The following is a 56790-nucleotide window of genomic DNA, read 5'->3' on the forward strand; positions in this document are numbered from 1 at the left end:
CACGTTCAGGCTCGGCACCCGGCCCGCCAGCATCTGCATGTCCAGATTACCGGAGTTGAGCGCCGCCAGCGCCTCGTCCGAGACGATGGACGCCGACACCGGCACATTCTTAATGTTTTCCTGGCGCCGCTCGGCGCTCACCGTCACGGTCTGCAATTGCGCGGCCGCCGGCGCCACCCCGGCGGGAGCCTCCTGCGCCCATGCCGCGCCCGCCGGCGCCAACACCGCCACCGCCCCACATATATGCCACGTCTGCTTCAAGATCGTCATACCCACCCCTCGTTGTCGTCAAATTGATCGTCGTGTTCACCACCTGAGAAAACTATATATTGGTACGTACCATTTTTCAACTAGTTTGTTTGAAGTTGATATTTTTAAGTACAAACGGTTGATTTCCGTGGTTTTGAAAATATAATGGTACGTACCTTTACTTAACGAAAACCACCATGATGACACTTTCACCCCCACCATTCTTTGTCACCTTCACCGGCGTCGACGACAGCACCCTGCTGCCTGGCATGCTGGCGCTGTCCGCGCGCTATCCTGTTGAATGGGGCGTGTTGCTGGATGCGGCGCAAGAGGGAGCGCCGCTGTTTCCGCTGGAGGCGGCGCGCAGGGCATTTCAGGGAGCGCCATTGCGGCTGTCCGCGCACATTTGCGGCGCGGCGGCGCGGGCCATCGTGGAAGGCCGCGATCCCGGCCTGAATTTAAGCGGCTATGGACGCATCCAGGTGAACCACAGCCGGTCGGGCAGCAGCGAGCGCGAAATCCGCAACAGCCAATTGTTCGCCGCCCGCAGCGGGGTGCGCGCGGCGCTGCAGTGTCAGGGGGAGTTTCCGGATGATGTCAGGGTGGACTGGCTGTACGACGTTTCGTTCGGCACCGGCCAGCAGCCCGGCGCATGGCCGGCGATCGGGGCGAGCCAGGCGTTTTGCGGCTATTCAGGCGGCCTGAATCCGGACAACGTGGCCAGTGTGCTGGCGCGCCTGCCGCTGACGGCAAACACCGCGTACTGGATCGACATGGAATCCGGCGTCCGCACCGGGAACCGCTTCGATCTGGACAAATGCGAAGCGGTGTGCAGGGCGGTCTTCGGCTAAGGTTCGCCGCTTACTGGAACGCCACCTCGGTAAAGCTGCGCAGTTTGCGCGAGTGCAGCTTGTCCACGCCGAGGGCGCGCAGCAGTTCCACCGCGCGGATGCCGATGCGCAGGTGCTGGTCGACGCGGTCGCGGTAGAACTGGTTGGCCATGCCCGGCAGCTTGATCTCACCGTGCATTGGTTTGTCGCTTACGCACAACAGCGTGCCGTAGGGGACGCGGAAACGGAAGCCATTGGCGGCGATGGTCGCGCTTTCCATGTCCAGCGCGATCGCCCTGCTCTGACTGAAGCGGCGCTCGGGCGTCCGCTGCGGCATCAGCTCCCAGTTGCGGTTGTCGGTGCTGGCCACGGTCCCGGTGCGCATCACGCGCTTGAGGTCATGCCCGGTGAGCTGCGTGACCTCGGCCACCGCCGCCTCGATCGCCACCTGCACCTCCGCCAGCGGTGGGATCGGCACCCACAACGGCAGATCCTCGTCCAGCACATGGTCCTCGCGCACGTAGCCGTGGGCCAGCACGTAGTCGCCCAGTTCCTGCGTGTTGCGCAAGCCGGCGCAGTGGCCCAGCATCAGCCAGGCGTGCGGGCGCAGCACGGCAATGTGGTCGGTGATGGTCTTGGCGTTGGCCGGGCCGACGCCGATGTTCACCATCGAGATGCCGGTGCCATCGGCGCGGATCAGGTGATAGCCCGGCATCTGCGGCATGCGCGGTGGCGCGGCGCCCAGCGCGTCGCCCGGCTGCACCGCCTGGCCCACGCGGCGCGTGACCAGGTTGCCCGGCTCCACAAAGGCGATGTAGTCGTCGTCCGGCGCGTCGGATGGACGCGCCATCAGCTCATGCCCCAGCTGGATAAATTCGTCGATGTAGAACTGGTAGTTGGTGAACAGGACGAACTTCTGGAAATGCTCGCACGAGGTGCCGGTGTAGTGGCGCAGGCGTTGCAGCGAGTAGTCCACGCGCGGCGCGGTGAACAGCGACAGCGGCTGCGCCTCGCCCGGCGGTGGCTCATGGGTGCCGTTGGCGATGCCATCGTCCATGGCGGCCAGGTTGGGCAGGTCGAACACGTCGCGCATCAGCAGGCGGCGCTCGGCCGTCATGCTGCCCTCGATATGCTCATGCTCGGCGAACGAAAAGTGGATCGGAATCGGCTGCGAACTGGTGCCAACCTCGATCTTGACGTGGTGGCTGCCGTGGTTCTTCAGCAGCAGCTTGAATTGCTGCAGATAGTAGCGCGCGAACAGGTCCGGCCGCGTCAGCGTGGTTTCGTAGGTGCCGGGACCGGCCACAAAGCCGAACGCCAGGCGCGAGTCGGCGCGCGCCACCGTGTCGGTATGGACGCGAACGAACGGATAGCAGGCGCGCACATGGTCGCCAACGTTTTCGCCGGCCACGAAGCGCCGCATGGCGTCGCGCAGGAAGGCGATGTTGGTGTCGTAGATGGCCAGTACCTGATCGTAGGCCGCCTGGGCGTCGTCAAACTGCATCGGGGCGATGAATGGGCGATGATTCGTAGACATGCGGCTCCTTCGGTTTTCTGCTCGTATTTCCTATTGTAAAGGCTGTAAGCAGAACTTGCATTCCTCCTCTATGGGAACCGTTTCGCGTACCGTACAATGGCAGCCTGAATATGAATAAAGTACCCGCATGACTCACGCCGTAATATCGCCCCATCCCGACGTTCTTTTTGGCCCGGCGCAGGACAGCCTGCTGCGCGAGGAAATCCTCGCGGACCTGCTGGAAGCCAGCGCCGCGCGCCATCCGCGGCGGGTGGCGCTGATTTTCGGCGAGCGGCAGCTGACCTACGGCGAGCTCGATGCGCAGGCCGACCTGGTGGCGGCGCGGCTGATCGCGGCCGGCGTGCGGCCGGGCCAGATTGTGGGCCTGTGGCTGCCGCGCGGGATCGAGCTGCTGGTGTTGCAGGCGGGGATCGCCAAGGCCGGCGCCGCCTGGCTGCCGGTGGACGAGGATACCCCGGTCGAACGCCTGCAGGTTTGCCTGGACGATGCCGCCGGCGCCGGCGTGCTGACCTGCGCCGCCTTCGCGCCGCGCCTCGCCGGCGTCGCCGCCTCCGGCCGCGCCGTGTGGACCGCCGAAGCGCTGCTGGCGACGCCCGCGCCCGGCGAAACGCTGGCCCGGCGCGGCGCCGTGTCGCCGGACGTGCCGGCGTACGTGATCTACACCTCCGGCTCCACCGGCAAGCCCAAAGGGATCCTCATCACCCAGCGCAGCATCTGCCACTTCCTGCGCAGCGAGAACGAGGTGCTGGGCGTGGCCGGCGGCGACAAGGTTTACCAAGGCTTCTCGGTGGCCTTCGACATGTCGTTCGAGGAGATCTGGATTTCCTACCTGGTCGGCGCCACCCTGTGGATCGGTCCCAAAGAGATCAGCGGCGACCCGGAGACCCTGCCGCGCATGCTGGAGCAAAACGGCGTCACCGTGCTGCACGCCGTGCCGACGCTGCTGGCGCTGTTCAACCAGGAGGTGCCGAGCCTGCGCCTGATTAACCTGGGCGGCGAGGCCTGCCCGGAATCGCTGGTGCAGCGCTGGTCGCGCGACGGCCGCGCGATGTTCAACACTTACGGCCCGACCGAGGCCACCGTCTCCGCCAGCCTGGCGCGCCTGCGTCCGGGCCACCCGGTGACCATCGGCCGCCCGCTGCCCAACTACGGCCTGCTGGTCATCGACGCGAATGTCGAACAGGGACTGCGCCTGCTTGCGCATGGCGAAGTCGGCGAATTGTGCATCACCGGCCCCGGTCTGGCCGCCGGTTACCTGGGCCGCCCGGACCTCACCGCCGAGAAGTTCCTGCCCAATCCATGGTCCAGCGGCCCGCACGACGCGCGCCTGTACCGCACCGGCGACCTGGCCCGCATCGGCCCTGACGGCGAAGTCACGTGCCTCGGCCGCGCCGACGATCAGGTCAAGATCCGCGGCTTCCGCGTGGAACTGGGCGAGATCGAAGCCCTGCTGGCCCAGCAAGCGGGCGTCGGCACCGTCGCCGTCCTGCTGCGCAAGGATGATGGCATCGACCAGTTGGTGGCCTACATCGTACCGGAAGGCGGCGCGGCGCCAGACTCCCGCGCGCTGCGCACCGCGCTGGCGGCCAAGCTGCCGCCCTACATGGTCCCCGGCCGCTATGAGATGCTGGACGCCATGCCGCGCCTGACCTCCGGCAAAATCGACCGCAAGGCACTGAAAGCCATGCCACTGAGCGCGCCGCAAGCCGGCGGCGCCGAAGACTCCGACCTGCCCGAGACGCCGGCCGAAGCAGCCGTCTTCGCGGCCCTGGCCGCCCTCTTCCCCGGCCAGCCGATCCTGCGCAACGCCGACTTCTTCACCGATCTTGGCGGCCACTCCTTCTTCGCCGCCCGACTGGCATCGTCGTTGCGCGCCGATCCGCGCTACGCCCACGTCACCGTGCGTGACATCTACCAGCAGCGCCAGATCGGCAAGATCGCATTGGCGCTGGCCGACGCCCCCAACGCCGGCGCGCAAGAACAGGACTGGACGCCACCATCCACGCTGAAACGCTGGATCTGCGGCATCGCCCAAGCCGCCGCCATGCCGCCGCTGGTCACCCTGCGCATGGCGCAATGGCTCGCGCCCTTCTTCACCTATCACTTCTTCACCGGCGATCCCGGCGACTCGGTGGCGCGCGCCATGGCCGCCTCGGTCGGCGTGTTCCTGCTGGCGACCATCGGTGAATTCGCCATCGCCATCGGCGGAAAATGGCTGATCGCCGGCCGCCTGAAGGCTGGCGTCTATCCGTTGTGGGGCCTGACCTACTACCGCTGGTGGCTGGCCGACCGGCTGGTGGAGGCAGCTCCGGCGTACCTGCTGAGCGGCTCCTCGCTCAACGCATGGTGGCTGCGCGCGCTCGGCGCCACCATCGGCAAGGAAGTCACCATCGGTTCCATGACCCTGCGCGCGCCGGACCTGCTTCGCATCGGCGACCAGGTCAGCATCGGCAACGCCGTCAATTTCGAGAACGCCCGCGTCGAACGTGGGCAACTGCACCTCGGCCAGATCACGCTGGAAAACGACGCCTGCGTCAGCTCCTTCGCCATCATGGAAGGCAATACGCGCATCGAGGCGCTGGGCCATCTCGAAGGCCAGTCCGCGCTGAGCGACGGCGGCGTGGTGCCGGCCGGCCGCGTCTGGGCCGGTTCGCCGGCGCGCGACATGGGCGCGTTTGAACCCAAGCTGCCGCCGCGCCCAACGGTCGGCAACGCGCGCCGCGCCGGCGAGGCGCTGTTCTTCATCTTCGGCATCCTGCTGGTGGTGACGCTGTTCTTCATGCCGGTCTTCCCCAGCTTCGTGCTGATCGACTGGTTCGACGAAGCCGGCTGGCTGCCGTGGATACAGGGCGACGACATGCGCATCCGCCTGCTGCGCTACTTCCTGCTGGCCTTCCCCGCCAGCACGGTGCTGATCGTGCTGACCGCGCTGGTCTCGGCCGGGATCCGCTGGAGCGCGCTACCGCGCCTGAATCCGGGCCAGTTCCCGGTCCACGGCAATACCTACTGCGCCAAATGGCTGGTGAGCCAGATTCAGGAATCGAGCCTCAACGTCTTGCACGGCATTTACGCCACCGTGTTCGCGCCCTACTGGTATCGCCTGCTGGGCGCGAAAGTCGGCAAGGACGCGGAAATCTCCACCGCGCTGGGCGTGGTGCCGGACATGCTGACGCTGGGCGACGAAACCTTTATCGCGGATGCGGTCATGCTGGGCGACGAGGAAATCGACGGCGGATGGATGGTGATGAAGCCGACCGTGATCTCGCACCGCAGCTTCGTCGGCAACGGCGCCTACATCCCGGACGGCACCGTGCTGCCTGAGCATGTGCTGATCGGCGTGCATTCGCGCGCGCCGGACAACGCGCACATGAACAGCGGCGACACCTGGCTCGGCTCCCCGCCCATCAACCTGCCGGCGCGCGAGCAGACCAGCGGCTATCCTGAATGGCTGACCTTCCACCCCTCTCCGCTGCGCCGTCTGGGTCGTGGCTTGATCGAGGCGTTCCGCATCGTCGCGCCGCATGCGCTGGTGATCGCGGTCGGCTACACGCTGGTGCTGGCGGTGATGCCGGCCGCCGGCGCGGGCCGCTGGGGTGAGGTGATCTGGGACCTGGCGCTGGCCGGACTGGCCTACGGCGTGGGCAACTACGTGTTCGTGGTGCTGCTCAAGTGGCTGCTGATCGGGCGCTATCGCAAACAATCGGAGCCGATGTGGACACCATTCGTCTGGCTGTCCGAGGGTGTGACCAATCTGTACGAAGGCATCGCCGTGCCCAACTTCATGCGCTACCTGCGTGGCACGCCTTGGCTGCCGATCGCCTTCAACCTGCTTGGTTCGCGCATCGGCAAAGGCGTCTACATGGACACCACCGACATCACGGAGTTCGACTGCGTGCAAATTGGCGACAACAGCGAGCTGAATGCCCTCACCTGCCCACAAACGCACTTGTTCGAGGACCGCGTGATGAAGATCGATCAGGTGGTAATCGGGGAGCGCGTCTACATGGGGCCGCGGGCTGCGGTGCTGTACAGCGCCGCCGTTGGCGACAACGCCCGCCTCGGCGCGTTGACGCTGGTGATGAAGGGCGAGCATATCCCCGCCAACGGCAACTGGGCCGGCTGCCCGGCCGCGCCGACGCGCAAATGAAAGAACTGGCCGTCCACCTCTGGCCCGGCCCCGCGCCGGCGCTGCGGGACGGCCTGTTCGCCATCCTGATCCGCACCGCTCCGGCTGCACAGCGCGATGTGGCACGCCGCCAGATCCGGCTCGCCGCGCGCGAGGCGCTGGCCGCCGTGCTGTGGGTCGCTCCCGGCGACATCGAGATCGCATCCATGCCCGGCACGCAGCCACGCATCGTGCTGGCCGGCCGCGAAACCCATATCGGCTGCTCCTTCAGCCATGAAGTGGAATACTCTCTGGCCGCCATCAACCTGCAAGGCCCCATCGGCGCGGACCTGATGACCGTGCGGGACATCCCGGACTGGCCAACCGTGGCGCGCGACTACCTGGGTCCGGCGGCCGCCTCGCTGCGCGACCCACGCGACTACACGCAAATGTGGACACAGCGCGAAGCCGCGTTAAAATGCCATGCCCAACAAATCAGCGAATGGCGTGCCGACCTTCCCGGCCAGTCCATCGCGCTGGCCCTGCCGGTCGCCAACCTGCTGGGACACCTACATATCGGAGACAGAAGCGCATGAAAGTAATCGCATTGATACTGGCGGCACTCGCAGGCACCGCCAGCGCCGCCGACTGCGGACCGGACAAACTGAACACCTCCCGCACCCTCATCCTCAAACGCGAAGGTGCGGCCTACGGTGCCCCCCAGCACGGTCCTCTGCCGCTGCAAAAAGGCGAAGTGGTCCTCACCTTCGACGACGGCCCGTCGCCGCAAAACACGCCGCTGGTGCTGAAAGCCCTGGCCGACCAATGCGCCAAAGCCACCTTCTTCATGGTCGGACAAAACATCGCTCAGCAGCAGGACCTGGCGCGCAGGGTGGTGAGCGAAGGCCACTCGGCCGGCATCCACAGCGACACCCATGCGAACCTGACCACGCTCAGCGCCGAGCAGCAACTGGAAGACCTCAAGCGCAGCCGCGCCATCTACAAGACCACCTTCGGCGTCGACACGCCGGCTTACCGCTTCCCCTTCCTGGCGGAGACGCCGGTGACGCTGGAGGCGCTCAAGCAAGCCAACATCACGGTAGCGTCGGTCGACCTGGGCATCAACGACTGGATACCCGAGGACACCACCGCCATCCTCGCGCAACGCCTGAAGGACAGCCTCGATAAGACCGGCGGCGGTATCATCCTGATGCACGACGCGAACGGACCGACCGCACAAGCCCTGCCAACACTGCTGCAAGTCCTGAAAGACAAAGGCTACAAAGTCGTCCACCTTGAATGGCAATAAAAGGAGACCGCATGAGCAACGCTAAAGTAGACGCCTTCCTGGAGCGGGCCAAGAACTGGCGCGCCGAATTCGAAGCCCTGCGCGCCATCATTGCCGACAGCGGTCTGGAAGAAGACTTCAAATGGGGCCAGCCCTGCTACACGCTGGACGGCCACAACGTCGTGCTGATGCACGGCTTCAAGGAATACTGCGCGCTGCTGTTCTTCAAGGGCGCGCTGATGAAAGATCCGAAAAACCTGCTGATCCAGCAGACCGAGAACGTGCAGGCCGCGCGCCAGATCCGCTTCAAGGAACTGGCCGACATCACGCGCCAGGAAAAGGTTTTGAAGAGCTACATCAAGGACGCCATCGCGCTGGAAAAATCCGGCGCCAAGGTCGAGATGAAAAAAACCGCCGAATTCTCCTTCCCCGAGGAGCTGGAACATGCCATGGACGAGAAGCCGGCCCTGCGCACCGCCTTCGAAGAACTGACACCCGGCCGCCAGCGCGCCTACCTGCTGCACTTCTCGTCCGCAAAACAAGCCAAGACGCGCATCTCCCGCATCGAACAATGCACCCAGCGCATCCTTGACGGCAAAGGCCTCAACGATTAATCGATTATGCCCAACGAGATGAGCTCAAAGGAATAAAAGCGGTCGGCGCCGCTTTCCGGCAGCGGGTCCGGGCCACGTATCCATCCGAATGACTCATACAAGTGAATCGCAGCGCGCATGTCGGCACAGGTCTCCAGATCCAGCTGAGTGAAATTATTTTTGCGCGCCTCGGCTATTCCTTCTGCCAGCAGATTCCGCCCGACGCCGCGTCCCTGCACACTTGCATCAACATGAAAACCGAATAACTTGGCGGATGTGCCATGGCGGCGCTGGATTGCAAGGCAGCCAACCAGCCTACCCTCCACCTCCGCCACCAGCTCGATATCGTTGCGCGAGCCGGGTTGGCCGATGGCGCCAATGGCGGCGTCCAGGGTATCGAAATCCGCAGTCAGGCCGAACGAGGCCAGGGATTTCCGCACCACGGCTCTGGCATGCACGTTATCGGTGGGAAGTGCTTTACGTATTTGCATGTTAGAGATGGCGCGTTTCGACTGGTGGGGTTTCCCAGTTGTCGTTTTTGCCGTCGAGGTAGGTGATGGGAGCATTCACCAGTTCTTCGGCGCTGACGTCATCAAGACAGGTGACGTTGACGGCGTAGAACGGTCCCCAGCGCGGCGAGCTGCCGATGCCGAAGGCGCGCACACCGCAGTGGCGACAGAACAGGTGCTGGTCACGCTTCGTCAAAAACTGATACAGCGTCAGCTCGCCCTCGCCCGATTGCAGGCGAAACGCTTCGGGTTTGATGATGGCCGGCCAAAAACGCACCTTCGCGCATATCGAGCAGTTGCAGCGGATTGTGCCCTGGCTTAGGTCGATGTCCGCCTCGAAGCTCACCGCGCCGCAGTGGCAGCTGCCATGATAGGTTTTCAGCATAACTGCGTCGCGGTGTGGTTGCGCGGTGTGGCGTCTTCGTGGAACAGGTCGGCCAGGTATTCGCACAAGTCCTGCTCCGCCACGTCGCCGGGGATGATGAAGTCGGCCGGGCGGCGCTTGCCTTCGGCGCCGAAATAGAACGCGCGCCATGCGCCCGGCACGCCCGTCACCGCGATGTGGCGGCCGAAGATGGCGAACCTGTGCTCCGTCATTTGAACGCCTCGATCACCACTTTCGCCACCTCGCCATGGATTTCGGGATGCGACTTGTCGTCCTTGCCCGGCTGCGTGAGGTAGACCGCCAGCACGATCGGCGCTTTCCCCGGCGGCCAGATGACGGCGATGTCGTTGACGGTGCCATAGTCGCCGGCGCCGGTCTTGTCGGCCACCGGCCAGTTGCCCGGCACGCCCGCGCGGATGCGCGTGGCGCCGGTGGTGTTCCCCAGCATCCAGTCCTTCAACTGCTTGCGCTGCGCCGGCGGCAGCGCATCGCCCAGCACCAGTTTTTGCAGCGACTTCGCCATCGCCAGCGGCGTGGTGGTGTCGCGCGGGTCGCCGGGAATGGCGGTGTTCAGCTCCGTCTCCCAGCGTTCCAGCCTGAATTCCGTATCGCCGATCGAGCGCGCATAGGCCGTCACGGCGGCGGGGCCGCCGATCTGCTTCATCAGCAGGTTGGCGGCCGGGTTGTCGCTGTATTGCAGCGTCGCCTCGCACAGCTCCGCCACGGTCATGCCCTCTCCCACGTGCTTGCTGGTGATTGGCGCGTGCGGCACCAGATCGGTTTTTTCGTAGACGATGCGCTTTTTCAGCAGCGCAGGGTCGCGCGCCAGCACCGCCGCCGACAACATCATCTTGAAGGTGCTGCAAAACGGGAAGCGCTCGTCGGCGCGATGCAGCAACTGACGGCCATCGGCGGTGTTCAGCGCCGCCACGCCCAGCCGGCCGCCAGATTCCTTTTCCAGCCGCGCCAGCAGCGCGGTCGGCGTCCAGGGCGTGGCCGTGGGCGACTGGTCCAGCAGCTCGGCGGCACCGGCAAAGGGAGTGGAGACCAGCGCCAGCATCAGCGCGCGACGGGTTCTGAAATCGCTCATCGGCTACGTATAACAGTTAAGTAAAAAGTAACTAATCATACCAGTGCTGGGAAAACCGTGGCTGTCAATTGCGCGCACCCCATTCCACCGTGGTTGTAGACTCATTTTATGGCGACCCAAGTGCTCATTGTCGGTGCCGGGCCTACCGGCTTAGTGCTTGCCATTGCGTTGGCGAGACGGGGCGTCGCTGTCCGCATCATCGATAAAAACAGTGGTCCGGGACTGGCCTCGCGCGCCATGGCCGTGCATGCGCGCACGCTGGAGTTTTACCGCCAGCTCGGTTTTGCCGAGGTGGTGGTCAACCAGGGCATCAAGATAGAAGCCATCCACCTGCGCGAGCACGGCGAGGATATCGTCGAGCTGCAGCTCAAGGAGATCGGCGCGGGGCTCAGTCCCTATCCCTTCGTGCTGGCCTATCCGCAGGACGACCACGAACGCCTGCTGGTCGCACAACTGCGCGCCGAGGGCGTGGAGGTGGAATGGAACACCGAGCTGGAATCCTTCACGCAGGACGAATGGGGCGTGCGCGCCGTGCTGGAACGCGATGGCGACCGCCACACCTGCAGCGCCGCCTACCTGTGCGGCTGCGACGGCGCCCGCAGCCGCGTGCGCGAGGCGCTCAAGCTGGAATTCACCGGCGGCACCTACGACCATCTTTATTACGTGGCGGACGTGCAAACGGCCGGCCCGCCGAATCAGGACCTGGTCGGCCACCTGGGCGCCAACACCTTTGCCCTGATGCTGCCGGTGCGCTCGCGCGGCATGCAGCGCCTGATCGGCATCATGCCGGAGCACGCGCCGGAGCACGTCGACTTTGAAGCCGTGCGCCCGGTGCTGGAGCCGCTGCTGGGCATACGGGTGGAACAGGTGAACTGGTTCTCCACCTACCGCGTGCACCACCGCGTGGCGTCGCATTTTCGCACCGGGCGCTGCTTCCTGTCGGGCGACGCGGCCCACATCCACAGCCCTGCCGGCGGCCAGGGCATGAACACCGGCATCGGCGACGCCGTCAACCTCGCATGGAAGCTGGCGCACGTGCTGCAAGGCCGCGCCGACCTCTCCCTGCTGGACACCTACGAGGCCGAGCGCATCGTCTTCGCCCGCAAGCTGGTCACCACCACCGACCGCGCGTTCCAGCTGATCGTCTCGCAGGGCGCGGGCGGGCAGCTGCTGCGCAGTTGGCTGCTGCCCCACGTGTTCCCGGTGCTGAGCGGCTTCGGCGCGGCGCGGCGCACGCTGTTCAAGACCCTGTCGCAGGTGCTGATCCATTATCCCGACAGCCCGCTCAGCGCCGGCCGCGCCGGCGACGTGATCGGCGGCGACCGGCTGCCGTGGGTGCCCGACAATTTCGCCGCGCCGCAGTCGCTCGACTGGCAACTGCACGTCTACGGCAGCGCCGACCCGCTGCTGGCCGCAGCAGCCCAGGCGCTGCGCTTGCCGGTGCACGTCTACAGCTGGAGCGAGGCGGCCGAACACGCGGGCCTGCTGCGGGACGCCGCCTATCTGGTCCGCCCCGACATGCACGTGGCGCTGGCCCTGCCGCGCCAGGAGGTCGACGTGCTGCAGGCGCTGACGGCCCGCTTCAAATTACGATTCGGCAGGGATAGCTAAATGCCATTGACATCCGGTTGAGGGACAGGCTAAGGTCGGCGTCGCGCTCTTTTTACCCTACCCAACCAAAGGATGCCATGACTTATACCCGCCGCGACTTCCTCCTGGCCACGCTCGCAGCCACCGCTGCTCCCGGCCTGGCCTTCGCCGACACCGCCACCCCGGCCGACGCCACCTTCACCAAACTGCTGGACGACATCGCGGAAGAAGTGCTGCGCCTGTCGCCGACCAGCGCCACCAGCCTTGGCCTGGACAAGGGCGAACGCGCGGCGCTGAAGGCGAAGCTGGACGACATCTCGCCGGCCGGCGACGCCGCCTGGGAAGCCGAAGTCAAATCCATCCACGCGCGCCTGCGCGCGATCGACCGCAAGGCCCTGAGCGCCGCCGCGCAAACCCGCTACGACACCATCGCCTACGCCGCCGAATCGGGCATCGCCGGCCTGCGCTTCCCGTTCGGCGGCGCGGCGTCGGGCTTCAATGGCGGCACCGCGCCCTTCCCCGTCACCCAGCAGGACGGCGCGCTGACCCGCATTCCGGAGTTCCTCGACTCGCAGCACTCGATCGCCAACGCCGCCGACGCGGAAGCCTACATCGAGCGCCTGGCCGCCATGGCCAGGATGCTGGACCAGGAGACCGCGCGCATCGCCGGGCAATCCGCCAAGGGCATCATGCCGCCGGACTTCATCTGCCGCACCGCGCTGGGCCAGTTGCAGAACTTCCGCAAGACCGCCGCCGCCGATCAAAAGCTGGTGACCTCGATCAGCGACCGCACGCAAAAACAGAACATCGCCGGCGACTGGCACGCGCGGGCGCTGAAACTGGTTGAAGGTTCGGTCTACCCGGCGCTGGAACGCCAGATCGCCGCCTTCAGCCAGGCTGCCGCCAAGGCCACCGACGTGGCGGGCGTGCACCGCCTGCCGGACGGCGCGGCGTACTACGAGTGGGCGCTGCGTCTCGGCACCTCGACCAACCGGAGCGCGAAAGAGATCCACGCCATCGGCCTGGAACAGAACAAGCAGCTGCAGGCGCGCATCGACGCCATCCTGAAAAAACAGGGCATCACGCAAGGCACGGTCGGCCAGCGCCTGCTGGCGCTGTCGAAGGATCCGCAGCGCTTCTACGCCGACGACGACAAGGGCCGCGAGGAGCTGATCGCCTACTGCAACGAGCGCGTGCTGGCGGTGCGCAAGCTGATGCCGCAGATCTCGCACCTCGACCTGAAGGTGCCGCTGCAGATCAAGCGCGTGCCGACCGATATCGAAGCCGGCGCGCCGCTGGGCTATATGAACTTCGCCTCGCTGGACGGTTCGCGCCCGGCCATCTACTACATCAACCTGAAGTCGACCACCTTGTGGCCGAAGTCGGAAATCGCCACCCTGACCGCGCACGAGGGCCTGCCGGGCCACGCCTGGCAAGGCGCGTACCTGGCCGAACATCACGGCGAGCTGCCGCTGATCTCCTCGCTGGTTGGCTTCAACGCCTTCGTCGAAGGCTGGGCGCTGTACGCGGAACAGCTGGTCGACGAATTCGGCCTGTACGCCAACGATCCGTTCAGCCAGATCGGCTATCTGCAGGCGCAGCAATTCCGCGCCTGCCGCCTGGTGGTGGACACCGGCATGCACGCCATGCAGTGGACGCGCGAACAGGCGATCCGCTTCCTGGTCGAGAACACCGGCCGCGGCCAGCAAGCCATGACCAGCGAAATCGACCGCTACACCGTGTCGCCGGGCCAGGCCTGCGGCTACAAGATGGGCCACAACGAGATCCTGCGCCAGCGCGAGCGCGCCAAGGCGGCGCTGGGCGGCAAATTCGACCTGGCCGGCTTCAACGACGCGCTGGTCAGCAGCTGCGGCGTGCCGCTGACGGTGCTGCCGAGCGTGATCGACCGCTACATCGCCACGCAACGCGCGAAACAACAGAAAACGTAAAATCTGTTCCTGCCGCGATGGTTTTCTTGTAACATTGTTATGCACATCATGAAAACCATCGCCATCATCGGCGGCGGCGTCACCGGGGTGACGACCGCCTATGCCCTCGCCAAGCGCGGCTTCGCCGTCACCCTGCTGGAACGCCACCGCTACGTGGCGATGGAAACCTCGTATGCCAACGGCGGCCAGCTGTCGGCCTCCCACGCCGAGGTCTGGAACCACCGCGCCACCATCGCCAAGGCGCTGCAGTGGATGCTGCGCGGCGATGCGCCGCTGCTGGTGCACCTGCATCCCACCTGGCACAAGCTGTCATGGTTCGCCGAGTTTATCGGCGCCATGCCGCACTACCACGACAACACCATCGCGCTGGCCCGCATGGCGGTGGCCGCGCGCGAGCATCTGTTCCAGTGGGCGGCGGACGAAGGCCTGGACTTCAATCTCGAGCGGCGCGGCATCCTGCACATCCACCGCGACCGCGCCGAGTTCGAGCACGCGGTGGCGGTCAGCAAGCTGCTGGAACGCGGCGGCGTGCCGCGCCGCGCTGTCACGCCCGACGAGATGCGCGCCATCGAGCCGGCGCTGCAGGGCCAGTTCTACGGCGGCCATTACACCGAAAGCGACAGCAGCGGCGACATCCACAAGTTCACCACCGGCCTGGCGCAGGCCGCGCAGCGCCTCGGCGTCCAGCTGCGCTTCAACCAGCAGGTGGTGCAACTGAGCGCCGGCGACCATGGCGTCAGCGTCACCGTGCTGCAAGGCGACAGCGCCGACATTACCGACTACGACGGCGTGGTGATCTGCGCCGGCGCGGCCAGCCGCGAGCTGGCGGCGCACGTCGGCGACGACGTCAACGTCTATCCGGTCAAGGGCTACTCAGTCACCGTGCACCTGGACGATGCGGCCAGCCGCGCCGCCGCGCCGCGCGTCAGCCTGGTGGACGACACGGTCAAGCTGGTGAGCAGCCGGCTGGGCGAGGACCGCCTGCGCGTGGCCGGCACCGCCGAGTTCCACGGCTTTAACCGCGACATCCGCGCCGACCGCATCGCCCCGCTGACCGATTGGGTACAGCGCAACTTCCCCGGTGTCAGCACGCGCGACATCACGCCATGGGCCGGCCTGCGGCCGATGATGCCGGATCTGATGCCGCGCGTCGGCCCGGGCAAGGCTCCGGGCGTGTTCTACAACACCGGCCACGGCCACCTGGGCTGGACCCTGTGCGCCGCCACCGCCGAGATGGTGGCCGCCAGCGTGGCGGCATCGCGCGACTCTGTGCTGCAACGCACCGCGGTGCCCTTGAAATTGGCGTAAACTACCTTCATCTTAGGCCTGTCTTCACTAGGAGGTATTGAAATGACGGCGAAATCTATTGCACGTATTACCATGCTGGCCGGCGCCCTGGCGTTCGCGGCCCCTGTATTTGCCGCCGAGCCCACCATTCACGAGGTGTATGTGGCCGCCGAAGCAGGCAAATACGCCGAAGCGCAGGCGATGATGGATCAGGTGCTGAAGGCACACCCCAACAGCGCCACCGCGTACTTTGTCGAAGCCGAACTGCAGGCCAAGCAAGGCCAGTTCGCTGCCGCGCAAGCCTCGCTGGCCAAGGCCGAGCAGCTCTCGCCCGGCCTGCCCAAGGTAAAGCCGGAAGCGGTGGCCAAGCTGAAAACCCTGCTGGCGGAAGGCCAGAAGACCAATTACGCGCAGCAGCCGGCGCGCCACGCCAATAACGGCGGCGGCGCCAATTATGGCAGCGGCGGCTACGCCAACGCGCCGCAGAGCAGCGGCATTTCCTTTGGCGGCATCCTGATCATCGGCCTAGGTCTAGCCGGCTTTATCTGGCTGGCCACGCGCTTCATGCAGCGCCGCCAGCAGCAGGCCGCCAACGATCAGTACAACCCGGCCGGCTACAATCCGGGCGCGGCGCCGGGCTATGCGCCGGGCGGCTATCCGCAGCAGGGCTACCCGCAACCGGGCTACGGCCAGCCGGGCTATGGGCAGCCGGCGCAACCGGGCATGGGCTCGCGCATCATGGGCGGCTTGGCGACCGGCGCGGCGGTGGGTGCGGGCTTCGTCGCGGCTGAAGCGCTGGCGCGCCAGTTCACCGGCAACCACGACTCCAACGCGGGCCACGACCAGCCGCGCAACGACATCATCTACGACGATCCTTCGTCGCGCGATGAGCTGCTACGCCGCGACGACATGGGCGGCAACGACTTCGGCGTCAGCGGCGGCGGCTGGGATGACAGCGGCGGTGGCGGCGACAGTGGCGGCGGTGGCGGCGACTGGGACTGATCGCCTTCCGCTATCTCACGGGGCGCGGCGTTCGCCCGCCCCGGCAGCCTCCATCGCCAGGTCCCAATAAGCGGGACTGCCAAAATACTCCCTCAAATGACGTATCAGCAGCTGGGCCTTGGCCTGGTTGGAACGACCCGGCATGTGCACCGCATGGATCGCCGGCTCGTTCGGGTCGCGCCGTACGTTGGCGTCCTTCTCCACCGGCAGCATGGGGAACACCGGCACCAGCTGCCCGGCCACGATGGCATCGCTGGCCAGCCAGTTCGCCAGGTGGACGATGCCGGCGCCGCTGATGGCCGCATGCAGCAGCGAATCGGTATCGTCGCAGCGCAGCCGCCCTTTTACCGGCAAGGGCTGATAGCCGTTCACGCCCTGGAACCGCCACCAGCCGCGCGGCGGCACGCGGCCGTTCACGGTCAGGCATTCGTGATTGAGCAGGTCTTCCGGCGACTTGGGCCAGCCATGCTTTTCAAGATACGCCGGACTGGCGCTGACCACACGGTTCATGCCCGCCAAATGGGTGGCCACCAGATCGCTGGCCGGCAGCACGCCGGCGCGCACCGCCACGTCCACGCGGCGCGCCGACAGGTCCACCACGTCGTCGCTCACGTGCAGGTCCACCTCGATCAGCGGGTGGCGTTGCAGGAAGGAGGCGATGGCCGGCGCCACGTGCAGGCGGCCGAAGGCGGCCGGCGCGGTGACCGTCAACAGGCCGCGCGGTTCAACGTCCAGTTCCTGCACGGCGTTCCGGCCGTCCGCCAGTTCGGCCAGGATGTTGCGGGCGCGCGGCAGGAAACGCTCGCCGGCGTCGGTCACCAATATCTGGCGCGAACTGCGCAACAGCAGCCGCGCGCCCAGTTCCTGCTCCAGCGCGTCGATCTTGCGCGACACCGAAGACACCGCCATTTCAAGCTGCACCGCCGCACGCGACAGGCTGCCGAGTTCCACTACTGTAACAAAGCATTCCAATCCATCAATCATCTTTTCCCCATGCCCCGGACTTTGCGTAATATGCAAAGACTATTTGCCTTTTTACATATTGTGCCATTTTTTGCAAAGCAGCATACTGCGTCCTATCGATGAATTGTTAAGGACATCAACATGAAATTTACGCCACTGATCGCCGCCCTCGCCCTCGCCAGCTCGGTCCCCGCCTTCGCCGCGGCGCCGCTGGCCGGCACCAACGCGCCGGGCTTCCACCGCATCACGCTGGGCGACTTCGAGGTGACGGCCATCAGCGACGGCACGGTCGACCTGCCGGTCGACAAGCTGCTGCACGAGCCGGCCGAAGTCACCGCCAAGGCGCTGGCCCGCAACTTCCAGTCGCTGCCGACCGAGACCTCGGTCAACGCCTTCCTGATCAACACCGGCGCCAAACTGATTCTGGTGGACACCGGCGCCGGCGGCCTGTTCGGCCCGACGCTGGGCAAGCTGGCGGCCAACATCAAGGCCTCCGGCTATCAGCCGGAACAGATCGACGAAATCTATCTGACCCACCTGCACCCGGACCACGTGGGCGGCCTGGCGGCCAACAGCCAGATCGTGTTCCCCAACGCCGTGGTGCGCGCCGACAAGCGCGATACCGATTTCTGGCTGAGCCAAGCCAACCAGGACAAGGCCCCGGCCGACAGCAAGGGCTTCTTCCAGGGCGCGGTGGCCTCGCTGTCGCCGTACGCCAACGCCCAGCACCTGAAGCCATTCAGCGGCGACACCGAACTGGCGCCAGGCGTGCGCGCCACCTCCAGCTACGGCCACACGCCGGGCCACACCATCTACACGGTGGAAAGCAAGGGCAAGAAGCTGGTGCTGCTGGGCGACTTGATCCACGTGGGCGCGGTGCAGTTCGACCATCCTGAAGTGACCATCGGCTTCGACAGCGACGCCAAGGCCGCCGCCGCGGCGCGCGCCAAGGTGTTCCAGGCGGTGGCCAAGGACGGCACGCTGGTCGGCGCCTCGCACTTGTCGTTCCCGGGCCTGGGCCACTTGCGCGGCAATGGCAAGGGCTACCAGTGGGTTCCCGTGGCCTACACCCAGTTGCGCTGACATGAGCGCCGCCATCTCCGTACTGGTCGTCGACGACCACCCGCTGCTGCGCGCCGGTTTGGGCGAGGCCATCTCCAACCAGCCGGACATGCAGGTGGTCGGCGAAGCGTGCAACGGCCGCGAGGCCGTGGACGCCTACCAGCAGCTGCGGCCCGACGTCACCATCATGGATATCGCCATGCCGGAGATGGATGGCGTGACGGCGCTGCAGGAAATCCGGCGCGAGCATAACAACGCCCGCGTCGTGATGCTGACCACCTACAAGGGCGACGCGCAGATCCTGCGCGCCGTGCAAGGCGGCGCGGCCGGCTTCCTGTTGAAGAGCACCTTGCGCAAGGACTTGCTGGACACCGTGCGCGGCGTGCACATGGGCCAGCGCCGCATACCACCGGAGATCGCGATGGAACTGGCCCAGCACATGGGCCAGGGGCCGTTGAGTTCAAGGGAAATGGAAGTGTTGAATCATGCGGCGAGTGGGCACTCCAATCGCCGCATCGCGGAGCGCCTGGCGATTTCCGAGGAAACCGTCAAGGCTCACATGAAGAACGTGCTGGCCAAGCTGGCCGCGAACGATCGCACCCACGCGGTGACGATCGCCCTGAAACGCGGGATTATTACCATCTAATCCTTCGCTGCCGCCGCCAGCCACACCAGCATCGCGCACGGCAGCAGCAGGCCGTGGAAGCCGGCCAGCACGAAGGCCACGCCGCCGCACATGCAACCTGCGGCGAAGGCCAGCACCGGCCAGGTCAGCTTCTTGCAGCGGCCAATAGCGTCCTTGTCGCCGCGCAGCGAATCCACCAACTCGATCACCAGCGTCGTGACGTTGCCCGTCATGACGGTGGTCGCCGCCGTCTTGCCCAGCAATAGCTTGCCGTAGGCGTTTTGCACGGCCATGGCGCCGGCGCACAGCGAGCCGGTAAGCAGCGTCAGTGGCGCCGAGGCTTCCACCACGGGCGCCGCCTGCCACGCGCACAACACCGTCGCCAGCATCATCGCCAGCTGGAACAGGAAGCTGTTGCGCAGCGTCTTGCCGCCGTTGCGGTCCCAGTGCAGGATGGCCAGCCGCGCCAGCGCGACGAACAGGATAAACACCGGGAACACCATCAGCTTGATGGCGATGGTTTGCGAGGGCTCGATCAGCGCACGGCCGATCAGCACGAAGTTGCCCGTCACGTGGGCTGTGAAAAGGCCGAACAGGCCGACGAAGCCCAGCGTGTCGACATAGCCGGCCAGGAAGCCCAGCGCCGCGCCTTGTTTGATATCACCGCGTTCCATTACTACCTTTCTGTAAATCGAGCCACGCCACCAGCAGGAAAGCACCGGTCAGGCCGAGATGCTCGAAGAAGCTGTTGGCGGCCATGAAGCGCTCCTGACCGCCCATCTCCCAGAAGCGGTTGGCCACGAAGGTCGCCATCAGCGTGAACACGCCAAGAAAACCCGCGCCCAGCCAGCGGTAAAAACCGGTCAGGATGGCCAGCGAGGCGCCCAGTTCCAGCGCGATCACCAGCGCCGCCAAAGGCGCCGCCGGCGACAGGCCGAAATGCCGCATCTCGCCGATGGCGGCGTTGAAGTCGGTCAGCTTGTTGATGCCGCCCTGGAGATAGGCGGCACACAGCAGCAACAGGCATAACCAGCGTACCCACGGCGCGCGCAGCGCCGCAGAGGTTGTTGCGATGCTGGCGCTGCGCATTACACCGCCCAGCAGGCGCAACCCAGCGCGCCCCAGAAGCTTTTGAGATCGGACGTCGGCAGCTTGCTGCCCCATGCGTTGGCGTGCTGGTGGCCGTGCACGTTGCAGTTGTTGGCACAGCCGCAGGCGGCCGCCTGCCGCTCGCGTTCACGCTTCTGCCGCAGCTGGCGCTTTTCCAGTTCCTTGAGCGCCGCGCGGCTGGTGCCCTGCTTCTCGCCCCAGCCGGCATAACCGCCGAAGCGCCGCACCGGCGACCAATCGGGCATGGCCGGCGGCGGTGGCGTGTCGTGGCTGGAGAAGGCGCCTTTGGCGTAGACGATCTTGCCGCCGACAACCGTCAGGTCGGACGTCAGGTCCCAGATCTCGCTTTCGGCGCAGGCGTAGAAGTCCTTGTCCGGCACGATCAGGTCAGCCAGCTGGCCCACCTGGATGCGGCCTTTCTTGCCCTCCTCGTTGGAGAACCAGGTGGTGTTCTCGGTCCACATGCGCAGCGCGGTTTCGCGGTCCAGGCAATTGGCGCGCGGGTAAAGCTGCGCGCCGCTGACGGTTTTACCGGTGATCATCCAGGCCAGCGACACCCACGGGTTGTACGAGGCCACGCGGGTGGCGTCGGTACCGGCGGAAGTCTTCACGCCCGACTCCAGGATTTTCTTGATCGGAGGCGTGGCCTCGGCCGCGCCATGGCCATAACGCTCGATGAAGTACTCGCCTTGGTAAGCCATGCGGTGCTGCACCGCCACGCCGCCACCCAGCGCGGCGATGCGGTCGATCGAGCGGTCGGAGATGGTCTCGGCGTGGTCAAAGAACCAGTTCAGGCCTTCCAGCGGAATGTCCTGGTTGACGCGTTCAAAGACGTCCAGCGCGCGGCTGATGGTCTCATCGTAGGTGGCGTGCATGCGCCATGGCCAGCGGTTCTGCGCCAGCACGCGTACCACGCCTTCCAGATCGCCCTCCATCGTTTCCGGCATGTCGGGACGCGGCTGGCGGAAGTCCTCGAAGTCGGCCGCCGAGAAGGTCAGCATCTCGCCGGCGCCGTTGTGGCGGAAGTAGTCGTCGCCCTGCTGGTACTTCACGCTTTGCGTCCAGTTCAGGAAGTCTTCCTTTTCCTGCTTGGGCTTCTGCGTGAACAGGTTGTAGGCCATGCGGATGGTCAGCTGCTTGGCGTCGGCCAGTTGCTGGATCACCTGATAGTCTTCAGGGTAGTTCTGGAAGCCGCCGCCGGCGTCGATCACCCCCGTGACGCCAAGACGATTCAGTTCGCGCATGAAGTGGCGGGTCGAGTTGACCTGGTACTCCAGCGGCAGTTTCGGGCCCTTGGCCAGCGTTGAGTACAAGATCGCGGCATTCGGCTTGGCCAGCAGCAGGCCGGTCGGGTTGCCCGAACCGTCGCGCAGGATCTGCCCACCCTGCGGTTCCGGGGTGTCCTTGGTGTAGCCGACGGCGCGCAGCGCGGCACCGTTCAGCAGCGCGCGGTCGTACAGGTGCAGGATGAACACCGGGGTATCGGGCGCCACCGCGTTCAGCTCCTCGATGGTCGGCAAGCGTTTCTCGGCGAACTGGTGTTCGGTGAAGCCGCCCACCACCCGCACCCACTGCGGCGCCGGCGTGATCGCCACCTGCGCCTTCAGCATGGCCATGGCGTCGGCCAGCGAGCGCACGCCGTCCCAGCGCAGCTCCAGGTTGAAATTCAGGCCACCACGGATGATGTGACAGTGGTTGTCGATCAGGCCCGGCAAAACGCGCTTGCCTTGCAGGTCGATGATTTTGGTCTGCGGGCCGGCCAGCGCCATAATTTCGTTGGCGCCGCCGACGTGGGTGAACTTGCCATCCTTGATGGCGACAGCTTCGGCGTGGGGATTGGCGCGGTCCAGCGTGGTGAACAGGCCGCGGTGGAGAATCAGATCGGGTGTTTGGGACATCAGGTGCTCCTGGTTTCATCGGCCTTCTGCGCGGATGGCAGTTGGCCGAAACAATGCGGCTTGACGTGGTCTTCAATCCACGACACTTGTTTTGCTTCCGGCTTCCAGAGCTGGCGCAGCAGCGGCGGCAGCTGCTCACCGAGCAGCATGCCAAGCAAACCGACCAGCGCGATCACCGGCGGCGCCGGTGATCGCACGTTCAGAAAGCCGTATATGAGGCCGACCAACAAGCCGACGGCCAGCGATACGATATACATTTTCATGATTTAGCATAGCTCCAGTAAGTAAATCGTGCGCACAGTGTAGTGAGCACGCCCGCTTCTGGCATCACTGGTATTGATCGGGCGTCCCCCTCCCTTTTGGGGGATCCCAATCCGGCGTCGGATCGATGCTAAAATCATCAGATGACGACAGCACGCGCACTCCTGCTCCTGCATGCCGCAGCCTTTTGCGGCCTGTTATGGTGCGCCCCGTCGCCCGCCCAGCAGCCAGCCTCGCGCCTGCAGGAACAATACACTCACACCGCGTGGAGCGCGCTCGATAACGCGCCGGTCGACATCCTCAACATCGCCCAGACCAGCGACGGCTGGCTGTGGCTCGCCGCCGGCACCGGCTTGTACCGCTTCGACGGCCGCCGCTACGAACGCATGGACAGCGTCGAAGGCCACGCCCTGCTGTCCTCCAATGTCCGCACGCTGTACGCCCCGCCCGAAGGCGGCTTGTGGGTCGGCTACCGCATGGGCGGCGGCATCAGCTACTTCCACAACGGCCAGGCGCGCCACTACGCGGCCGGACAGGGACTGCCGGGCGGCGCCATCACCAGCATCGCGCGCGCGCCGGACGGCGTATTGTGGGTGGCCGCGCGCGACGGCCTGGCCAGGCTCGATGGCGACCGCTTCGTCACCGTCGGCGCGGAGGCCGGCCTGCCGCAACGGCGCGCACGCCAAGTGCTGTTCGATCGCGGCGGCCGGCAATGGGTGGCGATGCAGGGCGGGATCTACAGCCGCGCCGACCAGCGCGCGCCATTCCGCCAGGCGTGGCCGCATGGCGACTTGCGCGGCATGGCGCTGGCGCCGGATGGCGCCGTGTGGGCCTCGGACGTGGACAGCTACTACCGCATGCGGCCGGAAGCGCCGGCCGGCGAGAGCGCGGCCAGGCCGGCGCTCAGCGGCAGCAATATGTACTACGACCGCGATGGCAATATGTGGCTGTTCCGCGCCGGCGGCATGGAGCGGCGCGGCGCCGGCGGCGACGAGGCGGGCCAGCAGCAGGACTTGAGCGGCGGGCTGCCGCAAAGTTTTTTCCAGGACCGCGAGGGCAATGTGTGGATCGGCACCTCGGCCGGTTTGAACCGCTTCCGCCGCAATCGCCTGCTGACGCTGCCGCTGCCCACCATTTTCAACCACCCGGCGATCGCGCCGGTCAACGGCGGCGGCGTCTGGGCCGGCGACCGGACCGGCGCGCTGCACGCGCTGGGACCGGAGGGCGAGCGGCGCAGCGTGCTGTCCGGGCACATCTCGGCGCTGTACCGCGATCCGGACGGCGTGCTCTGGGCCGGCAACGACGACGAGGTATGGAGCGCCGACGGCGGCCGCGTGGAACGCTATCCGCTGCCGCCGGAGGCGCGCAGCTACGAGGTGCAGGCCATGAGCCGCGCGGCCGGCGGCGGCCTGTGGGTCTCGGTGGTGCGCGAGGGCCTGTACCTGCTGAAGGATGGCCAGTGGCGGCGCCAGCCCGCCCCACCCCTGGCCACGCCCGCCATGGAGGACCAGTTCCCTATCTGCCTGGCCGACGGCGGCGATGGCGCGCTGTGGGCCGGCTACATCCGCAACCACATCATCCGCATCGCCAATGGCAAGGCCACCGTCTTCGGCGCCGAGCAAGGCGTCGAACTGGGCAACGTGCTGACCATCTACCGCGACAGGGACCAGCTGTGGGCCGGCGGCGAACGTGGCGTCGCGTGGTTCGACGGCGAACGCTTCGTGCCGCTGCATGGCCGCAAGGGCGAAGCCTTCCGCGGCGTCTCCGGCATCGCGCTGACCGCGCGCGGCGATTTATGGCTGTTCGGCACCGAGGGACTGACGCGCATCGGCGCTGAACAGGTGACCCTGGCCCGGCGCCAGCGTGGCCATGAGGTCGAATACGAACGCTTCGACGCCCACGACGGCCTGCTGGGGGCGGCCTCGCAACTGCGGCCCATGCCTTCGCTGGTGCTCGGCGACGACGGGCTGCTGTGGATGGCCACCGCCAACCGCATCAACTGGATCGATCCATCGCGCATCGCGCGCAACCCGGTGGCGCCGGCGGTGCTGGTGCAGGGCGTGGCGATCGGCGAACAGCGCTACAGCCCCCTGCCCGGCCTGGAGCTGCCCCAGTCCACCAACAGCTTGCGGATCGATTACACGGCGCTCAGCCTGGGCGTGCCGGAACGCGTGCGCTTCCGCTACCGGCTCGATGGCGTCGACAACGACTGGCAGGATCCGGGCCCGCGCTGCCAGGCGTTCTACACCAACCTCGCTCCCGGCCATTACCGCTTCCGCGTGATGGCCGCCAACGAGGACGGCGTATGGAATCCGCAGGAGGCGCAACTGGCTTTCAGCATTCCGCCCACGTTTGTCGAAACCATCTGGTTCAAGCTGTTGTGCGCCATGGCGCTCGGCGTGGTGCTATGGATGGCTTACCGCCTGCGGCTGCGGCACGTGACCAACCAGCTGCGCCGGCGCCTTGAGGACCGCGCCGATGAACGCGAACGCATCGCCCGCGCGCTGCACGACACCTTCCTGCAAAGCGTGCAAGGGCTGATGCTGCGCGTGCAGACCCTGCTCAAGCGCCTGCCGCCGGGCGGCGAGGCCTACCAGCTGGTGGAGAAAATCCTGAACCAGGCCGACAGCGTGCTGGCCGAGGGACGCGAGCAAGTCAGCGGCCTGCGCACGGTGGAGACCTATCAGCACGACCTGCCACGCCTGTTCAGCGAACTGGGACAACAGCTGCGCGAGGAGCACGCGGCCGACTTTGCGCTGATCGTCACCGGCCAGCTGGCGCCGCTGCGGGACGCGGCCGGGGAGCACCTCTACCACATCGGCCGCGAGGCGCTGCTCAACGCCTTTCGCCATGCGGGCGCCTGCCGCATCGAGCTGGAACTGGGCTACGCGCAGGATCACATCACGCTGGAGGTGCGCGACGACGGCGGCGGCATTCCGGACGACGTGCTGTCGGCCGGCGAACTGCCAGGCCACTGGGGCCTGACCGGCATGCGCGAGCGCGCCGGCAAGATCGACGCCGCGCTGGAACTGTGGTGCCGCCCCGGCCTGGGCACGGTGGTGCAGGTGCGCGCGCCGGCAACGGCGGTCTACCAGCGCCGGCGCGGCGCGCTGCGACGCTGGCTGCTGCGGGAAGCCGCCTAGTTACTGGATCACGCCGCAGGCGTGCAGGTCGAGGATGCCGCGCTCGATCGCCAGCGTGACGGCGTGCGTGCGGTCGCTGGCATTCAGCTTGGCCAGGATGCTCTTCATGTGCACCTTGACCGTCTCCTCGGAAATGGCCAGGTGCATGCCGATGCGCTTGTTGCTTTGGCCTCCGGCCACCAGCTGCAGCACTTCCACCTCGCGCTTGCTGAGCGCCCCCTCGTGCCAATGCTCGGCGATGCCGCTGGCCACCGCCGCCGGAATGCTGCGCCGGCCCTCGTGCACGCAGCGGATGGTGGCCAGCAGTTCCTTGCGCAGCATGCTCTTTAACAGGTAGCCGGAAGCGCCGGCGGCGATCGCGCGCTGGGCCAGCACGTCGCCCTCGTAGGTGGTCAGCACCACGATGCGGGCGTTGGGGAATTCCTTGCGGATGGCGATGGTGGCGTCGATGCCGTTCATCTCGGGCATCTGGATGTCCATCAGGGTGACGTCCGGTTGCAGGCGCCGGTAGGCATCCACCGCCTGCACGCCGTTGGTGGCCTCCTCCACCAGCCGCATGTCGTCCTCGTCGGCGATCACGCTGGCTATGCCTTCCCGGAACATCGGATGGTCATCCACGCTCAGGATGGTGATAGGCGGCGGGTTCATGGGCATCTCGCGAATAAAGTTCTGACATCTGACTCCAAGCATGCCACAAATGCAAGCGCCTGCCTATACCTCCATCTGGGTAGGGGCTTACTCCCGGATCGGGGCGTGGCAAAACCGATTGGAAAGCTTAATCTTCTGTTCATGCGGGGATTCAGTTCCAGTTTTCCGCGCGGTAGCGCGGGCGCCGGCCTCTTGATACTAAGGGCAGCGGTGGGTTTGCAGCTGCTGCTGGAAAGCGGCTGCGGCGGCGTCACGCCCTGGTGGCTGGTGTCGCTGGAACTGGTGCTGGTGCTGGCGTTGACGGCCGGCTTCCTGACCCCGGTGGCGGCGCTGGTCAGCGGCGGCTTCCAGATGGCGTGCATGGCGCACGCGGACTGGCAGCATGCGGCCACGCTGATGATCGCCACCCTGACGGCGATCGCGCTGGTGCTGCTGGGCGCCGGGGGCTACTCGGTGGACGCGCGCGTATTCGGACGCCGCCGCCTGATCCTGCCGCCGGACCCGATGAATAGTGAATGACGAAGTTTCATTTTTAGGAGAGTGACATGCGAGTGGATACCCGAACCTGGCCACAGACCGCCGTTGGCGGCGCCGCTAACACCAATACCGTCGCGCAGCAGGGCGACAAGGTCCGCGTGCTGATCGCGCACGCGGACGCGATCGTCAACGCCGGCCTGGCCACGCTGCTCGGTGCGCAGGAGGACATGCAGGTCGCCACCGCCGGCGCCGAGCCGTCCGCCCACGCGGCCGACGTGATCATCCTCGACCACCGCGGCGGCCTGGAACACATGCGCCGCAGCGCCAACGCCCATCACGGCGACGCCCAGCCGCGCGTGCTGATCGTGACCCAGCTGGAACGCGAATGGGAAGTGCGCACCGCCATGATGGCGGGCGTGCACGGCTACCTGCTGCAGAACGCCGACACCGAGCAATTGCTGACCGCCGTGCGCACCCTGAGCCGCGGCATGCGCTACCTGAGCGCGGAACTGAGCCGCTGCGTGGCCGACAGCTTCACCCGCATCGGCCTGACCAGCCGAGAGACCGACGTGCTGCAGCTGCTGGCCCAGGGCCAGTGCAACAAGTCGATCGCGCGTGAGCTGGGCATCGGCGTCGGCACGGTGAAGACCCACGTCAAAGGTCTTTTTGACAAGCTTGGCGCGACGGCACGCACCCACGCCGTGGTGCTGGCCACGCGCCGCGGACTGGTGGGCGACTCTTACCTGAATCAGTCGCATTGATGTAAAATCATGGGATGCATGCCCAGACCATCAACATGAGCACATCTCAACGTCAGACGCGCTACCAGCGCGTCATGATGTTCTTCGTGCTGCTGTTCCTGGCGCTGCAACTGCTGGGCGCAAGTTCCCATACCCACGCCTATACCGAACACGAACCGGATTGCGCCGCCTGCTCGGTGGTGCACCTGCCGGCTGGGGGCGTGCCGCCGGCCACCGTTTCCGTTACCCCGCTGGCGCCGCAAGCCAGCCTGCCGGTACTGGCGCCGCCCACCGTGGCGCATGCCGCGCAAACCAGCTATCTCACTCCGCCTTCCCACGCGCCGCCCGGCGTTGCCGTTTCTTCCATCTGAATCTCATCGCACGCTTGCGCCCTTTGTGGGTGCCGCCTGCGCACGTCTGAACACATTCAAGGATTTAACATGCAACGCAAGCCACAACTCCGCACCCTGCCCCTGCTGATCGCAGCCGTCTTCTACGCCCAGCACGTCCATGCGGACGACGATGCGGCGATCCCGCAAGTGGACGTCACCGCCCACCTGAAAAGCGCGCGCATCGATCTGTCGCCCAACGTCGGCACCACCGTCTACAGCATCGACAAGCACATGATCGACCAGCTGGGCCAGGGCGACAACACGCCCTTCAACGAGGTGCTGCTGCGCCTCCCGGGCGTGAGCCAGGATTCCAAGGCGTCGGGTTCCATCCACGTTCGCGACGACCACGCCAACGTGCAGTACCGGGTGAATGGCGTGCAGCTGCCGGAATCGATCAGCGGCTTCGGCCAGTCGATCGACACGCGCTTCGTGGCATCGACCGACTTCATTACCGGCGCGCTGCCGGCGCAATTCGGCCTGCGCACGGCCGGCATTGTCGATATCCAGACCAAGGAAGGCCAGCCGGGCAGCGGCGGCCGCATCGGCATCCTGATCGGCAGCCATGACCATGTGGAGCCGAGCGCGGAATTCTTCGGCTCGCAGGGCGCGTTCAACTACTACCTGTCCGGCAGCTACGAGTCGAACAACCTGGGCATCGAGAACCCGCTGCCCACCACCGGCGCGCTGCACGACCGTACCAAGCAGGCCAAGTCCTTCGGCAGCCTGTCCTACTTCGTCGACGACAACACCCGTCTTGGCCTGATGTTCGGCACCTACAACGGCCGCTTCCAGATTCCAAACAATCCGGACCAGCAGCCGTCCTACGCCATCACCGGTGTCACCCCTCCCGATTCCGCCCAGCTGGACGAGCGCCAGCGCGAGCTGAATCGCTTCCTGGTGCTGTCGCTGCAAAAAAGCCTGGGCGACCTGAATTACCAGGTATCGGCCTTTCATCAGTACTCGGAACTGCACTACACGCCGGACCCGGTGGGCGACCTGGCCTACAACGGCGTGGCTTCCGACACGTTGCGCTCCAACTCGGCCAGCGGCCTGCAGTTCGACGCCAGCTACAAGCTGAATAGCGCCCACACCCTGCGCACCGGCCTGGCCTACACCCGCCAGACCACCCACAGCAACAACAGCGTGGGCGTATTCGACCTGAATGACGACGGCAGCCAGGCCAGCACCGATCCGCGCACCATCGTCGACAACAGCAGCAAGACCGGCAAGCTGTCCAGCGTGTATCTGCAGGATGAATGGCATATCGGCGCCCCGCTGACCATCAACTACGGCGTGCGCTTCGATAAGGTGGACGCCTTTGTCAACGAACAGCAGTGGAGCCCACGCGTCAACGTGGCTTACCAGCTGGCCAAGGGCACGGCGCTGCACGCGGGCTATTCGCGCTACTTCACGCCGCCGCCGCAGGAACTGGCCGCGCAGTCGAGCATCGACAAATACGCCGGCACCTCGAATGCGCCGGAGGTGCCGGTGTCGGACAACGTCAAGTCCGAGCGCACGCACTACTTCGACGTTGGCATCAGCCACCAGCTGAACGATGCGCTGACCTTGACCGCCGACGCCTACTACAAGAAGATCCGCAACATGCTGGACGAAGGCCAGTTCGGCCAGGCCCTGATCCTGTCGCCGTTCAACTATGACCGAGGCTATGCCAAGGGGCTGGAGCTGTCCGGCGTGTACAGCCAGAAGAACTGGGGCGCCTTCCTGAACCTGACCACGCAAAAGGCCGAAGGCACCAACATCACTTCCGGCCAGTCGCTGTTCGGTCCCGATGAGCTGGCGTACATCGCCAACCACTACATCCACGTCGACCACGACCAGACCGTGACGCTGTCCGGCGGCGCGCACTACCACTGGGGCGATTCGCAGATCAGCGGCGACTTCCTGTACGGCAGCGGCCTGCGCATGACGCCGGACGACGGCGCGCCGAACTCCGGCCACCTGCCCCACTACACCACCGTCAACCTGGCGCTGACGCATACCTGGAAAGCCACGCCGGTGGGCACGGTGGAAGGCCGCCTGGCCCTGATCAACGCCTTCGACAAATCCTATCTGCTGCGCGACGGCTCGGGCGTGGGCGTGGGCGCGCCTCAGTACGGCGAGCGCCGCTCCCTGTACGCGGGGCTTTCGACCAGTTTTTAAATATTATTAGGAGTCCTTGCTAATTTGGATTTGCTGTGTATAATGCGAAGCATGGACACCAAATCTAAAAAGCCGTGGCAGGATACGCCGGATGTTTCGGCCCGTATCGTCGCCTCCATCGGACGCATCGCCAGTGTGATGCGCTCCGGTATGTGGGAGTTCGCCACGGCCGAAAACCTCAACCCCACGCAAGCCGAGATGCTGCAGTTGCTTCAAGGCCGCAAGCAAGGGGTGCGCTTGTCCTGGCTGGCGTCGCAGTTGTCGATCAGCGCGGCCAGCGCAAGCGATTCGGTATCGGCTCTGGTGTCCAAGGGTTTGCTGTACAAGGCGCGCGCCGAAGATGATGGCCGCGCCACCGCGCTCTTCCTCACCCCGGAAGGCGCGGCCATGGCGGCCCGTATCGGCGGCGCTTTGCATTTTGCGGAACAAGCGGCGGATGCCCTGCCTGCGTCACAGCAGGCGGAACTTCTCACCGGCTTGTTCAAACTGATCGCGCAGTTGCAAAAGACGGATCGCTTCCCCGAAATGCGAGCCTGTTTGTCGTGCCGGTTCTTTGAACCGAACCGCCATCCCGGCAAGCACGCCCCGCACCATTGTGGTTTGGTGGATGCGCCGCTGTCCGTTCCGCTGTTGCGCACGGACTGCCTTGAACATGAACCGGCCGATCCGGCAGCCAAGGCGCGTAACTGGAAAGTCTTCGCTTAACATTTTTTTTTTGACCAATTTAATTAGGAGTCCTATCATGTCGCGTATCAACCTCGTTATCCCTGCCGACACCACCGGCGAACGTCAACAACTGCTGGCGCAGATCCAGGGCGCTTTCGGCGCCACGCCGAACATGTTCAAGGCCGTGGCCAATTCCACCGCCGCGCTGAAAAGCATGTGGGGTTCGTTCGGCGCGCTGGGTGGTGGCGTCATCAACGCCAAGCTTGGCGAGCAGATCGCCGTCGCCATCGCCGACCGTAACGATTGCGAATACTGCCTGGCGGCGCACACCGTGTTGGGCCGCAAGGCCGGCGCCACCGCCGAGGAAATGAGCGCAGCCCAGGCCGGCCAGTCTGCCGATCCGAAGACCGCGGCCGCCCTGCGCTTCGCCGTCGCCGTGGTGAACAACCGCGCCCAGATCGCCGACGAGGAAGTCGCGGCCCTGCGCGACGCCGGCTTCAACGACGAGGAAATCGTCGAGATCCTGGCCCACGTGGCGCTCAACCTGTTCACCAACTACGTCAACGTGGCGTTCAAGGTGCCGGTCGACTTCCCGTCGGTCAAACTGCGCGCCAAATAAGGAGCCGCCATGTTCCCTATCGCCCCCGAACTACAGGCCGCGGCATGGCTGAACAGCGCCACGCCGCTCTCGCTGCGGCAGTTGCGCGGCAAGGTCGTGGTGATCTACGCCTTCCAGATGCTGTGTCCCGGCTGCGTTTCGCACGGCATCCCGCAGGCCAGGACCATCCGCGCCGCGTTCGATGAGAAGGACGTGGCGGTGCTCGGGCTGCACTCCGTGTTCGAGCACCACGCGGTGATGAACCGCGAGGCGCTTGAGGCCTTTGTGCACGAGTACCGCATCGGCTTCCCGGTGGCGATAGACCAGCCGTCGGCCCACGGTCCGATTCCCCTGACCATGGAGGCGTATCAGCTGCGCGGCACGCCGACGCTGATCGTCATCGACCGCCAGGGACGGCTGCGGCTCAGCCACTTCGGCCGCGCCGAGGACATGCGGGTCGGCGCCCTGATTGGCCAGCTGGTGGCGGAAAGCGCGGCGGCGCCACAAGCGCAGGCGCAGTGCGACGATGACGCCTGCGGCATCAGCTACTAGCCGTTCCTGATGTGATCGATGAAAGCGCGCAAGGGAGGCGGCACCAGGCGGCGCCCCGGGTAATACAGGAATGGCCCGGAGAAGGCGGGCCACCACGGCGCCAGCACCGCCTCCAGCGCGCCGCTTTCAAGATGGGGGCGCAGCCAGTCCTCAAACAGGTAGACAATGCCGCATCCCGCCCTGGCCGCGTCCACGATCAGATCCGCTCCGCCGGAACGCTCGACCAGCAAGGGACCGTCGACTTCAACCTTCAGCGTCTCGTCGCCGCGCTCGAATTCCCACGGCTGCACCGGACGGCCGCCAAAACGCATGCGCAGGCAATCGTGGCGCAGCAACTCGCCCGGATGCGCGGGGCGCCCGCGCTTGTCGAGATAGGCCGGTGACGCGGCGGCGGCAAAGCGCTGCACACGCGGTCCGATGGGTACCGCGATCATGTCCTGCTCGAGGCGCTCGTCGTAGCGTATGCCGGCGTCGCATCCCGCGGCCAGCACGTCGACCAGGCTCTCTTCCGCGACGATCTCCAGCTGTATTTCGGGATACGCGGCCAGGAAGGACGGCACGATGGCCGGCAATACCAGCCTGGTGGCGCTGACCGGCACATTCAACTTCAACTTGCCGGCCGGGCGGCCACGCAAATCGTCCACTTCGCCGAGCGCCGCCTCCACCTCGGTCAACGCCGGGCCCAGGCGCGCGAGCAGGCGGCTGCCCGCTTCCGTGGGAACCACGCTGCGGGTGGTGCGGTTCAGCAGGCGCACGCCCAGTTGCGCCTCCAGCCGCCGCACGGCCTCGCTCAGGCCGGACGCGCTGGCGCCGGTCGCGCGCGCGCCGTCCCGGAAGCCTTGGGCACGGGCGACAGCGATAAAGGCGTGGAGGTCGGCAAGATCGACTTTCATTGTGCGGTTTTTCGTACAGGGTGTGCGGATTATACCGGCTTATCGCACGGCCGGTTCATGTCTACACTGGCCTCCTCAATGAAAAGGAGATCCATCATGTCTCATCCATCCACCACCTACCGCCTCGGCGACCTGACTGTCAACCGCATGGGCTACGGCGCCATGCGCCTGTCCGGGCCGCGCGTGTTTGGCCCGCCGGCCGACAAAGCCGAAGCGCTCGCCGTGCTCCGTACCGCGGTTGAATCGGCCGTGAATCACATCGACACCAGCGATTTCTATGGCCCGCACGTCACCAACCAATTGATCCGCGAAGCCTTGCATCCCTACCGCGACGACCTGGTGATCGCGACCAAGGTCGGCGCGCGGCGCGGCGCCGACGCCTCCTGGCTGCCCGCCGCCTCGCCGGCCGAACTTGAACAAGCGGTGCACGACAATCTGCGCAACCTGGCACTGGACGTGCTGGATGTGGTCAATCTGCGCGTGATGATCGACCCCATGCAGCCGGCGGAAGGTTCAATCGAGCAGCCGCTGACCGTCTTGGCCGAACTGCAGCGCAAAGGCCTGGTGCGCCACATCGGCCTGAGTAACGTCACCCGCGCCCAGGTGGCCGAAGGGCGCCGCATCTGCGCCATCGCCTGCGTGCAAAACCAGTACAACCTGGTGCACCGCGCCGACGACGCGCTGATCGACGAACTGGCGCGCGACGGCATCGCCTACGTTCCATTCTTCCCCCTGGGCGGCTTCTCGCCATTACAGTCCGCCACCTTGTCGGACGTGGCGGCGCGCTTGCAAGCCTCGCCCAACCAGGTGGCGCTGGCCTGGCTGCTGCGCCGTGCGCCGAACATGCTGCTGATTCCCGGAACCAGCTCGGTCGACCACCTCAAGGAAAACCTGGCCGCACGCGCGCTGGCGCTGCCGGATGACGTGCTGTCGGCGCTGCACGGCATGACACGGCAATGAGGAGGCTTTCTCTTCAACCAGCTTAATTAACAGGCTGCCTGCCGGCCCACCTGTGTGCGTTACACGTCACAGGGGCCGGTAATTCTTGAGTATTTTGCATTGTTGTAGGCATAATCGATCCGACCCAACGATCGCGGCATCAATGGAGGACGATATGAAAACACATCTCACCGTTATCGCCGCCAGCCTGGCCGCGGCCTTTTTCGTCGCGCCGGCATGGGCCGCGGACGAAGTGCAGTCGGTGGTGGTGACCGCGCAGTCGCGCAAGCAGCTGGCGCAGGACGTGCCGATGACCATGCAGGTCGTCACCGGCAAGGACATCGAGGCCATCGGCGCCAAGGACCTGGCGGACCTGAACGGCTACATCCCCGGCCTGAGCGTGGATGCCGTCGAGCCCACCCAGCCGCAATTCGGCATACGCGGCGTGCAGGCGGGCGATTTCGGCGTCGCCACCGACTCGCCGGTCGGCATTTATGTGGACGGCGTCTACACCGGCAAGACCGGCGGCGCGCTGATGAACTTTGTCGACGTGCAGCGCATCGAGGTGGTGAAAGGCCCGCAAGGCACGCTGTTCGGCCGTAACAGCGCGGCCGGCGCGATCGCCATCAGCACCAATGAACCGGGCAAGGAGGTCGATGCGGCCGCCCACGTCAAGCTGGGGCGCTTCGGCCGCGCCAACGCGGACGTGATGCTGAACTTCCCCATCACAGACACCTTCGCCACCCGCATCGTGGTGGTGCGCGCCGGCAGCGAGGGCTGGGTCGACAACACCGCCACCGGCAAGAAGTCCGGCGGCGACAAGGACTGGGCCACCCGCGTTTCGCTGCGCAAGGACTTCGACGCCGCCAGGCTGGTGTTCTCGTGGGAGCACGAGAATATGGAGCAGTATGGCCGCCCCGCCTTTGGCGTGATCAAGGACCCGGCGCTGCCGCTGGCCGGCTATCGCGGCGTGTACGACGCGGCCTACACCGCCAACTTCGTCAACCCGCTGGACGCGCCGCTGGCCAACGACCAGCAAGGCAGCGAAGGACGCTTGTTCGACGGCGCCACGCTGCGCCTGGAGGCGCCGCTGGCCGGCATGAGCTTCAACTCCACCACCGCCTACCGCCGTTTCACCACCCACAACCTGACCGACAACGATGGCGGCGCCCGCCCCGATCTCTATCTGACCACGCAGGATGCCAAGCGCGCGCGCAGCTTCCAGCAGGAATTCAAGCTGTCCGGCAGGACCGATAAGCTGGACTGGATCGCGGGCCTGAGTTTTTATCACAACAACGAGCACCAGGACGCCGGCGCCTACGTCACCACCGGCACGCTGGACACCCTGAGCCAGTTCGGCGGCGGCGATCCGAATTTCGCCATGCTGTTCGGCGGGCTGGCGGCGGCCGGCCTGCCCGGCATCAGCGCCGACTCGGTATTCTCGTGGAACGAGACCCACTACAGCGACGTGCGCACCAGGTCCGCCTCGATCTACGGCGACACCATCTGGCACCTGACGCCGCAAACCAACGCCACGGTCGGCCTGCGCTATACAAAGGACAAGAAGCGCATGACCTGGCATGTGCCCGGGCGCGTGTCGCCACAGCTGGACGACTTCCTCAACAAGTTTGGTCCGCTGGCCGGGCTGGACGCGTCGTCCTTCCCGTCCAACGTGATCTTCGCCACCGCCGCGCAGCTGGCGTCGTCGCCGGTCACGCGCGAGAAGGACTGGACCGACTGGAGCCCGCGCCTGGTGCTGGACCATAAGCTCAACAAGGACACCCTGCTGTTCACGTCCCTGTCGCGCGGCTACCAGGCCGGCGGCTTTAACATCTTCACCCCGCCCAATCCGGCCTCGCCCACCCGCACCGGGCAGGATCCCAGCTTTGAACCGGAGAAGATGACCAACTTCGAGGCCGGCGTCAAGCTGGCCTTGCCGGACATCCGCGCCACCGTCAACGCCGCGCTGTTCGCCTACAAGTTCAAGAACCTACAGGACATACAGCTGTACAGCGTGGGCAGCATCCCGACCTACAACGTGATCTCCAGCGACCAGAAGGCGCATGGCCTGGACGTCGACGGCCGCATCCGCGTGTCGCCGCGCGTGACGCTGTTCGGCGGCTTTGAATATATCGACCAGACCTACACCCGCTACCAGCGTCTGGACGCCAGCGGCAACGTCACGCTGGACCTGGGCGGCCAGCCGGTCGGCACGCCGCGCCTGAGCGCCATGGCGGGGATTAACATGAACTGGGAAACCGCCAGTGGCCGCGCCAGCGTCAACTTCCAGGGCACGCATGCCAGCGCCACGCGCTGCAACAGCGACACGGCGGACCTGAGCTGCCTGCGCACCGCCAAGCTGAAAACCGGTACCGCCACCAGCAAGTACGATTTGCGCGTCGGCTGGGATAGTCCAGGCGCGCGCTACGGTGTGGCGCTGATCGTCAATAATGTGTTCGACCAGCGCTACATCCACTCGCTGGGAGGTCAAACGGAACAATACGGCGCGCCGTATGCTTATCTCACACCGCCGCGCGCGATCGGCGTGGAATTCAGGGCTAGTATGTAATGGCATCAAAAATCGTACTGACTGTTGCGGCAGTACTGGTGGTTGCGGCAGGCGGCACGGCGACGCTGGCGATCCGTCCGCCGGACTTGGCAAGGGTTGGCGCCAACTACGGCGCCAAGATCGTGTGCTCCAATGTGTTTATCGCCGGGCGCGACGCGCAGACCGTGCTGGCCGACGATGTGCTGGCGCCGGGCCACCCCGCCCTCAAGCACCTGAAGATCACGGTCGACCGGCAGCGCAAAACGGTGCGCGCACAGTTCTTCGGCTTTGTCGGCGACGGCATGGCGGTGTACCGTCCCGGCACAGGTTGCGCGACGGTGCCGGACGGCGACGTGGCGCAGGCCGCGCAACATCAATTCAATCCGATCAAAATCTGGGCGCCCTCGCCCAACGTTCCCTGGCCCACCGGCTCGCAGGCCGAGACCAACGCCGCCGTGCAGGCCTTGCTGGAGCAGGACGCGCTGGCCGGTCCTGGCGTGCGCGGCATCGCCGTCATTCATCGCGGCCGGCTGATCGCGCAGCGCTACGGCACGGGCTTCAACGCCGCGACGCCGCTGCTCGGATGGTCGATGACCAAGACGGTGACGGCGGCGCTGATCGGCATGCAAATCGCGGACGGCAAGCTGTCGCTGGAACAGAGCGGCTTTTGGCCGGACAAGGCGGACCCGCGCGCCCAGATCACGCTGGCGCAGCTGCTGTCGATGACCAGCGGCTTGCGTTACAACGAGAGCTACGGCGACGTCTCCGACGTGACACGCATGCTCTACCTCGAACCGGACATGGCGGCCTTCACGGCGGCGCAGCCGCTGGAACATCCGCCCGGCGGCAAATGGAATTATTCGAGCGGCACCACGGTGCTGCTGTCGCGCATCTGGCAGCGCGCGGCCGGCAACGACGCGCTGGCGCTGCCGCATAACCGCCTGTTCGCGCCGCTGGGCATGAACAGCGCGGTGCTGGAAGCCGACGCGCGCGGCAATCTGGTCGGCTCCAGCTATATGTACGCCAACACGCTGGACTGGGCGCGCTTCGGCCAGTTCCTGCTGCAGGACGGCGTATGGCAGGGCAAGCGCATCCTGCCCGCCGGTTACGTCGCCGGCATGCAGCAACCGGTGCCCGCCTCCGGAGGCCAGTACGGCATGGGCCAGGTGTGGCGCTGGGGCCCGGGCGGCGATACACCGGAGGGCCAGAATCCCGATACCCGCTTCCAGCTGCCGGCCGATACCTATTGGATGGAGGGCCACGATGGCCAAAGCATCGCCATCGTGCCGTCGCGGCAGCTAGTGGTGGTCCGGCTTGGGCTGACGCCGCACAAGCTGCTGTATCAGCCGCAGGCGCTGCTGGCGGCGGTGATCAAGGCGGTCCCGCAATGAGCGCCCTGCCTTACGGCCTGCTGCGCCACCAGATGCCGATGCTGATGACCGGCGCGCGCGTCTTCGGCCATACTTTGTTCCACGCGCTGCTGCCTTCCCCCGGGCCGTCGCGGACGGATGGCGCGGAGACGGCGGCGCAGCGGCTCGCTCGGAACATCGCGCCCGTCACGCGGGTAATCGCGGCGCCGCGGCGGGAGCTGGTGGAGCACTACATCGCCTGGGCCGGCGCCGCGCACAGTTACGATGGCCTCCTGCCCCCGCACATGGTGTCGCAATGGAGCTTGCCGCTGGTGGGCGAGCTGCTGCTGCGCATGCCATACAGGCTGACCGGCGTGATCAACCAGGGGGTCGGCCTGCGCGCGCATGGCCCGCTGCCGCGCGATGTGCCGCTGCACCTGCGTGCATCCGTCGAGCGGATCGAAGAGACGCCGGGACGCATCAAGGTGGTGGTGACGGTGATCACCGGCACCGCGCAAGCACCCACGCTGGTGGAGGCGAATCTGCATATGAGCTTTCTGCTGCCCGGTCCGCGCGCGCCCAAAACATCTCCGGAACGCGCGCCGGAGCCGGACTGGATCACGGCCGGATTGTGGCATGCCGAAGCCGACGACGGCCTGCGCTTCGCGCTGCTGACCGGGGACTTCAATCCCATCCACTGGTGCGGCCCGGTGGCGCGGCGCTCGGTATTTCGCGGCATGGTGTTGCACGGCTTCGGCAGCTTCGTGCGCAGCTACGAGGTGCTGACGCGACAAGGCGTGCCTTTCGACGAAATCGACGTCCGCTTCGTCAAGCCCGTGCCCCTGCCCTGCACCGCGCTATCGGTGCAGGTGGCGCCCGAAGCCAGCACCGACACGCAGGGCTGGCGCGCCCTGCGCCTTGCCGGCGCCAGCGATGCGGTACACTTGGCGGGCCGGCTGCGATAGCCCCAACCCACTGAGGAAAGTGCGATGACAATACTGATACTGGGCCTGATTATTTTTCTCGGACTGCATTCGGTCCGCATCGTCGCGGAGGACTGGCGCAACGCCACACGCGCGCGCATCGGGGAGAATACATGGAAAGGCCTGTACTCGGTGATCTCGATCATCGGCTTCGTGCTGATCGTGTGGGGCTACAGTGTGGCGCGCGAGGCGCCGGTGGTGATCTGGACGCCGCCGCCCTTCACCCGCCATATCGCCGCGCTGCTGGCGGTGATCGCCTTCGTTTTCCTCACCGCCGCCTACGTGCCACGCAACGGCATCAAGGCCAAACTGCATCACCCGATGACGCTGGGCGTGAAGACCTGGGCGCTGGCCCACCTGATCGCCAATGGCACACTGCATGACATTGTGCTGTTCGGCGCATTCCTGGTATGGTCGGTGCTGCTATTCAGCGCCTCGCGCCGGCGCGACCGCGCGGCGGGCACGGTCTACCCGGCCGGCAGCGGCGGCGCCACCGCGCTCACCATCACGGCCGGCATCGTCGCCGCCGTGGTGTTCGCCGGCTGGCTGCACGCGCCGTTGATCGGCGTGCGTCCGTTCTAGTTGCATTTGCCGCGCACCATGGCGGCGACAATCCATGGAAGCGACAGCGGACCGACCACGCCGACCGGTCCTATCCGGGCCGGTTGCAGTTTGAGCGCATCCTCATGCAGGCAATCCGGCACCTTGGCGTCATTGAAGGCGCTGGTCATGCGCGACTGCAGGGTCGCGGTTTCCGCGCGCAGCACGCCGGCCTGTTGATTGGCGGCCGGCTCCGGGCGTGGATCTTCAGCGATGGTTTCGCGCACCGCCTTGCGGATCACTTCCTCCGTGATGCCGGGCGCGGACGGCGGCGGCGCCGAAAGGTCGAGCGATGGCGGCGCTTGCTGGGCGGAGGCGCTCACCGCTTGCGCGGCCAGCCAGGCGGCAAGCCCGCGCTTCATGTCGCCACCTCCTCCGCCACCCGCACCGCATTGCGGCCGCCCTGCTTGGCCGCGTACAGCATCTTGTCGGCCTGCGCCAGCCAGTCGGCCGGCGCATGGTCCTTGTCCATGTAGGCCACGCCGATGGAGATCGTGATCGGGTGCCCTTCCAGCAGCGTGGACGAGGCCACCGCCGCGCGCAATCCTTCCGCCAGCCGCTCGGCCGCGCTCAGGCCGGCGCCGCAGGCCATGATCGCAAACTCCTCGCCGCCGTAGCGGAAAATGTAATCGGAGGAACGGGTATGGCGCCGCATCAGTTCCGCCAGCCGTATCAGCACCTTGTCGCCCGCCGCGTGGCCGTACTGGTCGTTGACCTGCTTGAAGTGATCCAGGTCCAGCAACAGCAGGCTCGATTCGAGATGCGGCCGACGCTCCTGCGCGTGTTCCGCCAGCCGGCGCTCCATGGCGCGGCGGTTGCCGACGCCGGTCAGGAAATCCAGTTCCGCCGCCGTGTGCAGCGCCTTGTTCTGCAAGCCGGTGCGGTGCGAGAAAATGTAGGCGAACAGGTTCACCAGCCCGATGGTCACCACGATGGTCATCAGGTTGACCACTTCCAGCCGCGACACCAGTATGCAGACCAGCACCACCAGCCCGAAGCTGTTGATCGCCAGCGCCACCGCCGGCCGCAACACGAAATACGCGGCGATCATGGTCGGGTACACCCAGTACACCAGCGAGACGCCACGCATGTACACCGTCGCCAGCATCCCCGAGGAATAGAAAATGGTCACCACCAGCCCGGCGACCTGGTAGCGGCCGGTGCGCCATACGTGCACGATCACCACCGACATGCCGATCACCATCGCCAGGTCCACCGCCGCCGACAGCCAGGCGCCCTGCAACAGGCGATAAATGCCAAACGGGAGGATGCTCGGCACACTGAGGGCGCACAGCAGCATCAGGATGATTTCCTCCTGGCGGCGCTGGCGCCCTCCCGACAGCCAGCGCCAGCGGCCGGCGTTGGCTTTGTCGGTCCCTTTCATGACGGCGCTCAGTGGGCACCTTGCGGCGAAGGCGCATCCGGTGCGCCGGGCGCGGCGTCGGCCGGCTTGGCTTCCGCCTTGTGTTCACCCGCCAGGAACATATACATGGCGGGCACCACGAACAGCGTGAACAAGGTGCCGATCGACAGGCCGGTGAAGATCACCAGGCCCATGGCGTGACGGCCGGCCGCGCCGGCGCCCGAGGCGATCACCAGCGGCACCACGCCGAACACCATGGCGGCGGTGGTCATCAGGATAGGACGCAGACGGGTGGCGGCCGCCTCCTCGATCGCCTCGCGCTTGGACTTGCCGGCCTCGCGCAGGTGATTGGCCACCTCCACGATCAGGATGCCGTGCTTGGAGATGAGGCCCATCAGCGTCACCAGCCCCACCTGCGTGTAGATGTTGATCGACGCGAAGCCGAGGAAAATAAACGTCATCGCGCCGAACAGCGCCATCGGCACCGAGAACAGGATCACCACCGGGTCGCGGAAGCTTTCAAACTGCGCCGCCAGCGCCAGGAACACGATGATGATCGCGAACAGCATGGTCACCAGGAAGCCGCCCGACTCCGCCGCGTACTGGCGCGATTCGCCCGAGAAGTCCGCCGTGTAGCCCGATGGCGCCACTTCCTTCAGCGCGTCGCGCAGGTACTGCTGGATCTCGCCCTGCGAGGCCCCGGTCACGCCGGAGATGGTGGCGGAGTTCAGCTGCTGGAAGCGGGTGATCGATTCCGGCTGCACGCTGTACTTGATGCTCGCAACCGTGCTGGCCGGGATCATGTCGCCGCTCGGCGTCTTGATGTAGAAGTCCAGCACGTCGCTCGGGTTGAGGCGGTCCACCTGCTGCACCTGCGGGATCACCTTGTACGAACGGCCCGAGATCGAGAAGTAGTTGACGTAGCCGCCGCCCAGCGCCGCCGCCATGGCGTTGCCGAAGTCCTGCTGCGTCAGGCCCAGCGTGGCCAGCTTGTCGCGGTCCACGTCCACGCGCGCCTGCGGCGTGTCGATCTTCAGGTCGACGTCGACGAAGTAGAACTTGTTGTCTTTCTGCGCTTTTTCCAGCACCGCGTGCGCCACCGTGTTCAGGTTCTCGAACGGTTCGGTGGTGGTGATCACGAACTGCACCGGCAGGCCCGAGCTGCCCGGCAACGCCGGGAACTGGAACGCCGCCACGCGGCCGCCGGCGATGCCGTTCCACTTGGCCTGCAGCTCCTGCTGGATCTCGTGCGCCGAGCGGGTGCGCTTGTCCCACGATTTGAACAGCACACCGCCGATGCCGGCATTGGTGGTCGGCACGCCGGTGATCTGGAACATCTGCTCATATTCCGGCAACGACTTGGCGACCTCGAAAATCTGCTTGGCGTAGGCCTGCATCTGGTCCGAGGTGGCGGTAGGCGCGCCCACCACCTGCGACAGCACGATGCCCTGGTCCTCTTCCGGGGCCAGCTCGGACTGCGACATTTTGAACTGCAAAATCAGCAGCACAAACACGATCACGCCAAACACGATCAGCACCGGCCAGGTGTTCAGCAAACTATGCAGCACGCGCAGATAGCCGTTGTGGACCTTCTCGAACACGCGGTCGATGGCCTTGACGAACTTGCCCTCATCCTGCGAATGGTCGAAGAAGTGCCCGCACATCATGGGCGACAGCGTCAGCGCCACAATGCCGGACACCGCCACCGCGCCAGCCAGCGTGAAGGCGAACTCGGTGAACAGCGCGCCGGTCAGGCCGCCCTGGAAGCCGATCGGCACGTACACCGCGATCAGCACCACGGTCATCGCCAGGATAGGGCTGCCCAGCTCACGCGCGGCGATGATGGCGGCGTCGAACGGCGTCATGCCGGCCTTCATGTGGCGGTCCACGTTCTCCACCACGATGATGGCGTCGTCCACCACCAGGCCGATGGCCAGCACGATCGCCAACAGCGTCAGCAGGTTGATCGAGTAGCCCAGCATCAGCATCACGAAGAAGGTGCCGATCAGCGACAGCGGCATGGCCACCACCGGCACGATCACCGCGCGGAAGCTGCCCAGGAACAGATAGATCACCACCGTCACGATGATCAGCGCCTCCACCAGCGTTTTCACCACTTCCTCGATCGAGGTGTTGATGAACTCCGTGGAGTCGTAGACGATTTCACCGGTCAGGCCCGACGGCAGCTGGTCGCGGATGGCCGGGAAGGCTTCGCGCACGCGCTTGGCCACGTCCAGGATGTTGGCCTCCGGCGCCACCTTGATACCGATGAACACCGAACGCACGCCGCTGAACGCCACGTTGAAGTCGTAGTTTTCCGATCCCAGCGTGACGGTGGCGATATCCTCCAGCCGCACGATGGCGCCACCGGCCTGCTTGACGGCCAGCTGTTTGAACTCATCCACCGTGTGCAGGTCGGTGCCGGCGGTCAGCGGCACGGTCACCATCTGGCCCTTGGTCGAACCCAGGCCGGCCAGGTAGTTGTTGGCGGCCAGCGCCTGGCTGACCTCCGCCGCGGTGACGCCGTGCGCCGCCATCTTGCCTGCGTCCAGCCATGCGCGCAGCGCGAACTGGCGCGCGCCCAGCAGCTCGGCGGTCTGCACACCCTGGATCGAATCCAGCTTGGGCTTGACCACGCGCGCCAGGAAGTCGGTCACGTTATTGGTCGGCAGCGTGTCGCTGTAGAAGCCCATGTACATGGCGTCCGTGGTCTGGCCGGTCTGCACCGTCAGCACCGGTTGTTGCGCCTGTTGCGGCAGCTGGTTCTTGACCGAGTTGACCTGGGTGGTGATCTCGGTCAGCGCGCGGTTGGAATCGTAGTTCAGGCGCAGCGTGGCGGTGATGGTGGACACGCCGCTGTTGGACGACGAGGACAGGTAGTCGATGCCCTGCGCCTGCGCGATGGCCGATTCCAGCGGCTGGGTGATGAAACCCGCCACCGTGGCCGCATCCGCGCCGTAGTAGGTGGTGGAGATGGTGACCACCGCGTTCTGCGTCTTCGGATACTGGTTGATCGGAAGGCTGAACAGCGAGCGCAAACCCAGCACCACGATCAGTAAACTGATCACGCTGGCCAGCACCGGCCGTTTGATGAAGATGTCGGTAAAGTTCATGGCGCGCTATCCTCAGTGTTCCTGCGGCGTCGGATTCGGGCTGTTGGCCGGCTGCACCTTGTTGTCGATGGTGGCCGGCGTGCCGTTCTTCAGTTTCAGCTGGCCGCTGGTGACCACGGTCTGGCCTTCCTTCAAGCCGGTGAGGATGGCCACCTGGTCGCCGCGGGTCGGGCCGGTGGTGATGAACACCTGCTGCGCCACCAGGTAAGGCTGGCCCTTGTCATCCTTGAGCGTGTCCTTGGCGTTGGCCGGCGGCGGCGCCAGCACGAACACGGTCGAGCCATACGGGTTGTAGGTGATGGCGGTCTGCGGCAGGGTCAGGTATTTTTTCTGCTCGCCCTGGTCCAGCGCCACGTTGGCGAACATGCCCGGCAACAGCTGGCGCTTGGCGTTCGGCACGGTGGCCTGCACCTGCACGTTGCGGGTGGCCGAATCCACCTTCGGGCTGATGGAGGTGACCTTGGCCGGGAAGGCCACGCCCGGATAGGCGTCGCTGCTCAGGTTCAGTTTCTGGCCGATGGACAGGCTGGCCAGCTGCTTTTGCGGCACGAAGAAATCGACGTACACGGTATCGATGGTTTGCAGCGTCACCAGCTTGTCGCCCGGGTTCAGGTACTGGCCCGGATTGATGGCGGTGATCCCCAGCTTGCCGGCGAACGGCGCGCGGATGGTCTTCTTGTCGACCAGCGCCTTTTGCTGGGCGACCAGCGCCTGCTTGCTCTTCAGGTCCGCCTCGTCGGCGTCGACCTGCGCCTGCGAGATGGCTTGCGCCGCCAGTTGCAGCTTGTCGCGCTTGAGGGTGGTGGCCGACAGGTCGGCGGACGCCTGCAGGGCGCGCAGTTGCGCGATGTCGGAATCGGCGTTCAGTTCAAACAGCACCTGCCCCGCCTTCACCTCGTCGCCCGACTTGAAGCGCACCGCGCGCACCAGGCCCGCGATCTCGGTGGTGACGTCGACGCCGCGCACCGGCGCCAGCGTGCCCACGGAGCTGAGCTGCGGCTGCCATTCGGCCGTCTGCGCCTTGACGGCGGTGACCACTTGCGCGCCCGGCTTGGGCGAACTGGCGATCAGTTTTTTAATCTGCATGTACTTCCCGAAGGCCAGCACCGCGACCAGTAAAAGAACGGCGCCTACCATGATGAGCATACGCTTGGTCATGAAGTTATCTCCTGCAGTATTGATTATTGATTTGTACGATTCCACCAGCCGCCACCCAGCGCCTGGAACAGCGCCGCCGTGTCGGCATAGCGCGCCGCCTGCGCCTGCACCAGGCTGATATGGGTTTGCTGGTAGCTGCGCTGCGCGTCGAGCAAGGACAGATAGCTGATGCCACCCAGCTTGTACTGCTGCTCGGCCAGCGTCAGCGTTTCCCTGGCCAGCGCCTCGGCTTCCGCCTGCGACTTGAGCGCCGCCGCGTCGGCATCGAGCGCGCGCAGGGCGTCGGCCACGTTCTGGAAGGCGGCAAGCACGGTGGCGCGGTACTGCGCCGCCGCCGCGTCATACGCCGCCTCCGCCGCGCGCCGCTGGGCGCTCAGCGCGCCACCGTTGAAGATCGGCTGGGTGATGGCGGCGGCCAGACTCCAGGCGTTGGTGTTGGAATCAAACAGCTTGCCGAAACTCTGGCTGGAGGATCCATAGCTGCCACTGAGCGAGAACTGCGGATACTGCGCCGCCGTCGCCACGCCGATGGCGGCGCTGGCCTGGTGCAGCAATTCCTCGCTGGCGCGGATGTCCGGCCGCTGGCGCACCAGCGCCGACGGCAGCGACACCGGCAACTGCTGCGGCAGGGTGAGCGACTCCAGCGCGAACTCCGGCATGCCCGCCTCGCCCGGCAGCTTGCCGGCCAACACCGACAACTGGTGGCGCGCCGACGCCAGCGCCTTCTCCAGCGGCGCCACCGTGGCGGCGACCTGCGCCACCTGGTTGCGCTGACTGAGCACCGTGCCGCGCGGAACGGCGCCATACTCAAACTGCTTCTCGATCACGCCCAGCTGGCGGTTCAGCGCATCCAGCACCTCGCGGGTGGCCTGCAGCTGCGCGCGCAGCGAGGCTTCCTGGATCGCCGTGGTCACCACGTTGGCGCTCAACGCCAGATAAGTGGCCTCGACCTGGAAGCGCTGGTAGTCCACCGCCGCCTGCGCGCCTTCCAGCGTGCGCCGGGTGGCGCCGAAAACGTCCGGCGTGTAGGAGACGTTGACCGAGGCGTTATACAGATTGAACACGCCGGCCGCGCTGCCCGCCGTGGCGCTGCTGGTCTTCTGGCGCGTGGCGCCCAACTGGGCGCTCACCGATGGATAGACCAGATTGCCCGCCTGGGCGTTATAGTTTTCCTGCGCCTGGCGCAGCGTGGCCTCGGCCGCCGCCATATTCGGATTCTGCGCCAGCGCATTGCGTATCAGCTGGTCCAGCGCCGGCGAGCGGAACAGCGTCCACCATTGCGCCGGAATCTCCTGCCCGAACGCGAACTGCTGCGCCGCGCCGCCAACGCCGGGCGCCGACGCGGTCTGGCCGGGCAACGGCGTGGGCGTGTAACTGTCGCCGGCGGCGGCTGGCGCCGCCGGGGTTTTGAAATCCGGCCCAAGCGCGCACCCGCCCAAGCCTGCGGCGATCAACGCCACCGTGAAGATCCGTTTTCTCACTACAGTCTCCCGCACCTTGTGACTAAATTTAAAAATTAACGTCCACTAAAGGTTAAATAATATGCATTAGCTAACATGTTCGCATTTTTTCCCGCCCAAGTGTGGGTTTATTGCCGTGCAGAGATAAAAAAAACGGGCTCTGCCATTTCTGGCAAAGCCCGTTTCAGGGATAGGGTGATATCAGGCCGGTTCCGGCGTCGCCACGGCGCCGTAGGCGCGGTTGACTTCGGTCAGCGAGAAGGCGTTGGGACCGTTGGTTTCAGCGTCGGCGGCGTCATCGTGGGCCAGGCTGCGGTAGGTCAGCGGCGCCTCGTAGCGGATGCGCTCTTCCTCGCTGATCTTGCCGTCATGGTTGGTGTCGGCGCCCAGCTCGGATTCCGGCGGCGGCACGCCCAGCACGCCATCTTCGCCCACGCCCGGCAGCGGCTCAGGCGACAGCAGCACCTCAGGCTCCGGCTCGGCGGCCGCGCTCTGACCGGCCTCGTTGCCGAAGCGGGCCTGGAAGATCTGGGTTTCCGGGCGCTCGACCAGCTTTTTCAAGCCCTCATCGAACTGCTGCAGCGCGCTTTTCAGCGTGTCGTCCTCCGACACGGCCTTGACCAGCGCGTTGGCCTGATCGCCGCTGTCGGCGGTGTTGCTGGTATCAGTCTGCAGGGGACTGGTAGCGTTGAAACCGGGCAGCGACAGGTAGGCAGCCATCGAGGCGCTCAGGTCCGCGTTGGCGCCTTGTTCCGTTTCAGCTGGTTTAACAGGCGAGAGCGCCTTATCGGCAACCAGGGCTGCGGACAGGGTGGCACCACCAATATTGTTGATCATAATCATAATCGACTCCTGCAAGAAGATTCCTCACCACTACATTCTATCAGCGTTTTGGCAAGAGTTTTCATTTCCTGCCGGCTTCTCCCGCAAAAAAGTGCGCTTTTCCCCAAAAAAAGTTTCCATACAACACTCTCTTGATTACCAAAATCAATTGTCTTTTTGTTTTGATAGTTTTACATGCGCCGCGTTGCGGAATTGGTCAGACCACCGTAGAATTGGTCAACCAGTAGCATCCCACCGCATCACAGATTTTTGACCAACCGCGAGCTCGGCCATCCCCCGGCCCTCCTCTCGGTGGCACGGCATACGCGAGGTGTGCCGACCGGCGCCGGCCAAGAACGGCGTTGTTGAACTCAAACTATCTGGAGACAAAATGCACCTCACACTACGCAAAGCCGCCGCCGCGGCATGCCTGCTGCTCGCCACCGGCGCCGCGCAGGCCGCCGATCCGCTGCAACACGCCGTCATCAGCGCCAGCTACAGCGCCGGCGCCATCCTCGGGATCGGCGACGACTATGCCGGCAGCCCCGTCAGCGGCCTCGATCCACTCGACACCAGCGTGGAATTCTTCACCGCCGACGCCCTGTTCGGCTTTGACTTCGCGCCCGATGGCCATCTGACCATCTACAACAACCTCGCCATCCCGGCCGGCTCGTACAGCGCCAGCTTTGACTTCGGCGCCACGCTGGGCGCGGCCATCACCGGCTTCAACGTGGTGGACGCGGGCGTCACCGGCGGCACGCCGGTGCTCACCGTGGTCGACGGCCACACCATCCGCATCGACTTGAGCGCGGTCGAGTGGAACGGCGACTACAGCCCGCTGCAGACCGCGATCACGCTGCAGGCGGCGCCAGTGCCGGAACCCGCCACCGTTTCCATGCTGGCGGCCGGCCTGCTTGGCCTGGCCCTGCGCGCACGCCGTCGCCGCTAGGCGCCCCTCACAATTCAAGGAGCATCAGATGAAACTCTCTCGTTTCAGGGCGGCGCTTTGCCTGCTCGGCGTGGCCACGGCGTTGCAGGCGGCGACCATCGACCCGGCGCTGCAAACCGCGCCGGCGGACGGTTTTGGCGCCGGCACCGTGGGCGGTTCGGCCGCCATCGGCTCGCAGATCTACACCGTGACCTCGCGCCCGCAACTGCTGGCGGCGATACAGCGCGGCGGCCTCAATCCCAAGATCATCAAGTTAAGCGGCACCATCGACATGACCGAGGGCGTGCCGTACGCGAACACCGGCGACCAGGCCATTCGCGGCCTGATACGCCTGCCCAGCAACACCACGCTGATCGGCGCGGACGGCAACGCGGGCATCATCAACGGGCATATCGTGGTGTCCAACGTCTCGCAAATCATCATCCGCAACCTGAAGATCGTGAACCCGTGCGACGTCGGTCCGATCTGGGATCCGAACGACGGCGCGCTGGGCAACTGGAACGCGGCCTTCGACGGCATCGGCGTCTCCGGCTCGGACCACGTATGGGTGGACCACGTCACCTTCACCGACGGCGCCATCACCGACGACCTGCTGCCGATCGAGAACGGCCAGGTCAAGCAATGCCACGACGGCGCGCTGGACATCACCAACGCCTCCGATTACGTGACGGTGTCGTACAACGTGTTCGGCCAGCATCGCAAGAATAACCTGATCGGTTCCAGCGACACCGCGACGGCGGACAACGGCAAGCTGCACATCACCTTCAGCAACAACATCTTCCGCGATATCGTCAGCCGCGCGCCGCGCGTGCGTTACGGCCAGGTCCACCTGTTCAACAACTACTTTGTGGGCAGCACCTCGCATCCGGCCTACCCTTACGAGTACTCGGTGGGCGTGGGCCAGCAGGCGCAGATCCTGTCCAACAACAATGTGTTCGAGATCGCCGGCGTCACGCGCTGCGACCAGGTGGTCACGCCGATCGGCGGCACCGTGCCGGGCGCCTTCAAGGATGCGGGTTCGGTACTCAACGGCGCCGCGCTGGCTGGCTGCTCGACACCAAGCAGCGTGGCTTACAGCGTGCCCTATGCGTTCAGCGCGCGACCTGTGGCGCTGGTAAAGCCGAATCTGGTGGCGCAGGCGGGCGTGGGCAAGATCAGCACCGCCATCAGCGGCAGCGGCAACGTCACGCCCGATGTGACCATCACCCTCACCTGCCCGCCCACTGGCTTGTACTTCTGCGACGATTTCCAGAACAGCAGCATGGCCAACTGGAACCTGCTGCCGGTGTCCGGACCTAACGGCAGCTTCAGCGTCAAGGCTGAAAGCATCGGCGCCGCCAACATCGTGATGCAGTACACCGCCGCGTCGACAGGCGGCGTACTGGCCACGCTCAAGCCAGGCGCCATGAACGGCGTGCCAGGCGGCGATTACTTCGTCGAGGCGCGCATCAAGCCCATGACCAACAGCACCACCAGCAACAAGCTGCTCTATCTTCTGGCGCGCTACAAGGACTCAACCAACTGGTATGGCGCGGGCCTGAACGTGCAAAGCGCCACCACCAGCACTCAAGTGGAAATCGCCAGGATGCTGAACGGGACGCTGACCCGCCCCAAGCAGGTGAAGAAGCCGATCCAGATGGACGCCCAGTTCTACACCGTGCGCTTTGAAATGATCGGCACCACGCTCACCGTGTATCTCGACGGCGAGGCGCTGGGCAGTGTCACCGACGCCTCGTTCGCGGAGCGCGGGGTGATAGGCCTGTACACCACCAACAAATCGTTCCAGATCGACGACGTACGGATAGGCGATCCCTCGCTGAAACCGTCGCAACTGACGTTGAATCCATCCACGCTGAGCTACGCGGCGGAGGTGGGCGACGCGCCGCTGGCGGTCAGCGTCACCGCCGTCAAGCCGGATGGCACGCTGGATGGCTTCACGGCTTCGTCCAGCAACCCGGCGGTGGCGGCGGTGGCCATCAACGGCGGCACTGTGAACGTTACCCCGGTCGGCGCGGGCAGCGCCACCATCACCATCACCAGCGATTCCGACCCGACGCTGAAACGCACCATCGCCGCCACCATCGCGCCGCAGTTCGTGCAACCGACTCAAACCTATGCGCTGGCCGGCGCGGCCCTGCCGGCGGCCCATTCCGATGGCACGCAGGTCGACGCCTCGCTCAAGCTGACCTTCGACGGCCCGCCGACGCTGGGTTCCGGCGGCAGCATCCGCATCTTCCGCAAGGCCGATAACGCGCTGGTGGACGTGATCCGCCTGTCCGGCGAGACCGACGTCCTTGGCTACACCGGCCAGGCCAACGTGCGCAAGGTGAACACCACGCCGATCACCATCACCGGCAACACCGTCACCATCAAACCGCATTCCAACAAGCTGGCCTACGGCACCCAATACTACGTGGCCATTTCCAACGGCGTGTTCACCGGCGCGACGCTGGGCGGCGTGCCGTTCGTCGGCATCGGCGCGCTGGGCGACTGGTCGTTCACCACGCGCGCCGGCGCGCCCTCGCCCGGCGCCAGCCTCACGGTGGGCGACGGCGCCGATGCCGACTTCGGCACCGTACAGGGCGCGCTCAATTTCGCCATGCAGACGCTGGGCGCGGCCGATCCGGTCACCATCAACGTGCGCAATGGCGTCTACAACGAGCTGCTCTACCTGCGCGGCAAGGACAACGTCACGCTGAAAGGCGAAAGCCGGGACGGCGCCATCATCCAGTACACCAACTACGACACGCTCAACACCGGCTCCGGCGCCAGCCAGGCCAACGCCGACGCGGCGGCGGCCGGCGGCCGTTCGGTGATGCTGGTGGAGGCGTCGGACATGCTGGTGCTGGACTCGCTGACCTTGAAGAACACCACGCTGCGTTCGGGCGCCATCTCGGCGCAAGCGGAAACGCTCTACTTCAATAACGACAACGGCCGCCTGATCGCCAGGAACGCCAACTTCCAGAGCGAGCAGGATACGCTCAACCTGAAAGGCTACGCGTGGTTCTGGCAGTCGCTGGTATCCGGCAACGTGGACTTCATCTGGGGCAGCAGCCGCGCCGCGCTGTTCGAGGAGTGCGAGATCCGTTCGGTGGGCGATACCAGCAATGCGTCGAGCGGCGGCTACATCCTGCAGGCGCGCGCGGCCAACGCCACCGACAAGGGCTATGTCTTCCTCAACAGCCGCCTGACGCACGGCCCCGGCCCGGGCCCGCTGCACGGCGACGTGCCGGCCGGCGCCACTTACCTGGCCCGCAGCGCCGGCAACGCGGCCTACTGGGACAACATCGCCTTCATCAACACCAAGATGGACGCGCACATCGCCACCGTGGGCTGGGCCGGCGCGGGCGTGAACGGCCAGCCGGCGCCGAATCCCGCAGTGGCCAGCGCCGCCAGCGGTTGGCGTGAATACGGCAGCACCACGCTGGCGGGCGACGCGATCAACCTCGCCGCGCGCGTCGGCGGCTTCCAGCTGAGCGCCAGCGACGTGGCGGCCGGCTTCGCCGACCGTGCCAAGGTGTTTGCCGCGTATGGCGGCGGTGCGGGGTGGAATCCGCAGCCGTAACGGCATGTAACTGGCGCGCTACATTCCCCACCTCTTTCGGAGGATGCGCGCCAGCCCGCGTTTTTATACGATGCGGCGACAACATCAACATGGAGTCGTCGTGCGTTACCTGCTTGCCCTGCCGTTCATCGGCCTGCTCTGGCTGCCTTTCTACAACCGGGAACTGCCTTCGCTGTTTAGCTTCCCCTTCTTCTACTGGTATCAATTCGCCTGGGTGCCGCTGACCGCCCTCGTGATCTGGCTGGTCTACCAGAATGACCGCAAGAAGGGAGCGGAGTGATGCCGGACCAAGTCAACTGGACCGCGCTCGGCGTCTTCATCTTTTTCTTCGTGCTGGTGACGGTGCTGGGCTTCGGCGCCTCGCGCTGGCAAAGCGCCAGGCAGCAAGGCAGCCACCTTGAGGAATGGGGACTGGGCGGCCGCAATTTCGGCGCCTGGATCACCTGGTTCCTGGTCGGTGGCGATTTTTATACCGCCTACACCGTGATCGCCGTGCCGGCGCTGGTGTATGCGGTGGGCGCGTATGGCTTCTTCGCGCTGCCGTACACGATTCTGGTGTATCCGATCGTCTACCTGATCATGCCCAGGCTGTGGCACGCCGCGCAGAAGGCCGGCCACGTCACGGCGGCCGACGTGGTGTTCGGCCGCTATCGTTCGCGCCCGCTGGAATTCGCCATCGCCCTCACCGGCGTGGTGGCCACCATGCCTTACATCGCCCTGCAGCTGGTGGGCATGGAAGTGGTGATCAAGGCGCTGGGACTGACCGGCGAACTGCCGCTGGCCGCCGCTTTCGTCATCCTCGCCTTGTACACCTACGCCGCCGGCCTGCGCGCACCGGCGCTGATCGCCTTCGTCAAGGACCTGATGATCTACATCGTGGTGCTGGTGGCGGTGGTGCTGGTGCCGGCCAAGCTGGGCGGCTACGGCCATGTATTCTCGGCCGCCGGCGAAGCCTTCGCGGCCAAGGGCGGCGCCACCGGGCTGACCCTGAAACCGGCGCAGATCCTGCCGTTCGCCACGCTGGCGTTGGGTTCCGCGATGGCGGCGTTCATGTATCCGCACACGCTGACCGGCATCTTTGCCGCCAACAGCGCGGACACCATCCGCAAGAACGCCGTATTCCTGCCGGCCTACACCATCCTGCTTGGCCTGATCGCGCTGCTGGGTTTCATGGCCTACGCGGCCCATATCACCGTCGCCAGCAACAACGACGTGGTGCCGGCGCTGTTCAACGCCCTGTTCCCGAGCTGGTTCAGCGGCTTCGCCTTCGCCGCCATCGCCATCGGCGCGCTGGTGCCGGCGGCGGTGATGTCGATCGGCGCGGCCAACCTGTTCACCCGCAATTTCTGGAAGCCGTATGTGGATCCCGCCGTCACGCCCGAGGGCGAGGCCAAGGTGGCCAAGCTGGTGTCGCTGGTGGTGAAGGTGGGCGCGCTGGTGTTCATCCTGTTCCTGCCGACCAAATTCGCGCTGGACCTGCAGCTGCTGGGCGGCGTGTGGATACTGCAAACCTTCCCGTCGGTGGTGTTTGGTCTGTTCTTCGGCTGGTTCGGCGCGCGTGCGCTGCTCGGCGGCTGGGCGGTCGGCATCGTGGCGGGCAGCGTGCTGGCATTCAGCGACGGCATCAAGCCGGTGCACACCTTCATGCTCGGCGGCGATAGCTACACCGCCTATACCGGCCTGCTGGCGCTGGTGCTGAACATCGCGGTGGCTGTGATCATCCAGCTCATCGCGGGCGAAAAGCGCAAGGACTGAAAACCCGTCATCGTTTCGTCACAAGAATGGGATAACATTGTGTGTTATCCCATTCAACCTACGACGACTTCCATGACGAAAAAAATGTCTCTGCGCGCCATCGTACTCGCCGCCGCCAGCCTCGCCCTCGCCAGCTGCTACGCCGCCACGCCAGCGTCCACCACCGCATCCACCCTGCCCAAGCTGGTCGTCGTGCTGGTGGTGGATGGTCTGCCGAACGAGCAGGTGCAGCGCTACCGCGACCAGTTCGGCCAGGGCGGCTTGCGCCGCATGCTGGACCAGGGCGCGTCCTTCAGCAACGCGCACCAGGCCCACGGCGTGACCGTGACCGCCATCGGCCACAGCGCGGTGCTGACCGGCGCCTATCCTTATGTGCACGGCATCATCGGCAATAACTGGATCGATCCGGTCACCAAAAAGTCGGTCTACTGCACCGAGGACACCAGCTACACCTACATCGGCGAAGAGACCAAGCCAAGCGACGGCACCTCGCCGGCCAGGCTGAAGGTCAACACGCTGGGCGATGAACTGCGCTACGCGACCGGCAGCAAGAGCAAGGTGGTGACGGTATCCGGCAAGGATCGCGGCGCGATTCTGCTGGCCGGTAAAACCGGCACCGCTTACATGTACATGGAGAAGACCGGCAACTTCGCCAGCAGCACCTATTACATGAAGCAGCACCCTGAATGGGTCGGCAAATACCTCGCCACCAAGCCGCAGGACCGCTACTACGGCAAGAGCTGGTCCTACCTGCTGCCGGAGGCGGCCTACGCCGGCGACGCGCCGGAAGAACTGAACGCGCCCAAGGCCGGCGGCCACAATCGCCTGCCATACAGCTACTACAGCGAGAGCGGCGAGATCGACGCAGGCTACTACGCCAGCCTGCGCGTCGGCCCCTACCTCGACCAACTGACGCTGGACTTCGCGCGCGCGGCGGTGGAAGGCGAAAACCTCGGCCGCAATCCGGCCGGTGTGCCGGACCTGTTGGGCGTCAGCCTGTCCGCGCACGACTACGTCAACCACGCGTTCGGCCCGGAGAGCAAGCTGTCGCACGACCATCTGCAGCGCGTGGACCGCATGCTGGCGGACTTCTTCAACTATCTGGACAAGCGCGTGGGCATGGACAACGTGCTGGTGGTGCTGACCGCCGATCACGGCTTCGCCAACACGCCGGAATTCTCGCAAACGCAGCACTACGACGCGCAGCGCCTCGATGGCGACAAGCTGATGGCCGCGCTGGACCAGCATCTGGCCGCGAAGTTCGGCGTCGCGAAGCTGGTGCAGGCATGGTCGCTGCCGAACATCCACCTCGACTACGCGCTGGCCGACCAGAACAAGCTGAAACGCGAGGACGTGGAAACCGCAGCGGCGCAATACCTGCTGGCGCAGAACGGCATTGCCGACGCCTTCACGCGCACCCAGTTCGAGAGCGGCGCGGTGCAAGGCACGCATATCAACACGCTGATGCGCCGCGCGTGGAACCGCCAGTCGTCGGGCGATCTGATGGTGATCACCAAGCCATTCTGGTACTTCGGCACCGGCAACAGCGGCACCTCGCACGGTTCGCCGTATGCGTACGACACCAATGTGCCGTTGATGATCATGGGTAAACGCTGGATCAAGCCTGGCGCCTATGGCCAGTATGCGGAAGTGGTCGACATCGCGCCGACGCTGGCCAACCTGCTGCATCTGCGTCCGCCGGCGGGTTCGGAAGGCCGAGTGCTGACGGAAACGCTGCGTTAAATTAACGGGTCGCCTGTGGCGCCGGTTGCGCGTAGACGATGATGGGTGCGACCGGCGCCGCAGGTGCTGGCGGAGTACGGTTCAGCAGCAGGGCCGTGGTGATCGAGGTATTGAGCACCACCCCGCCCAGTACCGTGGCCACCACCCATTTGATCAGCCGGGTTTCGAACTTGGCGAAGCGCGCTTCAAATTCCTCACGCAGTGACTTGAAGCCGCTGTCGGTGCTCTGAGTGAGCGCATCTATCCGGGCACCGAGGATGAGCTCGTGTGCCTTTAATTCGCCTGTAAACCGCGCGACTGTGGCCTCAAGCTTGGCGTCGACATAGTCTTTGTCAGTGATGGAGTTCATCGCTCCATATTCCGCCTGCTCCCCGCCCCTGTCAATCCGATGACGTTTGATGCAAATCAGGCCAGGCTGCTCAGATAGCTATTCAGATGATCGAAGTTGAGCGGCTTGGAGAAGTGCTGGGAGAAGCCCGCCGCGACAGCCTTTTTGGCGGAATCTCGGTCGGCCGAACCGGTCAGCGCGATGATCGGCACAGCCTGCGCGCCGGGCATGCGGCGGATGGCGCGCACGGCGCCATAGCCGTCCATCCACGGCATGCCGAGGTCCATGATGATGGCCTTGGGCACCGCCTCGCGCACCCAGTCGCAGGCTTCGTAGCCGTTGTGCGCCGCCGCGGTCTCGTAGCCGTGGCACTGCAACAGCGCCGACAGCGACTCCACCACATCGACATTATCGTCCACCACCAAAACCTGTTTCGCGCTTGCCATGATATGCCTCACATTGTTGAGATCGTGAAGCCATCGTAGCAATGGATGAGCTAGCCGTATGTTCGCCAGCGCACCTTAGCCGCGCACCGCCGCCTCGATCTTGGCGACGTCGATCTTGCGCATCTCCATCATGGCGGTGAAGGCGCGCTTGGCCACCTCGCCGCCCTGCTTCATGGCGTCGGTCAGCACGCGCGGGGTGATCTGCCACGACAGGCCCCATTTGTCCTTGCACCAGCCGCAGGCGCTCTCGGCGCCGCCGTTGCCGACGATGGCGTTCCAGTAGCGGTCGGTTTCCTCCTGGTCTTCGGTTGCAATCTGGAAGGAAAAGGCTTCGCTCTGCTTGAAGGCGCTGCCGCCGTTGAGGCCCAGGCAAGGGATGCCCAGCACGGTAAATTCAACGGTCAGGGCCTGCCCGGCCTTGCCGCCGGGGAAATCGGTCGGCGCGCGGTGCACGGCGCCGACGCTGCTGTCCGGGAAAACGCTGGCGTAGAAATTGGCCGCCGCCTCCGCGTCATGGTCGTACCACAGGCAGATCGTGTTTTTGCTCATCGTCCCTCTCCTCTGTTCGCCGCCCGGACAGCCGGAATGGCTGCCGGAGCGGCGATTTTACAGCGAAGAGATCAGGCCTGGCACACCGCTTACCCCACCATCAGCTTGACGGACTTGAGATTCGCGCTGTCCGGACCGGCGTGGATGGTGAAGCTGCCCGGCTCCACCACGCGCTGCATCTCGGTGTTGTAGAACCACAGGTCGGACGGCTTGATATCAAAGCTCAGCGTGCGCTTCTCGCCCGGCTGCAGGGTGACGCGCTTGAACGCCTTCAGTTCCAGCACCGGACGGGTGACCGAGCTGACGTCGTCGCGGATATAGATCTGCACCACCTCGTCGCCCGCGCGCTTGCCGGTGTTGGTCACGTCCACCTCCACCTTGGTCGATTCGCCCACCGCGATGCTGGCCTTCGCCAAGCGCGGCGCCGAGATCGCGAAGGTGGTGTAGCTCAAGCCAAAGCCGAACGGATACAGCGGCTTGGTCGAGCCGTCGATGTAGCCGCGCCGTGCCGAGGGCTT

52 protein-coding genes (2 of these 52 running past the window's edge) are annotated in these 56790 nt (G+C 65.7%); 29 read left to right on the top strand and 23 right to left on the bottom strand.

All coding sequences use genetic code 11. The features are described from left to right. On the bottom strand, window positions 1-270 hold the 5' end (the start) of the coding sequence (locus tag FHW83_RS00230; protein ID WP_176644374.1) for a TonB-dependent receptor. 1983 nt of this gene lie to the left of the window's left edge; the window shows 270 of its 2253 coding nt (coding positions 1-270); the start codon lies at window positions 268-270; its stop codon lies beyond the left edge, outside the window. Between the two features lie 176 nt (window positions 271-446). On the opposite strand from FHW83_RS00230, the gene FHW83_RS00235 reads away from it, so the two are divergent. Further along, window positions 447-1100, top strand: coding sequence for a hypothetical protein (locus FHW83_RS00235; RefSeq protein ID WP_218105900.1), 654 nt, complete (start codon window positions 447-449; stop codon window positions 1098-1100). Window positions 1101-1110: 10 nt separating this feature from the next. Here the strand turns inward: FHW83_RS00235 and FHW83_RS00240 are convergent, their stop codons facing one another. Beyond that, the gene (locus FHW83_RS00240; RefSeq protein WP_176644375.1) at window positions 1111-2616 is read right to left on the bottom strand and encodes an AMP nucleosidase; all 1506 of its coding nucleotides are present in this window, start codon (window positions 2614-2616) and stop codon (window positions 1111-1113) included. A gap of 127 nt (window positions 2617-2743) precedes the next feature. On the opposite strand from FHW83_RS00240, the gene FHW83_RS00245 reads away from it, so the two are divergent. Genes FHW83_RS00245 through FHW83_RS00260 form a run of 4 tightly spaced genes read left to right on the top strand, consistent with a single transcriptional unit; the run spans window position 2744 to window position 8623 of the window. Next, window positions 2744-6763 (top strand): Pls/PosA family non-ribosomal peptide synthetase, encoded by a 4020-nt coding sequence (locus tag FHW83_RS00245; RefSeq protein WP_176644376.1) that lies wholly within the window; start codon window positions 2744-2746, stop codon window positions 6761-6763. After that, window positions 6760-7317 (top strand): 4-phosphopantetheinyl transferase, encoded by a 558-nt coding sequence (locus FHW83_RS00250; RefSeq protein WP_176644377.1) that lies wholly within the window; start codon window positions 6760-6762, stop codon window positions 7315-7317. Before FHW83_RS00245 ends, FHW83_RS00250 begins: the two co-directional genes overlap by 4 nt. Beyond that, a complete protein-coding gene (locus tag FHW83_RS00255; protein ID WP_176644378.1) occupies window positions 7314-8030 on the top strand; it encodes a polysaccharide deacetylase family protein in 717 nt (238 codons plus the stop codon). The genes FHW83_RS00250 and FHW83_RS00255 overlap by 4 nt, the downstream gene beginning before the upstream one ends. A gap of 11 nt (window positions 8031-8041) precedes the next feature. Then, window positions 8042-8623, top strand: coding sequence for a YdeI family protein (locus FHW83_RS00260; protein ID WP_176644379.1), 582 nt, complete (start codon window positions 8042-8044; stop codon window positions 8621-8623). Here FHW83_RS00260 and FHW83_RS00265 read toward each other — a convergent pair. The 4 genes from FHW83_RS00265 to bla are packed head-to-tail and all read right to left on the bottom strand — an operon-like array spanning window position 8620 to window position 10586. Then, complete coding sequence (locus tag FHW83_RS00265; RefSeq protein ID WP_176644380.1) at window positions 8620-9093, bottom strand: GNAT family N-acetyltransferase; 474 nt, start codon at window positions 9091-9093, stop codon at window positions 8620-8622. The genes FHW83_RS00260 and FHW83_RS00265 overlap by 4 nt on opposite strands. A gap of 1 nt (window position 9094) precedes the next feature. Further along, the gene (locus tag FHW83_RS00270; protein WP_176644381.1) at window positions 9095-9496 is read right to left on the bottom strand and encodes a GFA family protein; all 402 of its coding nucleotides are present in this window, start codon (window positions 9494-9496) and stop codon (window positions 9095-9097) included. Continuing rightward, a complete protein-coding gene (locus FHW83_RS00275) occupies window positions 9490-9708 on the bottom strand; it encodes a hypothetical protein (protein ID WP_176644382.1) in 219 nt (72 codons plus the stop codon). Before FHW83_RS00275 ends, FHW83_RS00270 begins: the two co-directional genes overlap by 7 nt. Beyond that, window positions 9705-10586 (bottom strand): class A beta-lactamase, encoded by an 882-nt coding sequence (gene bla / locus FHW83_RS00280; RefSeq protein WP_176644383.1) that lies wholly within the window; start codon window positions 10584-10586, stop codon window positions 9705-9707. Before bla ends, FHW83_RS00275 begins: the two co-directional genes overlap by 4 nt. Before the next feature lie 108 nt (window positions 10587-10694). Here bla and FHW83_RS00285 point away from each other — a divergent pair, with 108 nt between their 5' ends. The 4 genes from FHW83_RS00285 (at window position 10695) to FHW83_RS00300 (ending at window position 16414) form a co-directional block, all read left to right on the top strand. Further along, window positions 10695-12197, top strand: coding sequence for an FAD-dependent monooxygenase (locus tag FHW83_RS00285; RefSeq protein ID WP_176644384.1), 1503 nt, complete (start codon window positions 10695-10697; stop codon window positions 12195-12197). 77 nt (window positions 12198-12274) lie between these two features. Next, on the top strand, window positions 12275-14125 hold the full coding sequence (locus FHW83_RS00290; RefSeq protein ID WP_176644385.1) for a DUF885 family protein: 1851 nt from the start codon (window positions 12275-12277) through the stop codon (window positions 14123-14125). Between the two features lie 48 nt (window positions 14126-14173). Further along, window positions 14174-15433, top strand: a complete 1260-nt coding sequence (locus FHW83_RS00295; protein ID WP_176644934.1) for a D-amino acid dehydrogenase — start codon at window positions 14174-14176, stop codon at window positions 15431-15433. Between the two features lie 42 nt (window positions 15434-15475). Further along, window positions 15476-16414 (top strand): tetratricopeptide repeat protein, encoded by a 939-nt coding sequence (locus FHW83_RS00300; protein WP_176644386.1) that lies wholly within the window; start codon window positions 15476-15478, stop codon window positions 16412-16414. Window positions 16415-16429: 15 nt separating this feature from the next. On the opposite strand, the gene FHW83_RS00305 is transcribed toward FHW83_RS00300, so the two are convergent. Then, a complete protein-coding gene (locus FHW83_RS00305; RefSeq protein ID WP_176644387.1) occupies window positions 16430-17398 on the bottom strand; it encodes a LysR family transcriptional regulator in 969 nt (322 codons plus the stop codon). Between the two features lie 120 nt (window positions 17399-17518). On the opposite strand from FHW83_RS00305, the gene FHW83_RS00310 reads away from it, so the two are divergent. Together FHW83_RS00310 and FHW83_RS00315 are read left to right on the top strand one after the other, a co-directional pair. Then, window positions 17519-18460, top strand: coding sequence for an MBL fold metallo-hydrolase (locus FHW83_RS00310; protein WP_176644388.1), 942 nt, complete (start codon window positions 17519-17521; stop codon window positions 18458-18460). Window position 18461: 1 nt separating this feature from the next. Continuing rightward, window positions 18462-19085, top strand: a complete 624-nt coding sequence (locus FHW83_RS00315) for a response regulator transcription factor (protein WP_176644389.1) — start codon at window positions 18462-18464, stop codon at window positions 19083-19085. On the opposite strand, the gene FHW83_RS00320 is transcribed toward FHW83_RS00315, so the two are convergent. The 4 genes from FHW83_RS00320 to FHW83_RS00335 are packed head-to-tail and all read right to left on the bottom strand — an operon-like array spanning window position 19082 to window position 22335. Next, window positions 19082-19738: a YoaK family protein gene (locus tag FHW83_RS00320; protein WP_176644390.1), complete on the bottom strand. Its 657-nt coding sequence runs from the start codon at window positions 19736-19738 to the stop codon at window positions 19082-19084. The genes FHW83_RS00315 and FHW83_RS00320 overlap by 4 nt on opposite strands. Further along, complete coding sequence (locus tag FHW83_RS00325; protein ID WP_176644391.1) at window positions 19725-20153, bottom strand: DoxX family protein; 429 nt, start codon at window positions 20151-20153, stop codon at window positions 19725-19727. The genes FHW83_RS00320 and FHW83_RS00325 overlap by 14 nt, the downstream gene beginning before the upstream one ends. Continuing rightward, window positions 20153-22072: an amidohydrolase gene (locus tag FHW83_RS00330; RefSeq protein ID WP_176644392.1), complete on the bottom strand. Its 1920-nt coding sequence runs from the start codon at window positions 22070-22072 to the stop codon at window positions 20153-20155. Before FHW83_RS00330 ends, FHW83_RS00325 begins: the two co-directional genes overlap by 1 nt. Continuing rightward, on the bottom strand, window positions 22072-22335 hold the full coding sequence (locus tag FHW83_RS00335; RefSeq protein ID WP_176644393.1) for a DUF1427 family protein: 264 nt from the start codon (window positions 22333-22335) through the stop codon (window positions 22072-22074). Before FHW83_RS00335 ends, FHW83_RS00330 begins: the two co-directional genes overlap by 1 nt. A 141-nt stretch (window positions 22336-22476) precedes the next feature. Between FHW83_RS00335 and FHW83_RS00340 the strand changes: the two genes are divergently transcribed. Continuing rightward, window positions 22477-25476, top strand: a complete 3000-nt coding sequence (locus tag FHW83_RS00340) for a two-component regulator propeller domain-containing protein (RefSeq protein WP_176644394.1) — start codon at window positions 22477-22479, stop codon at window positions 25474-25476. Here the strand turns inward: FHW83_RS00340 and FHW83_RS00345 are convergent, their stop codons facing one another. After that, the gene (locus FHW83_RS00345) at window positions 25477-26130 is read right to left on the bottom strand and encodes a response regulator (RefSeq protein WP_373997149.1); all 654 of its coding nucleotides are present in this window, start codon (window positions 26128-26130) and stop codon (window positions 25477-25479) included. A 204-nt stretch (window positions 26131-26334) separates the two neighbouring features. Between FHW83_RS00345 and FHW83_RS00350 the strand changes: the two genes are divergently transcribed. From FHW83_RS00350 to FHW83_RS00380, 7 genes are all read left to right on the top strand, one after another. After that, window positions 26335-26643, top strand: coding sequence for a hypothetical protein (locus FHW83_RS00350; protein WP_176644396.1), 309 nt, complete (start codon window positions 26335-26337; stop codon window positions 26641-26643). 26 nt (window positions 26644-26669) lie between these two features. Then, window positions 26670-27362: a response regulator transcription factor gene (locus tag FHW83_RS00355; protein ID WP_176644397.1), complete on the top strand. Its 693-nt coding sequence runs from the start codon at window positions 26670-26672 to the stop codon at window positions 27360-27362. A 35-nt stretch (window positions 27363-27397) separates the two neighbouring features. Continuing rightward, on the top strand, window positions 27398-27712 hold the full coding sequence (locus FHW83_RS00360; protein ID WP_229223956.1) for a hypothetical protein: 315 nt from the start codon (window positions 27398-27400) through the stop codon (window positions 27710-27712). Between the two features lie 69 nt (window positions 27713-27781). Then, window positions 27782-29893 carry a TonB-dependent receptor gene (locus FHW83_RS00365; protein ID WP_176644398.1) on the top strand — a complete coding sequence of 704 codons (2112 nt, stop codon included), beginning with the start codon at window positions 27782-27784 and terminating at the stop codon, window positions 29891-29893. 51 nt (window positions 29894-29944) lie between these two features. Next, window positions 29945-30598, top strand: coding sequence for a MarR family winged helix-turn-helix transcriptional regulator (locus FHW83_RS00370; protein WP_176644399.1), 654 nt, complete (start codon window positions 29945-29947; stop codon window positions 30596-30598). A gap of 37 nt (window positions 30599-30635) precedes the next feature. Further along, the gene (locus FHW83_RS00375; protein ID WP_176644400.1) at window positions 30636-31178 is read left to right on the top strand and encodes a carboxymuconolactone decarboxylase family protein; all 543 of its coding nucleotides are present in this window, start codon (window positions 30636-30638) and stop codon (window positions 31176-31178) included. A gap of 9 nt (window positions 31179-31187) precedes the next feature. Then, window positions 31188-31709: a redoxin domain-containing protein gene (locus FHW83_RS00380; RefSeq protein ID WP_176644401.1), complete on the top strand. Its 522-nt coding sequence runs from the start codon at window positions 31188-31190 to the stop codon at window positions 31707-31709. Here the strand turns inward: FHW83_RS00380 and FHW83_RS00385 are convergent. Then, window positions 31706-32602 (bottom strand): LysR family transcriptional regulator, encoded by an 897-nt coding sequence (locus tag FHW83_RS00385; protein WP_176644402.1) that lies wholly within the window; start codon window positions 32600-32602, stop codon window positions 31706-31708. The genes FHW83_RS00380 and FHW83_RS00385 overlap by 4 nt on opposite strands. 96 nt (window positions 32603-32698) lie before the next feature. Here FHW83_RS00385 and FHW83_RS00390 point away from each other — a divergent pair, with 96 nt between their 5' ends. The 5 genes from FHW83_RS00390 (at window position 32699) to FHW83_RS00410 (ending at window position 39003) form a co-directional block, all read left to right on the top strand. Continuing rightward, window positions 32699-33562: an aldo/keto reductase family oxidoreductase gene (locus tag FHW83_RS00390; RefSeq protein ID WP_176644403.1), complete on the top strand. Its 864-nt coding sequence runs from the start codon at window positions 32699-32701 to the stop codon at window positions 33560-33562. Window positions 33563-33716: 154 nt separating this feature from the next. Beyond that, on the top strand, window positions 33717-36110 hold the full coding sequence (locus FHW83_RS00395) for a TonB-dependent receptor (RefSeq protein WP_229223957.1): 2394 nt from the start codon (window positions 33717-33719) through the stop codon (window positions 36108-36110). Beyond that, window positions 36110-37480, top strand: coding sequence for a serine hydrolase (locus tag FHW83_RS00400; protein WP_176644405.1), 1371 nt, complete (start codon window positions 36110-36112; stop codon window positions 37478-37480). The genes FHW83_RS00395 and FHW83_RS00400 overlap by 1 nt, the downstream gene beginning before the upstream one ends. Continuing rightward, complete coding sequence (locus FHW83_RS00405; RefSeq protein ID WP_176644406.1) at window positions 37477-38403, top strand: MaoC/PaaZ C-terminal domain-containing protein; 927 nt, start codon at window positions 37477-37479, stop codon at window positions 38401-38403. Before FHW83_RS00400 ends, FHW83_RS00405 begins: the two co-directional genes overlap by 4 nt. Before the next feature lie 24 nt (window positions 38404-38427). After that, window positions 38428-39003, top strand: a complete 576-nt coding sequence (locus tag FHW83_RS00410; RefSeq protein WP_176644407.1) for an NnrU family protein — start codon at window positions 38428-38430, stop codon at window positions 39001-39003. Here FHW83_RS00410 and FHW83_RS00415 read toward each other — a convergent pair. The 6 genes from FHW83_RS00415 to FHW83_RS00440 form a co-directional block, all read right to left on the bottom strand. Beyond that, complete coding sequence (locus tag FHW83_RS00415; protein ID WP_176644408.1) at window positions 39000-39383, bottom strand: hypothetical protein; 384 nt, start codon at window positions 39381-39383, stop codon at window positions 39000-39002. The genes FHW83_RS00410 and FHW83_RS00415 overlap by 4 nt on opposite strands. Next, window positions 39380-40405 carry a diguanylate cyclase gene (locus tag FHW83_RS00420; RefSeq protein WP_176644409.1) on the bottom strand — a complete coding sequence of 342 codons (1026 nt, stop codon included), beginning with the start codon at window positions 40403-40405 and terminating at the stop codon, window positions 39380-39382. The genes FHW83_RS00415 and FHW83_RS00420 overlap by 4 nt, the downstream gene beginning before the upstream one ends. An 8-nt stretch (window positions 40406-40413) precedes the next feature. Next, the gene (locus tag FHW83_RS00425) at window positions 40414-43497 is read right to left on the bottom strand and encodes an efflux RND transporter permease subunit (RefSeq protein WP_176644410.1); all 3084 of its coding nucleotides are present in this window, start codon (window positions 43495-43497) and stop codon (window positions 40414-40416) included. Window positions 43498-43509: 12 nt separating this feature from the next. Next, window positions 43510-44655, bottom strand: coding sequence for an efflux RND transporter periplasmic adaptor subunit (locus FHW83_RS00430; protein WP_176644411.1), 1146 nt, complete (start codon window positions 44653-44655; stop codon window positions 43510-43512). Window positions 44656-44678: 23 nt separating this feature from the next. After that, complete coding sequence (locus tag FHW83_RS00435; protein ID WP_373997150.1) at window positions 44679-46136, bottom strand: efflux transporter outer membrane subunit; 1458 nt, start codon at window positions 46134-46136, stop codon at window positions 44679-44681. A gap of 180 nt (window positions 46137-46316) precedes the next feature. Further along, window positions 46317-46958, bottom strand: coding sequence for a hypothetical protein (locus FHW83_RS00440; protein WP_176644412.1), 642 nt, complete (start codon window positions 46956-46958; stop codon window positions 46317-46319). A gap of 370 nt (window positions 46959-47328) precedes the next feature. Here FHW83_RS00440 and FHW83_RS00445 point away from each other — a divergent pair, with 370 nt between their 5' ends. The 5 genes from FHW83_RS00445 (at window position 47329) to FHW83_RS00465 (ending at window position 54949) form a co-directional block, all read left to right on the top strand. Then, entirely contained in the window at window positions 47329-47886 is a 558-nt protein-coding gene (locus FHW83_RS00445; protein ID WP_176644413.1) for a PEP-CTERM sorting domain-containing protein, read from the top strand. Window positions 47887-47914: 28 nt separating this feature from the next. Then, on the top strand, window positions 47915-51451 hold the full coding sequence (locus FHW83_RS00450; RefSeq protein ID WP_176644414.1) for a pectinesterase family protein: 3537 nt from the start codon (window positions 47915-47917) through the stop codon (window positions 51449-51451). A 100-nt stretch (window positions 51452-51551) separates the two neighbouring features. Beyond that, window positions 51552-51731: a DUF3311 domain-containing protein gene (locus FHW83_RS00455; RefSeq protein ID WP_176644415.1), complete on the top strand. Its 180-nt coding sequence runs from the start codon at window positions 51552-51554 to the stop codon at window positions 51729-51731. Next, window positions 51731-53206, top strand: a complete 1476-nt coding sequence (gene mctP, locus FHW83_RS00460; RefSeq protein ID WP_176644416.1) for a monocarboxylate uptake permease MctP — start codon at window positions 51731-51733, stop codon at window positions 53204-53206. The genes FHW83_RS00455 and mctP overlap by 1 nt, the downstream gene beginning before the upstream one ends. Window positions 53207-53278: 72 nt before the next feature. Continuing rightward, window positions 53279-54949, top strand: a complete 1671-nt coding sequence (locus FHW83_RS00465) for an alkaline phosphatase family protein (protein ID WP_176644417.1) — start codon at window positions 53279-53281, stop codon at window positions 54947-54949. A 1-nt stretch (window position 54950) separates the two neighbouring features. Here FHW83_RS00465 and FHW83_RS00470 read toward each other — a convergent pair whose 3' ends face one another. The 4 genes from FHW83_RS00470 to FHW83_RS00485 all read right to left on the bottom strand — a co-directional run. Beyond that, window positions 54951-55298, bottom strand: a complete 348-nt coding sequence (locus tag FHW83_RS00470; protein ID WP_176644418.1) for a hypothetical protein — start codon at window positions 55296-55298, stop codon at window positions 54951-54953. Between the two features lie 56 nt (window positions 55299-55354). Beyond that, entirely contained in the window at window positions 55355-55723 is a 369-nt protein-coding gene (locus FHW83_RS00475) for a response regulator (protein WP_176644419.1), read from the bottom strand. A gap of 75 nt (window positions 55724-55798) precedes the next feature. Continuing rightward, a complete protein-coding gene (locus FHW83_RS00480; protein WP_176644420.1) occupies window positions 55799-56272 on the bottom strand; it encodes a VOC family protein in 474 nt (157 codons plus the stop codon). A gap of 89 nt (window positions 56273-56361) precedes the next feature. Beyond that, window positions 56362-56790, bottom strand: partial view of a glycoside hydrolase family 3 N-terminal domain-containing protein gene (locus FHW83_RS00485; RefSeq protein WP_176644421.1) — the end only. The gene runs 1950 nt beyond the window's last position; only the last 429 of its 2379 coding nucleotides appear in the window; the start codon falls outside the window, past its right edge — the gene reads right to left on this strand; its stop codon occupies window positions 56362-56364.

The organism is Duganella sp. SG902 (assembly GCF_013376005.1).
Taxonomy (GTDB): domain Bacteria; phylum Pseudomonadota; class Gammaproteobacteria; order Burkholderiales; family Burkholderiaceae_D; genus Rugamonas.

Excerpts from the sequence above, each read along its gene's own strand:
- FHW83_RS00330 (WP_176644392.1), bottom strand. The coding sequence starts at position 22,072 with ATGTCCCAAACACCCGATCTGATTCTCCACCGCGGCCTGTTCACCACG.
- FHW83_RS00355 (WP_176644397.1), top strand. The coding sequence starts at position 26,670 with ATGCGAGTGGATACCCGAACCTGGCCACAGACCGCCGTTGGCGGCGCC.
- FHW83_RS00390 (WP_176644403.1), top strand. The coding sequence starts at position 32,699 with ATGTCTCATCCATCCACCACCTACCGCCTCGGCGACCTGACTGTCAAC.
- FHW83_RS00285 (WP_176644384.1), top strand. The coding sequence starts at position 10,695 with ATGGCGACCCAAGTGCTCATTGTCGGTGCCGGGCCTACCGGCTTAGTG.
- FHW83_RS00430 (WP_176644411.1), bottom strand. The coding sequence starts at position 44,655 with ATGACCAAGCGTATGCTCATCATGGTAGGCGCCGTTCTTTTACTGGTC.
- FHW83_RS00475 (WP_176644419.1), bottom strand. The coding sequence starts at position 55,723 with ATGGCAAGCGCGAAACAGGTTTTGGTGGTGGACGATAATGTCGATGTG.
- FHW83_RS00345 (WP_373997149.1), bottom strand. The coding sequence starts at position 26,130 with ATGCCCATGAACCCGCCGCCTATCACCATCCTGAGCGTGGATGACCAT.
- mctP (WP_176644416.1), top strand. The coding sequence starts at position 51,731 with ATGCCGGACCAAGTCAACTGGACCGCGCTCGGCGTCTTCATCTTTTTC.
- FHW83_RS00300 (WP_176644386.1), top strand. The coding sequence starts at position 15,476 with ATGACGGCGAAATCTATTGCACGTATTACCATGCTGGCCGGCGCCCTG.
- FHW83_RS00405 (WP_176644406.1), top strand. The coding sequence starts at position 37,477 with ATGAGCGCCCTGCCTTACGGCCTGCTGCGCCACCAGATGCCGATGCTG.
- FHW83_RS00470 (WP_176644418.1), bottom strand. The coding sequence starts at position 55,298 with ATGAACTCCATCACTGACAAAGACTATGTCGACGCCAAGCTTGAGGCC.
- FHW83_RS00265 (WP_176644380.1), bottom strand. The coding sequence starts at position 9,093 with ATGCAAATACGTAAAGCACTTCCCACCGATAACGTGCATGCCAGAGCC.
- FHW83_RS00240 (WP_176644375.1), bottom strand. The coding sequence starts at position 2,616 with ATGTCTACGAATCATCGCCCATTCATCGCCCCGATGCAGTTTGACGAC.
- FHW83_RS00465 (WP_176644417.1), top strand. The coding sequence starts at position 53,279 with ATGACGAAAAAAATGTCTCTGCGCGCCATCGTACTCGCCGCCGCCAGC.
- FHW83_RS00420 (WP_176644409.1), bottom strand. The coding sequence starts at position 40,405 with ATGAAAGGGACCGACAAAGCCAACGCCGGCCGCTGGCGCTGGCTGTCG.
- FHW83_RS00360 (WP_229223956.1), top strand. The coding sequence starts at position 27,398 with ATGAGCACATCTCAACGTCAGACGCGCTACCAGCGCGTCATGATGTTC.
- FHW83_RS00365 (WP_176644398.1), top strand. The coding sequence starts at position 27,782 with ATGCAACGCAAGCCACAACTCCGCACCCTGCCCCTGCTGATCGCAGCC.
- FHW83_RS00250 (WP_176644377.1), top strand. The coding sequence starts at position 6,760 with ATGAAAGAACTGGCCGTCCACCTCTGGCCCGGCCCCGCGCCGGCGCTG.
- bla (WP_176644383.1), bottom strand. The coding sequence starts at position 10,586 with ATGAGCGATTTCAGAACCCGTCGCGCGCTGATGCTGGCGCTGGTCTCC.
- FHW83_RS00260 (WP_176644379.1), top strand. The coding sequence starts at position 8,042 with ATGAGCAACGCTAAAGTAGACGCCTTCCTGGAGCGGGCCAAGAACTGG.
- FHW83_RS00440 (WP_176644412.1), bottom strand. The coding sequence starts at position 46,958 with ATGATTATGATCAACAATATTGGTGGTGCCACCCTGTCCGCAGCCCTG.
- FHW83_RS00380 (WP_176644401.1), top strand. The coding sequence starts at position 31,188 with ATGTTCCCTATCGCCCCCGAACTACAGGCCGCGGCATGGCTGAACAGC.
- FHW83_RS00290 (WP_176644385.1), top strand. The coding sequence starts at position 12,275 with ATGACTTATACCCGCCGCGACTTCCTCCTGGCCACGCTCGCAGCCACC.
- FHW83_RS00235 (WP_218105900.1), top strand. The coding sequence starts at position 447 with ATGATGACACTTTCACCCCCACCATTCTTTGTCACCTTCACCGGCGTC.
- FHW83_RS00415 (WP_176644408.1), bottom strand. The coding sequence starts at position 39,383 with ATGAAGCGCGGGCTTGCCGCCTGGCTGGCCGCGCAAGCGGTGAGCGCC.
- FHW83_RS00425 (WP_176644410.1), bottom strand. The coding sequence starts at position 43,497 with ATGAACTTTACCGACATCTTCATCAAACGGCCGGTGCTGGCCAGCGTG.
- FHW83_RS00275 (WP_176644382.1), bottom strand. The coding sequence starts at position 9,708 with ATGACGGAGCACAGGTTCGCCATCTTCGGCCGCCACATCGCGGTGACG.
- FHW83_RS00335 (WP_176644393.1), bottom strand. The coding sequence starts at position 22,335 with ATGAAAATGTATATCGTATCGCTGGCCGTCGGCTTGTTGGTCGGCCTC.
- FHW83_RS00305 (WP_176644387.1), bottom strand. The coding sequence starts at position 17,398 with ATGATTGATGGATTGGAATGCTTTGTTACAGTAGTGGAACTCGGCAGC.
- FHW83_RS00255 (WP_176644378.1), top strand. The coding sequence starts at position 7,314 with ATGAAAGTAATCGCATTGATACTGGCGGCACTCGCAGGCACCGCCAGC.
- FHW83_RS00445 (WP_176644413.1), top strand. The coding sequence starts at position 47,329 with ATGCACCTCACACTACGCAAAGCCGCCGCCGCGGCATGCCTGCTGCTC.
- FHW83_RS00370 (WP_176644399.1), top strand. The coding sequence starts at position 29,945 with ATGGACACCAAATCTAAAAAGCCGTGGCAGGATACGCCGGATGTTTCG.
- FHW83_RS00325 (WP_176644391.1), bottom strand. The coding sequence starts at position 20,153 with ATGCGCAGCGCCAGCATCGCAACAACCTCTGCGGCGCTGCGCGCGCCG.
- FHW83_RS00295 (WP_176644934.1), top strand. The coding sequence starts at position 14,174 with ATGAAAACCATCGCCATCATCGGCGGCGGCGTCACCGGGGTGACGACC.
- FHW83_RS00375 (WP_176644400.1), top strand. The coding sequence starts at position 30,636 with ATGTCGCGTATCAACCTCGTTATCCCTGCCGACACCACCGGCGAACGT.
- FHW83_RS00395 (WP_229223957.1), top strand. The coding sequence starts at position 33,717 with ATGAAAACACATCTCACCGTTATCGCCGCCAGCCTGGCCGCGGCCTTT.
- FHW83_RS00315 (WP_176644389.1), top strand. The coding sequence starts at position 18,462 with ATGAGCGCCGCCATCTCCGTACTGGTCGTCGACGACCACCCGCTGCTG.
- FHW83_RS00400 (WP_176644405.1), top strand. The coding sequence starts at position 36,110 with ATGGCATCAAAAATCGTACTGACTGTTGCGGCAGTACTGGTGGTTGCG.
- FHW83_RS00410 (WP_176644407.1), top strand. The coding sequence starts at position 38,428 with ATGACAATACTGATACTGGGCCTGATTATTTTTCTCGGACTGCATTCG.
- FHW83_RS00270 (WP_176644381.1), bottom strand. The coding sequence starts at position 9,496 with ATGCTGAAAACCTATCATGGCAGCTGCCACTGCGGCGCGGTGAGCTTC.
- FHW83_RS00385 (WP_176644402.1), bottom strand. The coding sequence starts at position 32,602 with ATGAAAGTCGATCTTGCCGACCTCCACGCCTTTATCGCTGTCGCCCGT.
- FHW83_RS00340 (WP_176644394.1), top strand. The coding sequence starts at position 22,477 with ATGACGACAGCACGCGCACTCCTGCTCCTGCATGCCGCAGCCTTTTGC.
- FHW83_RS00310 (WP_176644388.1), top strand. The coding sequence starts at position 17,519 with ATGAAATTTACGCCACTGATCGCCGCCCTCGCCCTCGCCAGCTCGGTC.
- FHW83_RS00245 (WP_176644376.1), top strand. The coding sequence starts at position 2,744 with ATGACTCACGCCGTAATATCGCCCCATCCCGACGTTCTTTTTGGCCCG.
- FHW83_RS00320 (WP_176644390.1), bottom strand. The coding sequence starts at position 19,738 with ATGGAACGCGGTGATATCAAACAAGGCGCGGCGCTGGGCTTCCTGGCC.
- FHW83_RS00450 (WP_176644414.1), top strand. The coding sequence starts at position 47,915 with ATGAAACTCTCTCGTTTCAGGGCGGCGCTTTGCCTGCTCGGCGTGGCC.
- FHW83_RS00480 (WP_176644420.1), bottom strand. The coding sequence starts at position 56,272 with ATGAGCAAAAACACGATCTGCCTGTGGTACGACCATGACGCGGAGGCG.